Source organism: Mesorhizobium sp. BHscii, from assembly GCF_053848065.1.
This window is the reverse complement of sequence record NZ_JBSPKW010000003.1, coordinates 282,173-336,456: the sequence shown is the minus strand read 5'-3', so window position 1 is coordinate 336,456 and position 54,284 is coordinate 282,173. Positions and strand designations below refer to the sequence as shown.

Below are 54,284 nucleotides of genomic sequence, written 5' to 3'. Positions count from 1 at the left end.
TCGACGGTGAAGGAGACCGTCGGGACGCGCTCCCCGACACGCGCCGGATCGGTAATGCCATGGATGGTCAGGCTTGAGATAGCCGACAGGCCGTCGATCAGCCTTTGCGCCAGCGGGTTCTCATAAGCTATTGATGTTTCGAAGGCCTTGGCGATCCTGGCGCGGCGCGAGCCGCCATCGCCTGCCGCCGCGCCGAGTTCCGCAAAGTAATCGACCGCGGCCGTCAGTCCGGCCATCAGCTCGATCTGCGGCGTGCCGAGTTCGAACCGCTCCGGCAGAGCATTGGACGAACAGCGGCATTTATACGGTTTCAGCGCATCGATGACATCCAGCCTGCCCCATAAGATACCCAAATGCGGGCCGAAGAATTTATAGGCCGAGCAGATCAGGAAATCGCAGCCGATATCGCTGACGTCGATCAGGCCGTGCGGTGCGAACTGAACAGCGTCGACATAGACCAGGGCGCCGGCCTGCTTGGCAATGCCGGTCAGCGCCTTCACCCGGTTAATTGAGCCGGTCAGATTGCTGGCGTAGTTCAAAGCGACGAGCCGGGTCCTGTCGGTGAGCAGCGTAGCAAGCGCCGCCTCCTCGATCTGCCAGCTCTGCTCGTCGAAAGGCAGCCAGCGCACGACAAGGCCAAGGTCTTCGGCCAGCTGCAGCCACGGCGATGCGTTGCCCTCGTGATCCATGCGGGTGAGGATGATTTCGTCGCCCGGTTTCATCGTGCGGCCGAGCGTGCGCGACATGTGATAGGTCAGAGTCGTCATGTTGGCGCCGATGATGATTTCCTGAGGGCTCGCAGCAGCCAAGAAATCGGCCATCGCCGCATGGGCGTCATCGACGATTTGTTGCGCCGCGATCGTGGTTTCGAAGAATCCGCCGAGATTGGCGTTTGTGGTCAGCAGGCAGCGTGACACCGCGTCGGCAACCGCTTGCGGCACCTGCGTGCCGGCAGGGTTGTCGAGGTAGATGCGGCGACGGCCCCTGTCGGTCAGCGACAGGGCCGGAAATTTCTCGCGCACGGCATCGATCGGAAAATCCATTTCTGCCCCTTCCCGTTGTAATCATTTGATAACTTCGCTACCGGCCGTATTGCTCACGGACAGGGGTTGCCGACACGCTGGTGGATTGCATCGACCGCCTTCTGCATGTCCTCGGTCCAGACGACATCGGCGCAAGACAGCGCCATTTCGAGTTGCGAAATGGTCGTCGCGCCGATGATGCTCGAGGTGACGAAAGGCCGGCTCGTGACATAGGCGTTGGCAAACAATGCCGGCTCCATGCCGAAAGAGCGCGCCAGCTCGTTGTACTCAAGCTGCGCTTCCGCGGCGTTGGGCGTCTCGTAGCGCTGGCCCCGATTGAAGAGCTGCGAGCGTGAGCCTTGCGGCCGCGCGCCATGATCGTATTTGCCGGTGAGATAGCCCTGCGCCAACGGCGAATAGGGCAGAAACGAAACCTGTTCGCGCTCGCAGACTTCGGCGAGATTCACCTCGAAGCTGCGGTTGACGAGATTATAGGCGTTTTGCAGCGACACCAGGCGTGGACCGAGGCCCTTGTCAGCTTCGGCGATGAACCGCATGACGCCCCAAGAGCTCTCGTTCGACAGACCGAAATGGCGGATTTTTCCAACCTTCACCAGTTCGTCGAAGACGGCGAGTGTCTCGGTGATCGGCGTCTCGCCAGCCGGTGCGCCGACGGAATCGGCTCGCAGCGGCACGGCACCGACACGGTTCGGGTTGGCGCCCCAAGGCACGTCCCGCTCCGGCCAATGGATCTGATAGAGATCGAAATAATCGGTGTTGAGCCTGGTCAGCGACTTTTCGACGGCATCGAAGATGTCGGCGCGCACCAGCTTCGACGGGCGCCCGCCGCGGAACCATGCATTGGCGGTGCGGCCAACCACTTTCGAGGCGAGGATCACTTGATCGCGATTGCGCTTCGCTTTCAACCAGCTGCCGATGATCTTCTCGGTCCAGCCCTGCGTCTCCGCCTTGGGCGGGATCGGGTAGAGCTCGGCGGTGTCGATGAAGTTGACGCCGCGCGAAAAGGCCAGGTCCATCTGGGCGTGGCCGTCCGCTTCGGTGTTCTGCTGGCCCCAGGTCATCGAACCCAAGCAGATCTGGGAAACAAGAAGATCGGTCCGACCGAGGCGGCGTTTGTGCATGGAACTTTCTCCGGCGGGAATTCTTTGCGCGGCTGCGCGGGGAGGAAGCCGCAGCATACAGGAAGGCGCGGGCTGTCTCCAAGCCCGCCGCAAATCGGCTAGCACTTTTCCGCGAGATCCAGTGAACGCAAGGCGCAAGTAGGTAAAAGGCGGACTGGATTTTCATGCAGTCCGGAATTCCGCCAGGAATGGCGAGGAAAAACCGGCCCTGTGCCGGCATTCAGCTATACGGTCAGCCCGCGCCGGGAGTTTCACCGGCGAAGTCGATTGTGGTCAAGAAATTCGGTGCGGCATAGCTGCCATGCAAATGCTGCACTGCACAATTGTCATGATTTGACTATATTTGGGACTCAGGGAGGACCAACCAGGGGCTTGAATCATGGGTTTCCTCACTGAAATGTTCGCCCGTCCGCGTCCGCAGGAACATCTGCGCTACCGCGCGGCGCTGGCGCTGCTTCATTCAATGAGCAATGCCGACCGTGGGGATATTGGCATCAAACCAGCCGACTTCCCGCGCACCGCCCGCGAAATGTCCTCCCGCTAGTCGGATATCCCGGCTCGACCGGGATATCTCATCGCCAATTTTTCAACGCGATCCCATGAAAATCGCCTTGCTCAGCGGCACGCCATTGTGGCGAAGGATGTCGTAGGCGGTGGTCACGTGGAAATAGAAATTGGGCATGGCGAGATGCAGCAGATACTGCATGCCGGCCATCGAGAATTCGCGCTGGCCAAGCTTCAGCTCGAGCACTCTGTCATCCGAGCCGTCCATATCGGCAGCCGAGAATGTCGCCAGATGGTCGACGGTTTTGGCGATGCGCGCCTGGAGATCGGCAAAGCTCGCCTCGTTGTCTTCGTATTTGGGCACCTCGCGGCCGGCAAGCCGCGATGGCGCGCCCTTGGCGTGGTCGGTGGCGATCTGTACCTGCCTGGTCAACGCGTACATGTCCGGCGCCAGCCTCGACGTCAAAAACACCTGCGGGTCGATCTTGCGGTCGAGCGCATTCTGCTCAGCGATATCCAGCACATTGGATAGCGCCTTCAACCTGGCCGAAAACACCGGCACGGACGCTTCGTACATCGATATGGTCACGTGAATCTCCTATCCGGCGGAACGCCGACGTCGGGACCTAACGCCTCCGCGGGCGATTCTTCAAGCGTCACCACGTCGCCGCAATCGGTATGATAGGATTTCCCATCAGGTGGAGATTCCCGATGAGAAGCGCCCTTTTCGCAGCGACCGCCTTTTTCTCCTTTACCGTGTCAGGCCAGCCAGTACTCGCCGCCGATGCGCCCTATGTCGATGACAGGTCGGACGCCGAAGCGGTCATCCGCTCGCTCTATAGCGCCATCAACCGGCAAGAATTCGCGCGCGCCTGGGATTATTTCGGCGACACCAAGCCGGCCAAGGATTTCGACGCCTTCGTAAAGGGCTATGACGGCACCAACGCCGTCGAAGTCAAAACCGGTGCCGTGTCCGAAGACGGTGCTGCCGGCAGCATCTATTACAGCGTTCCGGTCGCCATCCGGGCGACAGCTAAGGACGGCAGCGAAAATGTCTTTGCCGGCTGCTACACGCTGCGCCAGGTCAACGCCTCGATCCAGGAACCGCCATTTCGCCCGATCTTCATCGACAAGGGCGCGCTGAAACCGGCGAAGGCCGATTTCGACAATGCTGTGCCGGAAAGCTGCGGCGACGGACCGCCGCCGCCGAAGAAGGATGCGGCGCTGGAGCAGGCCAAGGAGGCGTTTGCGGCCACCTATGGCGAACAATGCGACAAGGAGATGCCTGGCGGCGAGCCTTTGGGAGAGCCGGACGCCTACTCGCTCCGCTACAAGGATGCTGGCGCCGCGGCCGATGAGCCCGAACGCGAGACGCGGCTGTTCCGCTTCTTCTGTTCGATGGCTGCCTACAATGAGAGTGCCGTCTACTATGTCTACGACGACATATCAGGCGTCCGGCAGCTGCAGTTCGCCTCGCCGGAACTCGATATCCATTATGAGAACAACGATAGCGAAGGTAAGGTCGAGGCGATCAACGTCGTTGGCTTCCAGACCGACGACCAGCTGGTCAATTCCGAATTTGACGACGCCACCAAGACGATCTCGTCCCTCAACAAGTGGCGCGGCGTCGGCGATGCCTCCTCGGCCGGGACATATCTTTTTCGCAACGGCAATTTCTCGCTGGTGCAGTACGATGTCGACGCCTCCTACGACGGCGAGATCAACCCGCAGACGGTGGTGGACTACAACACTGCGCCTTGAGGCGCGGCGCGCTTCAAGTTTTTTCTTGATGCATGTCGTTGTCCCAAAACCGCTACACACTTTTGGGCGACATGCATTAGGGCGCCTTCGACAGCATCCAATTGAGCGTGCCGCGCCAGTCGGTCATGCGGATCGGCGTGCCGTGCGTGCCTGTCTCGAAACGAACAAAGCGGGCCGGATAGGTTTTCGATTTGGCCAGGATCGAACGGAAGAAGTCTTCCTGTTTTGCCACCGGAAATACCGGATCCTTGCTGCCGTGGCCAAAGAAGACCGGGACACGGCGCTTAAAGCCCGGGCTCGAGAAGAATCTTTCATCCCACAGCGAACCGAGCAGCAGCAACCCGTCGATGCGGCCGCCCGTATCCTTGCGGGCAGCAAGCTTCCAGCACAGTGCGCCGCCCATCGAGCCGCAGGCAACGAAGATCTTCGCGCCCGGCGACTGCTGGGCATAATGGCCGATCAGCGCGGCGATCTGGGCCGCCCCGGTGTCGCCGAAATCGGAAAAGTCCGGTGAGAGATAGAGGCCACCATTGCCGGCCATCAGGTTCTTGATGCGGTTAAAATTGCCGCCAAAGGTGAAGTCGTCAACGCCCTGCTTGCGGCTGCCGCCCTGCCCGTGCAGATAGAGCACGATGATGCCGGCGCCTTGCGTGCGGCCGACGCCGACGTGGCGGATATTTCCGGCATCGGTCTTCAGCGACAGATCCCGCTGCACGTTACGCACACCGGTGTCGACATACTGCGCCTGCGCGCGGCGCTCCGGCACTTTGTCGCGGGCGTTGATGTCGCGCAGCTCGCGATAGTCGACGACTGTATACGCGCCGTTGTTCTCGGATGAGAGCGTGCCCGGATAGGCAAACAGATCATCCTTGAAGGGCTTTAGCGGCAGCGTTTGGCCATGCGCCAAACCCGAAAACAAAAAAAACGCCGAGATCAGAAGGGGTAAACGGAAAGCCATGCCAAAGGCATCGTTTTTCGGCTTTGGTTTGTCAATCCTGCAGCACGCCGCCGGCGCCTTCCAGCGCCTCGCGGGTGTCGACGTCTATCGAAGCCGCCTTGCCGATCTCGACATCGACGACATCGAGCCCCTCGGCCTCGACCAGATGGCGCGCGCCGGTATCGCCTTCGAGATGAGCGATCGCCGCAAACAGCGAGCGCGGCAGCAGCACCGGGTTGCCTCGCTTACCCTCATGCGAGGCGCGTACGACCGATTGGCCCTCGGACTTGCGGAATGCGTCAATCAGCCTGTCGAGGTCGGCCGACGAGACGCCAGGCATGTCGCCGAGCATGATCATGGCGCCGGCGGCATCGCCGGCAACCCGGGCGATGCCGGCCTTCAGCGACGAAGACAGGCCCTCGGTGAAATCCGGATTATCGGCGAAGGTCACATCCAGGCCCGACAATGCGGCGTGTACGCGTTCGCGCTGATGGCCGGTGACAACGATGATGCCCGAAGCTTTCGAACCGAGCGCGCGCTCGGCGGTGCGGCGCACCAGCGGCTTGCCGTCGAACAGCGCCAGCAGCTTGTTCGGGCCGCCCATGCGGCTGGAGCGACCGGCGGCCAGCAGCACGACATCGACTTTCAACTCGGCCCTGGCCGGCAGCGGCTCGCGGGGCTGCGGCCGCGTCGGGATTTCCATCAACAGACCGCCGACACCCATGCCGGCAATATCCTTGGCCGTCACGTCGAGACCGGCAATCAACCTGTCGAGAACCCAGTCGAAGCCGTTCTCCTTGGGGCTGCGCGCGCAGCCGGGCGCACCGATGACGTGCTTGCCGCCAAGTGTGCCGAGCACCAGCAGATTACCGGGATCGACCGGCATGCCGGCGCGGATGACGATGCCGCCGGCCTTCTCGATCGCCGCCGGGACGACGTCGCCAAAATCGCTCATCGCCGAAGCGCCGAAGATCACCACCATGTCGTTGTCGCGCGCCAGCGAGGCCGCAGCTTCCGCAACGGGACCAACTTCATGCGGCGTGCGGCGCTCCGCCGTCAGCCGGCCGCCCGAGCGCGCCAGGCGGGCTTCGGTGACACGCAACGTCTTGTCGAGCACGTTCGGCTTGATACCGGGCAGAACCGTCTGGATGACGCCGACACGGACCGGCTGATAGGCATTGACGGCGAAGATCTCGCTGCCGGCGCAGATCCTTGCCACCGCATCGACCAGCACTGAGCCGACCGCGAAGGGAATGATCTTCACGGTCGCCACCATCTGGCCCTTTTCGACCGGTGCGTGCTGCGCCAGCGTGGCGATGGTGATGGTCGGGTCGACGGCGTTGATGGCGTCGATCTTCGCCGCGTCGACAGTGAAGATGCCGCCCGCCTCGGCGTGCAGGTTGACCCGGCCGGTCGCGGCGGGCTTGGCCTCGATGTTGCGATGGATCATGCTTTCGGCGATCTTTTCGGCGGCAGCGTCCTCGCTCAAATCGTCGGGAGCAAGAACAGCCGCGACAACCTCCGAAATCCCTGCCGCCTTGAGCAAAGATACATCATTGGCGCTCAGCCGATGCGCCTTGCGGAAGCGCCGCTCTCCGACCGTGGTGGCATGCGCCAGCACCGCGCCCTCGGCCGTGTCGATCGGGATCGGGCCGAATTTCACGCCGCCGCGTCCGTAGAGCGCCGCGCGTCCTCTTGGACGCGCAAAGGACGCTCACCTACTTTGAATCTACGCATCGTGCTTCTCCAAAATCGATTCCGATCTTTGGGCCGATGCGGAGGCTTCGAGGCCACGCGAGCGAAAGGCCTGGATCGCCTGCGCCAGCACCGCGACGGCGATCTCGGCCGGGCTCGCTGCGCCGATGTCGAGGCCGATCGGCGCGTGGATGCGGGCGATCTGGTCGGCGGTCGCGCCCAATGCCAGCAGGCGCTCGACGCGCTTCGCATGGGTCTTGCGGCTGCCGAGCGCCCCGACATAGAAGCAGTTGGCGTCGAGCGCCGCCTTCAGCGCGAAGTCATCGATCTTCGGGTCATGGGTGACGGCTGCCAACGCCGTATAGCTGTCGAGCGGCTGGCGCTTCAGAACATCCTCGGGCCATTCGGCATGCAGCGCGACATCGGGAAAGCGGCCTGCGGTGGCAAAGGCCGTGCGCGGATCGACGATCTCGACGGGAAAGCCGGCGATCTTGGCCATCGGCGCCAGTGCCTGGCTGATATGAACGGCGCCGATCACCAACAGGCGCGGCTGCGGCAGATAGGCGTTGAGGAAGAAAGTTCGCCCCTCCGCCTCGACCGACCCGGAACTGCCTGATCGAAACGCCTTGGCGATCGCAGCGCCCAGATCGCCGGCGACCTGGTCGCCCTCGCGCACGATGCGGTCGCGGCCGTCGCCGAGATCGGTTACCAGGATCGCCGCGCGGCGGGCGCGGCGTTCGGCGTTCAGCGTCTTCAGCGCATAAGGATCCATCGTGCCCGGCCTAACCCAACCGCTCGACATAGACTTTGATGCGGCCTCCGCAGGACAAGCCAACCTGCCAGGCGGTCTCATCGGCGACACCGAACTCCAGCATCTTTGCCTTGCCGGTGTCGATGACATCGATTGCCTCGGCGACCACCGCGCCTTCGACGCAGCCGCCAGAGACGGAGCCGTGGAAGTTGCCTTCCGCGTCGATGACAAGATGGCTGCCGACCGGACGCGGCGCCGAGCCCCACGTCTCGACCACGGTGGCAATGGCGACATCCTTGCCGTCCTTCATCCAGCCTTCGGCGATGATCAGCGGATCGCGCGCCTCATCGAGATAGATATTGTTTTCCATCACCGTTTCTCCCGGAGAAAACATATGGCTATGCGGCGCTTCACGCGCCACCTTCAATCCATCTGCGTGGGTCGACCAAGCGCGCCGAATTCTTGTCCAGCGACTCGCAGAGATCAGCGAGCGCATCGAGATTGTGTACCGAGCGGAACTCGTCGACATGCGGCAGCATCGCCTTGACACCGCGGGCACGGGCCTCGAAACCGTCGAAGCGCAGCAGCGGGTTCAGCCAGATCAACCGGCGGCAGGATTTGTGCAGGCGCTCCATTTCCTCCGACAGGCCGGCGATGTCGTCGCGCTCCAGCCCGTCGGTGATCAGCAGCACCACCGCGCCCTGGCCCAGCACGCGCCGCGACCACAGCCGGTTGAATTCGGCCAGCGTATCGCCGATGCGGGTGCCGCCCGACCAGTCCATCACCGCAGCCGAGCAATCGGCGAGTGCTGCGTCAGGATCGCGATGGCGCATCTGCCGCGTCAGATTTGTCAGCCTGGTGCCGAAGACAAAGGCATGCACGCGTCGGCGCTTTTCGGTCAGCGCATGCAGGAAATGCAGAAAGATGCGTGTGTACTGGCTCATCGAACCGGAAATATCGGCAAGCACGACCAGCGGCGGGTGAACCTCGCGCGGTGACCGGAATCTTGGCAGGATCAGTTCGCCGCCTGTCCGCGCGGCCGAGCGCATCATGGCGCGCGGATCGATACGTCGGCCATGCGCGTCGGATTTGAAACGCCGTGTCCTGACCATGTCGAAGGGCAGCCGCAACGCGGTAATCGCCTTCTTGGCGTCGGCCATCTCGGCGGCGTTCATCTGAGCAAAGTCCTTGCCCCTCAGCACCTCGTTGCCGGAAAATGTGAAGCGGGCGTCGACCTCGAACTCGGGGATTTCTTTCGCCGGCTGGTTCTTCTGGTGGCCCTCGAACATTGCCTGGCTGACGCGGTTTTCCGCAGCGCGCGGCTTCTGCTTCTCTCTGATATCAGGCGCCACCGGAGAAAAAATCGCCAGCATCTTTTCGATCAGCTCGTGCGATTTCCAGAACAGCCGGAACGTCTCGTCAAAGGTTGGGTGGTCCTCGTGCCGCGAGACGAGGACAGCGTGCAGCGTCCAGTAGAAATCGTCGCGGGAACCGATGCCGGCGGCCAGCACCGCCTCGATCGCGTCCTTGACCGAGGCCGGGCCGACCCGCATGCCGGCCTTGCGCAAGGTGCGGGCGAAATACACGATGTTGTCGGCGATCCGCCCGTCCGGCGTGGCCTCTTTCGGTTCGCGACGCGGCGTTGCCATCGCCCTACTCCGCCGCCGAAAGCTCGGCCTTCACCTCGTTGAGGATGCGCCGGCCTTCGCCCTGTTCTATACGGGCAATGTCGTCCTGGTATTTCAACAACACGCCAATCGTGTCGGAAACGGTTTCCGGATCGAGCGCCACCTTGTCGAGTTCGGTCAGCGCGCCGGCCCAGTCGATGGTCTCGGCAACCCCCGGCACCTTGAACAGCTCGATCTCGCGCAGCTTCTGGATGAACGAAACCACCTCTGCCGACAGCCGGCTGTTGGCCTGCGGTACTTTCCTACGCACGATCTCCAGTTCGCGCTCGGCATTCGGATAATCGACCCAGTGATAGAGGCAGCGCCGCTTCAGCGCGTCGTGGATCTCGCGGGTGCGGTTGGTGGTGATGATGACGATCGGCGGCTCCTCCGCCTTGATCGTGCCGAGTTCGGGAACAGTCACCTGGAAGTCGGAGAGGATTTCGAGCAGGAACGCCTCGAAGGCCTCGTCAGTGCGGTCTAGCTCGTCGATCAGGAAGACCGGGGCGCCCCCCGCCTTGCCGGTCAGCGCGTCGAGCACCGGGCGGCGGATCAGGTACTTTTCGGAAAAAACGTTACGCTCCATGTCGGAGCGGTCGACCTTGCCGGCCGCCTCCTCCATGCGGATCTCGATCATCTGCGCGGCGTAATTCCACTCGTAGACGGCGGAGGAGACGTCCAGGCCTTCATAGCATTGCAGGCGGATCAGCCGGCGGCCAAGCGCTTGCGCCAGCACCTTGGCGATCTCGGTCTTGCCGACGCCGGCCTCGCCCTCGAGAAACAGCGGCCGCCTCATGCGCAGCGATAAGAACAGGACGGTCGCCAAAGACCGGTCCGCCACATAGTCCGCGCCGGTCAGCAGATCGAGCGTCTCGTCGATCGTCGCCGGCGCGGGGCGCGATTTCAACTCGGTCATTCTCTCTCCGTGGGTGCAGCCATCCAGAGCCTCTACAGAGCGTGATAGCCGCGGTCGTGATAGATCAGCGGCCGCAAATTATCGCCGGTGCGCAGGCCTGTCACCTTGCCAAAAAGCACACGGTGGGTGGCCAGATCCTTGGTGTCGATCAGTTCACAGTCGAACACGGCGAGCGCGCCGTTCAGCGTCGGCGCACCGGTCGAGATCACGTCCCAATCGCCCAACGCGAAACGTTCCTCGACAGGCAGGCCGGTGAGACCGGAAAAGCCGACCGACAGCGCCTCCTGGTCCGAAGCCAGCGTGTTCAAGGCGAACTTGCCGTTCTTCACGAACGGCTCGTTCTTGGGATTTTCGCGATTGAGACAAACCAGGATGGTCGGCGGCGTGTCCGAGACCGAACAGGCTGCAATGACGGTCGCACCGCGCCGGCCGGCGGGGCCATCGGTGGTAACCACATGGACGTGGCCGGCAAAATGGCTCATCGCGTCGCGATAGGCCTGCGGCCCTATGTCGTTCTTCTTCAGCACCGGCGATTTCCATTGGTTTGAAGCGAGGTGAACCCAGCGTTATATATGGCGGCATATTGCATGCCACAAGCGAAGTGGTTGACATGCATCCTGAATTTCGCGTGTTGCGTGAAAGCTGACCAGCCTTTAGGTCTTGGCAGGAAGTGGCGCCGGCAACACGCGACCGGCGCGGAGGAATTCTTCGCACGCATGCGACCGCGGACAATAGGCACGACAACGACAATAGCGGTGCTGGCCTGGCTGTCTCTCGCCGGCGATGCGAACGCTGAGAAGCTGCTGGTCGGTGTCGCAGCACCACTGTCGGGGCCCTCGGCGATCCTCGGCAGGCAGATCGAGGCGGGTGCTGGCCTGGCAGCGGAGGCGAACGATGCCCAGCTCAAGGTTGTCGATGACGCATGTACGGCCGATGGTGGGGCTGCCGCAGCGAGAGAATTCGTTGCGGCGAAAGTCGGCGCGGTCGTCGGCTTCCTCTGCACCGAGGCGATCGAGGCGGCACTGCCGATCCTGAAGGACGCCAACATACCGGTCATCACCGTCGGCGTGCGCACCGAAAGTCTGACCGACCGGCGCGCCAAGACCGGTTGGCCGATCTTTCGGCTTGGGCCGCGCGGCGATGACGAGCGCAACGCCGTCGCCTCCAATCTGACCCGCCGATGGCAGAACGAACTGTTCGCCATCGTCGACGACGGCACGATTTACGGCCGCGAAATCGCCGAGACGCTTCGGGCGGCAGCCGATCAGGCGGCGCTGAAACCGGTGTTCGTCGATACATTCCGGCCTCAGCTCGACAACCAGATCGGGCTGGTCGGGCGGCTGAGGAAAGCCGGCGCAACGCATGTGTTCGCCGGGGGCGACGGCGAAGACATCGCCATCATGGGCCGCGACGCCGGCCAGCTCGATGCCGGCATCACCTTTGCCGGCGGCGAGGCGCTCCGCACCCCGCCCGGCGACGTGCCTTATGCCACGGGCACGCTGATGATCGCACCGCCCGAATGGGATGATGTCGCCGCCCCCAAGGTGCTCGACAGCTTTGCCGCGCAAAAGATCGTGCCGGAGGGTTACATGCTGCCGGCCTATGCGGCGGTCGAGATCGCCGAGGCGGCGACGGCCCTGGCGGAAACCTCCAACAAGCCTTTGGCCGATGCGCTCACCGCGCGCGACTTCAGCACCGCGATCGGACCGATCCGCTTTGACGGCAAGGGCGACTTGACCGAAAACCTCTATCGGGTCTTCCGTTTCAACGGCGCAAATTTCGCGCCAGCGGAGGCCAAATGATGTTTCGTACAGGGCCGCGCAATCTCATCACCGATGTCGCCGGTCTGCGCGTCGGCAACGCTTCCGATGTGAGGCTGAGGTCCGGGGTGACCACCATCGTCTGCGACGTACCTGCGGTGGCCGGTGTCCAGATCCTGGGCGGTGCGCCGGGCACCCGCGAGACCGACCTGCTCGAGCCGCACAATTCGATCGAGGCGATCCATGCTGTGGTGCTTTCGGGTGGTTCGGCCTTCGGTCTCGACGCCGCCTCCGGCGTACAGGCGGCACTGCGTGAAAGGGGCATCGGTGTCGAGGTCGGCGGCTTTCGCGTGCCGATCGTGCCGGCGGCGATCCTGTTCGACCTGCGCAATGGCGGCGACAAGGATTGGGGCCGCTATCCGCCCTACCGCGATCTCGGCTATGAGGCGGCACAGGCTGTCGGCCTCGACTTTGCGCTGGGCACGGTCGGCGCGGGCACCGGTGCGTTGAGTTCCGGCCTCAAGGGCGGCCTCGGCTCGGCCTCGACGGTGCTCGACAGCGGCGTCACCATCGGTGCGCTCGCCGCCGTCAATCCGACCGGCTCGGTGACGATCGCCCAAACCCGCCACTTCTGGGCGGCGCCCTTCGAGATCGGCTGCGAGTTCGGCGGGCTTGGTTATCCCTCGCCTATGCCGGAGGACGCGAAAACGATCCTGCTGAAGTTTCGCGACAAGCATATCGGGAAACGGACGGAGGTCGGCGGCAACACGACCATCGCCGTCATCGCCACGGACGCCGTCCTCACCAAGGCCGCCGCCAAACGCCTGGCAATATCAGCGCATGACGGCTTCGTGCGCGCCATTTGGCCAACACACACGCCGGCCGACGGGGATCTGGTTTTCGCGCTGGCGATCGGCAAGAGCGGTATCGAGCTCGCGCCCAATGACGCCATCGACCTCTACGCAGCGGCCGGCGCCACCATGGCGCGCGCCATCAGCCGCGGTGTCTTTGCCGCGACGCCAGCCGACGGCGACCTGTTTCCGGTCTGGTCGTCGCGCTGAATGCGCGCTGCCGTAATCAAAAATGGGGCCGTGATTAATGGCCGTGATCAGGTGGGGTCGGATTTTTCTTCCTCGAATGTGACCGCAACATCCGAATTTGCCGACAGCCGCACTTTCTGGCCCTCGACTTCGGCTACGAGGCTGAGCGGAATGAAGTGGTGATGCCCCCTGTGGGCGCCCTCGCCGCTGTCGCGCTTGGTCAGCTTGATTCGTTGTCCCTCAACTTTGTCGACGGTGCCGACATGGACGCCGTCGGCGCCGATCACTTCCATATGTTCGCGAATCCTGGCTGCATCGGTCATTGTGGGTTCTCCATTTCAAGCTGCCAACATAAACAAATGACAGCGCGATTGGATGCATCGGCTTTGCGTCTCAGAGGGCACGATGTTTTGACGATGTCGTGATAGTGATCGAAACAACGCTGGCTGCTCAAACGGAAATCCGATGCGAATTCTTGCCCTGTTTGCCGTTTACCTCCTTGCCCAGTTTGCAATCTCGCTCGCTGCGCATGCCGGCGACGTCGCCGAGCTTGAAATCCTCGGCTTCACTGGGAATGGCGGCATCTTCGCCTTCGAGGAATATGGCGTCCAGGACGGGTCGGGATTTCCCTATGCCAATCGCTATTACATCGACACGGCCGACGACAGTTTTCTCGAGGGCACACCGATCAGGGTGCGGCTTGACGACGAGAACGCAACGCTCGACGCGGCGCGCCTTGCAGCTCGGCAGAAAGGCGAAGCTATCATCAAGCAGGCGGAATTGACCTCGAATCGCGGCATCACCGCCGGCTTCAACCCGGTGACCGAACTTTCGGCCGATCCGTTCCGCATGGTGGTCAACCCGCGGCCGATCTTTTCGCCGGTCGATGATCCGCTCGAGTTCCGGCTCGACGAGATCGGCATGAATGATACCGAAAACTGCCAGAGCCTCGGCGAGATCAATGGCTTTCGCTTGCTGCGCATCGAAGCGAAAGACGGCGGCAAGACTGAGCTTCTGCACGAGGACAAGTCGATCCCCAAAAGCAGAGGCTGCCCGAACGGCTACCGGATCGGCGCGGTGCAGACATTTTCCATGCAAGGCCTCAGCGCCTATGCCGTGCTGATCGCGGTGCGCCAGTACGGCTTCGAAGGGCCGGACTATCGCTGGATCGCGGTGACCGGCCGGCTGTGACGCCGCTCCCCGCCTTACACAACCGCCTGGATCGTATCCGCAACGCTTTGCCATCGCCGGGCGTCGCGGTTTGCGGCGCCCTGCTGTGGGCCGCAGCGATGGGCGCCAGCGCGCTTGTCAATCTGCTGTTGGACGACTGGGAGACCCCGGCAAAGATCCGCTTCGTCTCGCTGCTCTATGCGGCCGGCGGTGCGCTCGCCTTTCCGGTGGGCCTGTTCCTGGCGCGGCTCGTCTCGCTCGGACGGCATTGGCAAGTTGCCTTGGCGGCCGCGTTTGTCTGCCTTCTTGCCGCCACGATCGGCTTCACTGGTGGGCTCTTTGCGCTGCAATACCGTTCCTACTATGCCCAGTGGCATGAACCTGCACTGACCATCGCCTGGTCCATCCAGTTCGTGCACACAATGGCGACGGCGTTCTATCAATTCATCGTTTTGGGCGTCCGGCTTTATTTTCCGCTCGGTTTCATCGCGCTGGCTCTCGCCAGCATCTGGTTTGCGCGGCAGCAGCGTTGAGGATTTTGTCTGCCTCTGTTAGGACGCGGGCGAACGCCCTCGCAAGTCAGGACTGACGGATGATCCCTCGCTACTCCCGGCCGGAAATGGTGGCCATCTGGTCGCCCGAAACCCGATTCCGCATCTGGTTCGAGATTGAGGCCTACGCTTGCGATGCACTGGCCGAGCTCGGCGTCATCCCGAAGGAGGCCGCCAAAACCATCTGGGAAAAGGGTGGTGCCGCGAAGTTCGACGTCGATGCCATCGACGAGATCGAGCGTGTCACCAAGCACGACGTCATCGCCTTCCTCACTCATCTTAGTGAATTCGTCGGGCCGGACGCCCGCTTCATCCATCAGGGCATGACCTCCTCGGACGTTCTCGACACCTGCTTTGCCGTGCAGCTCACCCGCGCCAGCGACATCCTTCTGGCCGACATCGACGGCCTGCTTGCGGCGCTCAAGCGTCGCGCTTTCGAACACAAGGACACAATCACCATCGGCCGCAGCCACGGCATCCATGCCGAGCCGACCACCTTCGGCGTCAAGCTGGCGCAGGCCTATGCCGAATTCTCGCGCTGCCGCGAACGGCTGGTGCACGCGCGTGAGGATATTGCGACGTGCGCCATATCAGGTGCTGTCGGCACTTTCGCCAACATCGATCCCTATGTCGAAGAGCATGTGGCGAAGAAACTCGGATTGAAGCCGGAGCCGGTGTCGACGCAGGTGATCCCGCGCGACCGCCACGCGATGTTCTTCGCGACACTCGGTGTCATCGCATCGTCGATCGAACGGCTGGCGGTCGAGATCCGCCATCTGCAGCGCACCGAGGTGCTGGAGGCGGAAGAGTATTTTTCGCCCGGACAGAAAGGCTCGTCGGCGATGCCGCACAAGCGTAACCCGGTGCTTACCGAAAACCTCACCGGGCTAGCGCGCATGGTGCGTTCCTTCGCGCTACCGGCGATGGAGAACGTGGCGCTCTGGCACGAGCGCGATATCTCGCATTCGTCGGTCGAGCGTATGATCGGCCCGGATGCGACCGTGACGCTCGATTTTGCGCTGGCGCGGCTGACCAGTATCATCGACAGATTGCTCGTCTATCCCGACAACATGCTGAAGAACATGAACAAGTTCCGCGGCCTCGTGCATTCGCAGCGTGTGCTACTGGCGCTGACCCAGGCCGGTGTCAGCCGTGAGCACGCCTACCGGCTGGTTCAGAGAAACGCCATGAAAGTGTGGGAGCAAGCCGCTGATTTTCTTGAGGAACTTTTGGCTGACAAAGAGGTCACCGCAGCCTTGCCCGAAGCCGAGATCCGCGAGAAATTCGACTTGGACTATCATACCAAACATGTCGACACGATCTTCAAGCGCGTGTTCGGAGAAGCGTGATGATTTCCGCGGCCGGAGATTTCGATTTTCTCGCCCTGCCGGGCCGCGGCAATTCCGGGCCGGATCACTGGATGTCGCATTGGTGCCGGGCGTTCCCTAATTCGAGCCGCGTGCTGCAGGCCGAATGGGACAGGCCGACCCCTGAGGACTGGATCGGCCGGGTGGACGCAGCGATTGCCGCGGCACCTCGGCGCGTGGTGCTGCTTGCGCACTCACTGGCGGTGGCGACGGCGGTGAAGTGGGCGGCCGGCGCCAGCGAAAGCCAACTCAACAAGGTTGCGGGCGCATTGCTGGTTGCCGCAACCAATGTCGAGAATCCTGATCCTTCCTTCGACCTTGTTCGTCCCTTTGCGCCGATGCCGCTGAAACGCTTGCCATTTCCGACCTTGGTGGTGGCAAGCCGCACCGATCCGCGCGTCACCTTCGACCAGGCAACGGCCTTCGCCGCTGCCTGGGGCGCGGACCTCGCCGATGCCGGCGATCTCGGCCATATGGGAAACGAGACCCACCTCGGCCTTTGGCCGGCGGGCCTGCTCATGCTCGGCCGCCTGCTGGAAAAGGCCCGGCTCTAACAGGCTTCCGAAACGCTCAGGCCTTGCCGGGAACGGTCCTGATCACCGTGCCCCATGGATCCTCGCGGGTCGTTGCATCGGTCACGTTGTCCGAACGCATTTCGACCCAGGCCAGGCCGGACCGGGACGGATCGCGACGACCGACGCCGGCGCTCTGCCACGCATTGGCGCCGATGTGGTGGTGGTAGCCGCCTGACGACAGGAACACCGCCGCACCGCCATATTTCGCCACCGTATCGAAGCCGAACTCCTGGTGCCACCACGTCTCAGCATCTTCCGGCCGACCGACGCGCAGGTGGACGTGGCCGATGATGCTGTTGTCCGGCATCCCCTGCCAGCCGGCATCGCCGGCCGGCACTTCTGCGACGACAGAGGGGATATTCATCCGTTCGGTCGCCATCGCCACCTTGTCGCCAATCCATTTCCAGTCCTCATGGCGGCGGTCGGCATAGATTTCGATACCGTTGCCTTCAGGGTCGGTCAGGTAAAGCGCCTCGCTGACCAGATGGTCCGACGCGCCTTCAATGTCGATCTTGTTGGCGATGGCATGATTGATCCAGCGCCCGAGATCGGCCCGGCTGGGCAGCAGGAAGGCAGTGTGGAAAAGGCCGGCGCTGCGCGGATCGTCGGTTTTCGCCGCTGCATCCGCCTCAATGTCGAGCAAGGGACGATTGGCGGCGCCGAGCGTGATCGCGCCGCCGGCGCGGCTCAGTTCCCGCAGACCGACGGCGTTGCGATAGTAAGCGGCCAGGCTTTCGGCATTTCGCGCGCGCAACCCGACGCGGGCAACGCTGACCGGGGTCGTGGCGGCAAAAGGCAGTTCGCTCATCAAAATCTCCGTTAGGGCGGCCCTCGACGAGACCCCAAAGCCAGGACCCCTGTGCCACCGATCATTGTACGTCGTGTCAGTCCCAAAATCCTGGTTTCCTTACACGGCTGTTTCTTTTCCTGACGACAGATCGTCGATCGCGATCGTTCACACAAGGCGGCAAGAAGCGAACATGGTGTTCACAATTGTGGGCAATCGCACCGATAATCGCGGTTGCACGAAACCGTGTCGCTCGCTACATGCGCGCCATGAAAGTCAGGGATGCAGACATTCTCATCGTGCCGGGCTACACCAATTCCGGCCCCGACCATTGGCAGAGCCGCTGGCAGTCGAAATTGTCGACGGCGCGCCGTGTCGAGCAGGCGGAATGGTCGAAGCCGGTGCGCGAAGACTGGACGGCGAGCGTGGCGAAGGCGGTCAACGAGGCCGAACGGCCGGTCGTTATCGTCGCGCATTCGCTGGGCGTCGCCGCCGTAGTTCAGGCAATGCCGCAGTTCCAGCGCCGGGTCGCCGGAGCCTTCTTCGTGGCGCCGCCCGACGTCGCCAATCCTAGGATAAAACCCAGGCACCTGATGACCTTCGGTCCCTATCCGCGCGAGCCGCTGGCATTTCCTTCGGTGGTGATCGCCAGCCGCAACGACCCGTTCTGCACGTTCGAGGTGGCCGAGGACATTGCCGGCGCCTGGGGCTCACTGTTCATCGATGCTGGCGATGCCGGCCACCTCAATGCCGATTCCGGCTTCGGGCCGTGGCCCGAAGGATCGATGACCTTTGCCAAGTTCCTGACGGATCTTTAGGACCCGATCGAGTCCCTCACGCTCTTCAGCAGGGTCTTTGCCCCCAGACCGATCAACGCATGCTCGGAGCCCATGGCCAGCAGCCGGTAGCCCATCGACACAACACGGCCGGCGATGGCCGGCTCGACGACGTAAATCGCGGCATGCTTGCCGGCCTTGCGTGTCCGCTCGGCGATCAAGGCAACGGTTTCCAGCATGCTTTCGAGCGTCGAGTTGACGGTGGCGCCGTTCGACCAGGCAATCGAGAAGTCCGATGGGCCGAGGAAGATGCCATCGATACCCGGCGTGTCGAGTATGCCGTCGAGCGCATCGAGGGCGGCGCGCGTTTCGACCATGGCGAAGGCCATGGTGCGCTCGTTGCTGTCGCGCAGCCAGTCGGCATAGTCGCCCTTACCATGACGCGGAAAGGCATAAGTCGGGCCCCAGGAGCGCTCGCCGAGTGGCGGGTACTTCATGGCGGCGGCAAACAGCCGCGCGTCTGCCACCGAATTCACCATCGGCGCAATCACCGCCTCGGCGCCGAAATCGAGCGCGCGGCTGGCCATGTCGAAGCGGCCGACCGGAATGCGCACCAGCGCCGGTTTGTTGGCGGCCAGCACCGGCCCAAGGCCGCGCAGCACGCTGTCCTCGTGATGTCCGCCATGCTGCATATCGAGGGTGACGGCATCGAAACCTTGTCTGGCAAGAATCTCGACCGTCAGGGCATCAGGCACGCCGGACCATGCGGTGCACAACGTTTCATCGGCCGCAAGGCGTGACTTGAGGGACATGGGCGCCTTCCTTAATCGCTCTCGCATCGGCCCAAAATCGCCAAGCCCGACGCGAGGAGTCAAAGTTTGAGAGCGTACTTTGTGCGTCCGAATGGATGCATGTCGCTCTAATGCAGTTCAGCCGGAAACAGCTGCAAAGGCAAAGAAAAACCGCCCGGAGAGACAGGGCGGTCGATTGGTCCAGCGTATCGATTGGCTCAGAGCAAGGATCAGGTGTTCTTGATCTGCTCGATCGACTGCGCCATCAGATCGTCCATGGTGCGGCGAATCTGATGGTCCGACTGGACGACCCCGGCCTCGTCGAAATCCTTGCGTATCTTGCGGAACACGTCGTGATCGCCGGCTTCCTCGATGTCGGCGAGGACCACCTGCTTGGCATAGGCTTCGGCGTCGTCCCCGGCCTTGCCGAGCTTTTCGGCGGCCCACAGGCCGAGCGCCTTGTTGCGGCGGGCCGCGGCCTTGAACCGGAGCTCCTCGTCGATTGCGAACTTGCGCTCGAAGCCCTCCTCGCGATCTTTCATGCTGCTCATGGCATCCCTCCGGTCAAATCCGATTCGTTGGCAGTTGGAATATGTGTATTGCCGCAGCACAAACCAAAAGCCCGCGGGCCGGTCAATATGGTATGTCACTTGCTGCGCTGCGGCATTTCATTCCCGAAAGCGGTTGATTGAAAGGATTTGCCGATTGAGCAAACAGTGCGATTGGGATAGACACCGGCATTGAACCCCTACCGTTGCCGCACTAATTTAGGCAGACGGACAGGAACTGGCCGCTTGCCGCCTGCCCGGAAATCCAGAGAAAAGATCAGATGAAAAATCGCCGCCGCATTTATGAAGGCAAGGCCAAGATCCTCTATGAGGGCCCGGAGCCGGGAACACTGATCCAGTTCTTCAAGGACGACGCGACCGCTTTCAACAAGAAGAAGCACGAAATCGTCGATGGCAAGGGCGTGCTCAACAACCGCATTTCCGAGCACATCTTCAACCATCTCAACCGGATGGGCATTCCGACTCACTTCATCCGCCGGCTCAACATGCGCGAGCAGCTGATCAAGGAAGTCGAGATCATCCCGCTCGAAGTGGTGGTGCGCAATGTCGCCGCCGGTTCGCTGGCCAAGCGTCTTGGCATCGAGGAAGGCACCGTGCTGCCGCGCTCGATCATCGAATTCTATTACAAGGCCGACGCGCTCGACGACCCGATGGTGTCTGAAGAGCACATTACCGCTTTCGGCTGGGCGAGCCCGCAGGAGATCGACGACGTGATGGCGCTGGCCATCCGTGTCAACGATTTCCTCTCCGGCTTGTTCATGGGCGTCGGCATCCAGCTCGTCGACTTCAAGATCGAGTGCGGCCGCCTGTTCGAGGGCGATATGATGCGCATCGTCGTTGCCGACGAGATCTCGCCGGACTCCTGCCGTCTGTGGGACGTGGCGACCCAGGATAAGCTCGACAAGGACCGTTTCCGGCGTGACATGGGCGGGCTGGTCGAAGCCTATCAAGAAGTCGCCCGCCGCCTCGGCATCATGAACGAAAACGAGCCGCCGCGTCCCGCCGGACCAGTGCTCGTCGCCTCTACCGATGGCGTCAAAGGCAAGCCGCACTGAGATTCTTTGCCGCTCAACACTTCGAACAGGAGCATGTCCAGCGTGATCAAGGCCCGCATTACCGTAACCCTCAAGAATGGCGTGCTCGACCCGCAAGGCAAGGCGATCGAGCATGCGCTGTCCGGGATGGGCTTTGACGGGATCGGCCAGGTGCGGCAGGGCAAGGTTTTCGACGTCGAGCTCTCCGAGAGCGACAAGGCCAAGGCCGAGGCTGATCTCAAGGCGATGTGCGACAAGCTTCTGGCGAATACGGTGATCGAGAATTACGCAGTGGAGATCGCCTGAGGTGAAATCAGCCGTCGTCCTCCTGCCTGGCCTGAACCGCGACCGCGACATGATCGCGGCGCTGACCAAGATTTCGGGAACGCCGCCGGTCACAGTGTGGCAGACCGACACCGAAATCCCCGATGTCGACCTGATCACCATTCCGGGTGGCTTCTCCTTCGGCGACTATCTGCGCTGCGGCGCCATTGCCGCGCGCATGCCGGTGATGCGGGCAGTGGCCGAAAAGGCAGCCAAAGGCGTGATGGTCATCGGGGTCTGCAACGGCTTCCAGATCCTGGTCGAGGCCGGACTGCTGCCAGGCGCCTTGATGCGCAATACCTCGCTGAAATTCGTCTGCCGGCAAGTCAAGCTGCAGATCGCCAACGCCAACACGATGTTCACCCGTCGCTATCAGCCGGGCCAGATCATCCGCTCGCCGGTGGCGCATCACGACGGCAATTATTTTGCCGACGCCGAGACGCTTCGCAGGCTCGAAGGCGAAGGCCAGGTCGTGTTCCGCTATGCCGAAGGCACCAATCCCAACGGCTCGATCAACGACATTGCCGGCATCATCAACGTCCAGGGCAATGTGCTCGGCCTGATGCCGCACCCCGAGAACCTGATCGAAGCAGCGCATGGCGGCAGCGACGGCCGGGCGCTGTTCGAAAGTGCCCTCGGCGTCGCCGCTTGATATCTTCATCCTTTTTCCGAATTCGAAATAGGCGCCGCATGAGCCCGAGACAGACGATCGCCCGCCTCGCTCTCGTCGCCACCGCCGGCCTTGTGCTCGCCTCCTGCCAATCGAAGCCGAAGAGCGCACCGGCGCCTTCGGGCAAGAGTGCGGCGCTGCTTGCCATGGAACAGGTGGCGATCGCCGCTCACAAATGCTGGATCGCCAGCAAGGATCCCGCCTTCAGGCCCTATCAGATGGCCAATGAGCTGAATTCGTTCACCGGCACGCCGCGCTTCCTGTTGGTCCCAGCCAAGCATTATGGCGCAAAGCCGTTGCTGGTCGTGCAGGCGCAAGGCAATTCACGCCGGGTGGACGTGTACGGTCCGCTAATGGCCGAAACGCTCGGTGCGCGCATCGGCTCGGACATCGCCCGTTGGCAGACAGGCAACCCGGCCTGCGGTGTGGCTGCGTAGCGTCATGGCTCGCTTCCTGCAGATCGCGGGTCTGGTCATAGGCTGCCCGCGCTCGTCCTGCAAATCTGCATCACCATTCCGGCGTCGATGGCAGCCGGCCGAAGTTTTGTTGGCTCGCTGGTCTTCTACCTCAGCTTCTTCACCATCCTGACCAATATCGGCGAGGTGCTCGTGCATGCTTCGCTGCTGTCACCTGGTGGCCACGCCTGGTTCCCGGCCTTTGCCGGGCCGCGGATGCGAGCCGGCGTGGCGGTTGCCATAACACCTGGTCTTCATCATCTATGCCACGGTCCTGGCGCAGCTTTGGCAGCCGCAAGGCCGTTCCTGCTCTGCGACGTTCTGCTGCACTATGTGACGCCGGTGCTTTTCGTGCTGTGGTGGTTTGCGGCAGGCGCCGACGGCTCGACGCGGTGGCGCGACATCTCCTGGTGGATGATCTATCCAGTCGCCTATTTGGCCTATGCACTGGCGCGGGCGCCGATATCAGGCGAAGTGCCCTACCCGTTCCTCGATGTCGCCAAGAACGGCGTCGCCAGCGTCGCCGTCGGCGCTCGGCATCACCGGGCTTTTTCTGGTGCTGTGCATAGTCGCCGTACTTGCAGACCGCGGCGTCTCACGGATGAGGAGCCACGGAAACGATCAAGGCACGAAAAGGCGTCCTAAGACCGCGTCTTCTTAAGGATGCACACAAGCTTGATGCATCTTTCAGTCCCAGAACCGCCTCAGACCCTCTCGGTGGGCCTCGCAGCGCGAGATGCCGATATCCTTGAGCTGATCGTCGGTCATCTCCAGCAATGCCAGCCGGCTTCGCCGGCGATCCAGCAGGCTGCCGATCCGGCTCGCGAGTGACCTGACCGTGCGCACCAGGCGACGGACATAACCTTGCCGGCCCGACGGACCGACTCCGAGCAATTCAGCTCTCGTGTAACGGATTGTATCGATTGCAGCCATTTTCTTGCTACCAGAATTCGAGATTGTACCCTTTTGTTGCGCAATCCATATGTATTGACTCTCAATTCGGTGCAATATAGAAAATTGTCACCATGACAAATTGGCTACCCGACCTTACGTCCGGCTCCGGACCCCTCTACCAGCGGCTTGCAGATTCCATTGAAACCGACATCGACCGCGGCGTTATCGATGCGGGGGCAAAACTGCCGCCGCAACGCGACCTGGCTTATGACATCGGAACAACTGTCGGCACGGTCGGTCGGGCCTACCAATTGTTGCGCGAACGGGGGCTGGTGAGCGGCGAAGTCGGGCGCGGAACCTATGTTCTGGGCCGGCATGAGACCAAGACCGATCTGCTGGCATCCGACCCACATGTGGAAGGCACGCGCTATATCGATGCGCCTCGCGGTAAGTTGCGCTTCGACAGCACGGCTGCGCCGGATATTGGCCAGGGCGCCATTGTCGCCGATGTGCTCTCGCGCACGGCGCAGGACCATCCGTATGAGATTTCAAGCTATACGCGGGATTTTCCGGACCGCTGGTTCGAGGCCGGTTGCAGCTGGCTCTCGCGAAATTCGTTTCGCCCGAGCCCTGACGGCATCGTACCGACGCTCGGCACCCATGCGGCGGTTATGGCGGCGATTGCCGCGCTCACCACGCCTGGCGACTATATCGTCTTCGAGCACCTCACCTATTCGCAGATTTCACGCAGCGCCGGCCTGATCGGCCGCCGGACCGCGCTGGTGACGTCTGACGACGAAGGACTAGACCCAGAGGATTTCGAGCGCGTCTGCGCGCAAAAACATCCGAAAATGATGTTCCTGATGCCGACGGCCAAGAACCCCACACTGGTGACGCTGTCGGCAACACGCCGCGAGGCGATCGCGCGCGTCGCGCGCGAATACAATGTCATCCTGATCGAGGACGATCTCTATGGCGATCTGACCGACGACCCGACCCCGCTATTGGCCGAATATGCCCCCGAACGGACCATCGTTGCCGGGGGCCTGTCGAAATCCGTCGCGGCTGGTGTTCGCGGCGGCTGGCTCGCCTGTCCACCGGCCTATCGCCACCGGATCCGGGTCGCTCACAAGATGCTGACGGGTGGCCTCCCCTTCCTGCTGGCGGAAGTGTGTAGCCGGCTGGTTCTGTCCGGCCAGGCCAGCGAGATGCGCAATCGCAGCATCGTCGAGATCAACGCGCGCATCGCGATCGTGCGCGAGACGCTGGCCGGGTTCGACTTCAAGGCAGTGGACAATGTGCCCTTTGTCTGGCTCACCCTGCCTGATCCATGGCTTTCCGGCACCTTCAAGAATGCCTGTCTCGAACATGGCGTGCTCATCGATGATGAGGACGAGTTCAAGGCGGGACGTTCCGAGCAGGTTTTCCACGGCGTGCGTTTTGGCGTTTCGCAGCCGAGTCGGCGAGAGGACATCGCGGGCGGCGTCGGCGTGATAAGGCGGCTTCTCGACGAGGGCCGCGCCGGATACGACAGTTTCTCCTGAACCGGCTTGAAACCGGCGGGTCGAGTGGCGATCTTTCGCTGGTTGCTGCCCCTGTGGCTTTCCATCGTTTTTCGGCGCTTGATGGGTGTATCGGCCTTCGCGCTTGCGATAAGAGGGGATTCGACCCCAAGGATATAAATTGCCGCCCATGACCATTTCCAATTCCGTGCCGATCACTCCGGAACTTATTGCCGCGCACGGGCTGAAGCCCGACGAGTATCAACGCATCCTCGACCTGGTCGGGCGCGAGCCGAGCTTTACCGAGCTTGGCATCTTCTCGGCGATGTGGAACGAGCATTGCTCCTATAAATCCTCGAAGAAGTGGCTGCGCACGCTACCGACCACCGGACCGCAGGTCATCCAGGGACCGGGTGAGAATGCCGGCGTGGTCGACATCGGCGACGGCGACTGCGTCGTCTTCAAGATGGAGAGCCACAACCACCCCTCCTACATCGAGCCCTATCAGGGGGCGGCGACTGGCGTCGGCGGCATCCTGCGCGATGTCTTCACCATGGGCGCGCGGCCGATCGCGGCGATGAACGCGCTGCGCTTCGGTGCGCCGGACCATCCCAAGACCAAACACCTCGTTGCCGGCGTCGTTTCCGGCGTCGGCGGCTACGGCAATTCCTTCGGCGTGCCGACGGTCGGCGGTGAGGTCAATTTCGACGCGCGCTACAATGGCAACATCCTGGTCAACGCCTTCGCGGCGGGGCTCGCCAAGACCGATGCGATCTTTCTGTCGGAGGCGAAGGGCGTCGGTCTGCCGGTCGTCTATCTCGGCGCCAAGACCGGCCGCGACGGTGTCGGCGGCGCAACCATGGCCTCGGCCGAATTCGACGACAAGATCGACGAGAAGCGGCCCACCGTTCAGGTCGGCGACCCGTTCACCGAAAAATGCCTGCTCGAAGCCTGCCTCGAGCTGATGGCGTCCGGTGCCGTCATCGCCATCCAGGACATGGGGGCTGCCGGTCTCACCTGCTCGGCGGTCGAGATGGGCGCCAAGGGCGACCTCGGCATCGAGCTCGACCTCGACAAGGTGCCGGTGCGCGAGGAGCGCATGAGCGCCTATGAGATGATGCTGTCGGAGAGCCAGGAGCGCATGCTGATGGTGCTGCGCCCCGAAAAGGAAAAGGAAGCCGAGGCGATCTTCCACAAATGGGGCCTCGACTTCGCCATCGTCGGCAAGACCACCGACGATCTGCGCTTTCGCGTGCTGCATCAGGGCGACGAAGTCGCCAATCTGCCGATCAAAGACCTTGGCGACCAGGCGCCGGAATATGACCGTCCCTGGGCCGAGCCGAAGAAGCCCGCGCCCCTGGCTGCCAGCGATGCCCCACAAGCGGACATCGCCGAGGCTTTGTTGAAACTGCTCGGCGGACCCGACCTTTCATCGCGCCGTTGGGTATGGGAGCAGTACGACACGCTGATTCAGGGCAATTCGCTGCAGCTTCCGGGCGGCGATGCCGGCGTGGTGCGCGTCGAAGGTCATCCGACCAAAGCGCTCGCCTTCTCGTCCGACGTGACGCCGCGCTATTGCGAGGCCGACCCTTACGAGGGTGGCAAGCAGGCGGTGGCCGAATGCTGGCGCAACCTTACCGCCACCGGCGCCCTGCCGCTCGCGGCCACCGACAATCTCAATTTCGGCAATCCGGAACGGCCCGAGATCATGGGCCAGTTGGTCGGCGCCGTGAAAGGCATTGGCGACGCCTGCCGTGCTCTCGGCTTTCCGATCGTCTCCGGCAATGTCTCGCTGTACAACGAAACCAACGGGCAAGGCATCTTGCCGACGCCGACCATCGGCGGCGTCGGACTGATCGCCGACTGGTCCAAGATGGCACGGATCGGCTTTGCCGCCGAGGGCCAGATGATCCTGCTGGTAGGCGCGCCGTCCATGTGGGGAACGCATCTCGCGCAGTCGGCCTACATGCGCGACATTCATGGCCGCGCCGACGGCCCGCCGCCGCCGGTCGACCTCGACCATGAAAAGCGCGTCGGCGACCACGTACGCGCCCTAATCGCCTCCGGCGTCGTTACCGCTGCACATGACGTTTCCGATGGTGGCATTGCGGTCGCGCTGGCCGAGATGGCGATGGCGTCCGGCATCGGCGCGACCGTCCCCGGCCTGGTCGGGACCGATCCGATCCCGGTCTGGTTCGGCGAGGATCAGGGCCGCTATCTCTTGACGCTGTCGATCGATCCGCAGAACGATGAATGGGATGCAATTCGCGAGCAGCAAAGTAAGCTCGGCATCTTTGCGCCGTGGATCGGCTCGACCGGCGGTAGTGACCTGAAACTCGGCGAGGCACGGGCGATCCCTGTCGGCGAATTGACCGCTGCCCACGAATCCTGGTTTCCTCGCTTCATGGGAAATGAGCTCGTGGACCCGTGATATGATCGAGTGGGCACGTTTCGGCGTGGTCCATCCGCCATGTCGATCATATCTATGAGATCACGACCTGAACAAGGAATCCTCGCATGGCAATGGATGCGCACGACATCGAACGGCTAATCAAGGAAGGCATTCCGGACGCCAAGGTGACAATTCGCGACCTGGCCGGCGACGGTGACCATTATGCGGCCGAGGTGGTGGCCGAGAGCTTTCGCGGAAAAAGCCGCGTCCAGCAGCATCAGATGGTCTATGACGCATTGAAGGGCAATATGGGCGGCGTGCTGCACGCGCTCGCTTTGCAGACCAGCGTGCCGGACTGAGGGTTTCGCCTCCAACCCCTCGTCACTTTTTCGCCGAGACGGCAATGATCGGCCCTGCAGGATAGTTTCCGCCGACGATCATCCTCTCGCCATTCGACAGCGCCGAAACCACGCCGTCGAAGAAAAGTGCGTTGGGGCAATGCAGCGCATCACGGAACAGGCGTGCAAAGCTGCCGAGACTGACTTGCGAGCGTGAGATCGCCAGCACGACCGTGTCTTCGTCACGCACGCCGACGCCATTGCGGATGTGACGCGACGTGCCGTTCGCCTCGAAGCGAGGATGAAGCCGGCACCGACCTGCCCTCGCCCGACATCGCCCTGTCGAATTTGTCCAGCGAGCCGAAGACCTTGCCGTCTGCGCCGGCGTGGAAGACAGCAACGTCGTAGCTGCGAAGATCGATCTCGCAGACGATATAGGGGATCGCCTCGAAATTCAGGTCCCGACATGGCCCGGGCAGTTTGCCGCCGACGGTGACAGGCGGATGCTCCGATGGCCTGAACCACCAGATCAAGGCCAGCGCAACGAGCAGAACACCAATCAGGATTGCGGCGCTAACTCGCCTTTTCATCGCTTCCTTGGGAAAATAGCTGGCCGATGCTCTTGGCCCAATATCAGGCCATCCTTTGCGCCATTTGCGTGACGATGCGGCAAACGTCTTGTTTCAGGCAACCTATGGGTTTATTTGAAGGGTATGTTTCGAGCCCGACTCCCGCGGGCATGAAAGGATTCTCTATGAGCGGTATCAACGACTACATCGACAGCGAAGTGAAGGGCAACGACGTCGTACTCTTCATGAAGGGCACGCCCGGTTTCCCGCAATGCGGATTTTCCGGTCAGGTCGTGCAGATCCTCGACTACATCGGGGCCGACTACAAGGGCGTGGACGTGCTGACCTCGGCCGAGCTGCGGCAAGGTATCAAGGAATACTCCAACTGGCCGACGATTCCTCAGCTCTACGTCAAGGGTGAATTCGTTGGCGGCTGCGACATCATCCGCGAGATGTTCCAGGCAGGCGAACTTCAGACGTTCCTCGTCGAAAAGGGCGTGAGCGTCAAAGGCGCCGCCTGACGAGCACGTCGGGCACTTCGCCAAGCTGATTACCTCCCGGTGTCGGGGTACAAGACGAACGAATGCGCCGGTGCGCCGGCGCTTTTTCGTTTGAAGATCGGACTTTGCCGTGGATCAGCATGCACAAGCGCCGCAAGAGGCAGGTACCTTGCCTATTCCGCGCTGGGAATTCATCGCTCTGTGCGCGGCATTGATGGCGCTCAACTCGCTAGCCATCGACATCATGCTGCCGGCGCTGCAGCAGATCGGCGCCTCGCTGGGTGTGGAGAATGAAAACCACCGCCAATATGTGATTGCCGCTTATATTCTGGGCTTTGGCGGTGGACAGCTCTTCTTCGGACCGATCTCGGACCGCTTCGGGCGCCGTGCTCCGCTCGTTGTCGGGCTGGTGATCTATGTCGCGGCAGCGGCTGCGGCGGCAATTGCCCCGACATTCGCCATCCTTATCCTGTGCAGGGTGGTGCAAGGCATCGGCGCCGCGGCCACACGCGTCATCGCCGTCTCGATCGTGCGCGACACGTTCGACGGCCGGCGCATGGCCGAAGTCATGTCGCTGATCTTCATGGTTTTCATGGCGATTCCGGTGGTGGCCCCCGGCATTGGCCAGTTCATCATGCTGTTCGCGACCTGGCACGTGATCTTCATCACCATGGCGGCCGGGGCTCTGATCGTGTCGGCGTGGGCGCTGCTGCGCTTGCCCGAAACGCTGCGTCCTGAATATCGCAGGCCGCTGACGGCCGAATCCATCATCGGCGGCTTCCGCATCGTGCTGACCGATCGCATGGCACTTTGCTATGCCTTTGCCAGCACTTTTGCCTTCGGCGCGATGTTTGGCTTCATCAACTCGGCGCAGCAGATCTATGTCGGCGTCTTTGGCGTCGGCGAGATGTTCCCGGTGATTTTTGCAGGGATCGCCGGCGTGCTCGCCTTTTCGAACTATCTGAATTCGCGCCTTGTCGGCCGCATCGGCATGCGCAGATTGTCGCAGAGCGCGCTGCTCTTGTTTCTGGCCATCAGCCTCGCCTGGCTGATCGTTTCCATCCAAATGAAGATGCCGCTCTGGCTTTTCATCACCTTCTTTGCCTGCGCGATGGTCCCGTTCGGCGCACTCGGCGCGAATTTCAACGCGCTCGCCATGGAGCCGCTCGGCCAACTGGCCGGCACGGCATCGTCCATTCTGGGTTTCATGCAGACCTTCCTCGGCGGCCTGCTCGGCACGCTGATCGGCCAAGCCTTCAACGGCACGGTGACGCCCTTGGCCGCCGGATTCTGCAGCGTGTCGCTTGGCGCATTGGTGATGGTGCTGATCGCCGAGCGCGGCAAATTCTTCCAGCCGCAAAACCAGCCGGTTTAATGCCGGACGCGCTTTAGGATGCACTCCCACTCGCTGCTGTGAAGCGAGGGAACAGCATACGCCCTGCGATCGCTTCACCCATGCTGTCCGAAACGGGCAGTGGCAGAGCCTTGTCGAGAGCCTCGAGGACGGAAGCCACGAAGGCCCGGTTGAGCGTGGCATCATTCCCTAGACGCGAGTAGGTGGCGCGAGGCTTGCCGATAAGTGTGCCGTTTCGGCGAATTGAGAACTGCAGCGTCAGGGTCATGCCCGCGGTTCCGGGCGGCGGCTCCCAACAGGCGACGATCGCGGAGAACATCTCGTTTATGGTGTCGACGGGATCGGGACTGCGACATGCGCGTTCCTGCGATCTTGCCTCGTTCGGCCCGGCAACCATAGCAAGGGCAAGGGCCAGTGCGACAATTGCGGACCAAGGTTTCATTTCGGGTCTCCGGTTTTGCGCCGACAAATGTAATGTAAGCGAATTTTTTGACGAAAACCTCCATCGATATCAGCCCGTCGTATCCTTTCAGACGCGATGCGCTTTTAGTGACGCACCATGCCGGCGTCGACATTCAACGTCTGGCCGGTGATCCAGCGCGCGTCGTCCGAGGCCAGGAACGACACCACGTCGGCGATATGTTCCGGCTGGCCCTTCCCCTTCATCGCCTGCAGCATCTCGACGAAGCCGAACGCCTCGTTGTGCGGGCTCACCTTGACGCCATCGCTCTCGATTAGGCCCGGCGTCACCGCGTTGGCGGTGATATTGTATTTGCCGAGCTCTGTGGCGAGCGCTCTGGTGAAACCGATGACGCCGCCCTTGGCCGCGACATAGGCTGCCATGTTCGGCGTGCCGGCAAAGAAGGTGTTGGAGGCGATGCTGATCACCCGGCCGGCCTTGCCCGCTGCACGCATCTGGTCCGTTCCTGCGCGGCTGACGATAAAGGTGCCGGTCAGATTGACGTCGATGATCTTGCGCCAATGGTCGAGATCGACATCGTCCCAGGCGACGAACGGCACGATGCTGGCATTGTTGACCAGAATATCGATGCCCCCGGTCAGCGCCTTGATCTCGGCGAAGAGTGCCTTGACCGATGCAGGATCGGAAATGTCGGCGGCGATCGCCTTCGCCTTTCCGCCGATCGACCCGGCCGCGGTTTCGGCCCCTTCCGCGTTGATGTCGCTGACGATGACGGTCGCGCCATCGGCGGCCAACCGCGCGGCGATCGCCTTGCCGATGCCTTGTGCGGCCCCGGTAACCAGGGCGGTCCTTCCCGCAAGCCGTTCAGTCATGAAAACGCTCCCTCAATTGTGATCTGGTGATTTTCTGGTTCACGCGTCGGCGTCGATAGTGGCCAGCGCCGCGTCTATGCCTTTGCCGACCGCGAGTTCCTGGCCTAAAGCATTCATCGCGCCGCCAAGTGCCGTCAGCGCCGCGATCGCATAGATCGGCTGGGCGGTCGGGCCCATATGGCCGATACGTGTCAGCTTGCCCAATGTTTCCCCACGGCCCGACGAAAACACCACGCCGTAGCGGGCGCGCGCCGCCTGGCGAAGCGCCTTCTCATCAATGTCTTCTGGCGTCCGGACGGCAGTCGTGGTTGGCGATGCGATATTGTCGCTGGCGGCCCAGATCGACAGACCCATGGCGGCGACGCCCGCGCGCATGGCCTTGGCGGTCAGCGCGTGGCGCGCCCACACCGCTGCCGGTCCCTCGTTGAGGTAGAGGTCGAGCGCGACGTCGAGCCCGTTCATCTCTGCGACGGACGGCGTGAAGGGAAACGGCTTGTCCTTCGACCAAGTATGCTCCCAGTCGACGATGCTGAGCATCGACGCGCGTGGCGCCAGTGGATTTGCCTTCATCCTGGCCCAGGCGCGCTCGCTGACGCCCATCATCGTGAGGCCGGGAGGCGCGCCGAGGCATTTGTTCGGGCCGGTGACGTAGATGTCGGCCTTGCAATCCTCAGGATGCGTTTTCATGCCGCCGAAGGACGAAACGGCATCGACGATCAGATAGGCGCCATGCGCCGAAACCAGCGCGCCGATGGCGTCGATCGGGTTGATGGTGCCCGACGGCGTATCGTGGTGGCAGACGGAAACGATGGTGATTTCCGAATGCGCTTCCAGCATTGCCGCAACCGCCTGCGGGTCGATCGCCTCGTTGTAGGGCACCTCGATTTCGAGGAGTTGCGGCGAATAGCGCTTGGCCCAATAGCCAAACCCCTTGCCGTAGACACCGGAGGCAAGGTTGAGCACGACGTCGTCAGGCGTGATCAGAGAGGCTGCGGCCGCCTCCAGGCCAAGAACCGGCTCGCCATGGAGAATGACCGGCCTGTTCGACAGCCGCATTGCCTTCTGCGCCTTGTCGACCACACCCTCGTAAAAGAGCTGGAACGCTGGGTCGTAGTCGTAGAGCACGGTGCGGCCGAGGCCGCGCAGCACATCGGGATAAGCGTTCACCGGCCCCGCGGTGAGCGTGATGACCGGTTCGGCGTGTTCGAGATAGCGCATGGTCTTTGTCTCCGCATTGGCGGCGGTCAGCCGTAGAATTGCATGCCGGTCCGATAGGTCTTGAAGTTTTCCATGTCGTGCGAATACATCAGCTCGGCCCCATAGTCCTCGGCGAGCTTCTTCACCTTGCGCATCGAGTTGACACCCGCCACCGGGTCGATGTGGAAGGCCGCCTGGCACAGCGTTTCAAGGCTCTTCTGCGTGTAGGCCGCATCGATGGTGAACATGATCGGCTTGCGCTTGGGAAACTCCACCAGCAGGCTGTAATGACCGATCGAATGACCGGGCGTCGAGATCAATTTGACGCCCCTGGCAAGCTCGACATCGCCGTCAATGCCCTCAAAGGTCGAGTTAGCCCGCGTCGTGCCTTCCAGCAATTGCGCGGTCGCGCCACGCGCTTCTGCAGCCTCAGCCGAAAAGCTCAGATCGGAATAGCCGAGATGCTCGAAAGGCTGGGGATTGCAGGCCTGCGGCACCTCGGTGCGATGGCAGATTTTCTTGGCATGCGGGAAATACTTGTTGCCGCCGCAATGGTCGAAGTGGAAATGCGAGTTGACAACGACGTCGATATCCTTCGGCTCGAGACCAAGCAGCGCCAGGGCGCCCGGAATTGTCTGGTGCTTTTCCTGGATCGGCTTTTCGAAGGGCAGCACTTTCATGACGTGATCGTAGTCGTAGCCGGTGTCGATGAGGAACCGGCCCTCCGCATGCTCGATCAGGATCGAATAGACGGGAAAGCGCACTTCGCCGCCGGGGCCGCGATTCCAGAACACGTGATAGCCGTCGAGCACGAGCGAACCTCCGTCGAGCAGGTAGACCTTGGTATCCGACATTTTTGTCTCCTCTTTTGGCGCGGGTCCCGTCCGCGCATGAATTGCCGTCAGCGCGCGCCGCGCTCGTAAGGAATACCGAGCGCTGCCGGCAGACTGGCCCGCCGGCCGAACAGCACCAGCATGATCATCACCGCCAGGAACGGTAGCATCTGGATGACGTCGGTTGGTATGTTGATGCCGGCCACCTGCATGGCCGTCGTCAGCGACAGGCAGACGCCGAACAGCAAGGCGCCGAACAGCACCCAGACCGGTCGGCCGCGCGCCAGCATGGCCAGCACGATGCCGAGAAAGCCCGCGCCATTGGTGATGAACGGAATGAACAGGCCTGCGCCGACATTGGCGAGAAAGGCGCCGCCGAGCCCCGCCAGCGCTCCCGTCGTCAGCACGGCGATGGTGCGGGTTCGCACGACGTCAATGCCGGCGACGTCAAGGGCGGCCGGCTTATCGCCCGCCGCCTGCAGGTTGAGGCCGAGCTGCGTGCGCCGATAGACGTAGCCCATGGCGAAAACCAGCGTGACCGCGAGATAGACGCTGAGATGCTGCCTGAACAGCGCCGGCCCGATGACCGGAATGTCCGACAGCAACGGAATGACGGTCACGTCCACTGCCGGCAGGCGGGGATAGCTGCGCGAAAACTGGAAATGGTGGAGCAGCGCCGTCAGACCTTCCAGTCCGAGCGTCAGCGCGATGCCGATGACGATCTGGTTCAACCCGATGCGCACGCAAAGCAGCGCCATGACCAGCGCCACCGCGATACCACCGCCGGCGCCGGTGAGAAAGCCGAGCCACAGCGATCCGGAATAGAAGGCGCCGACAAAGCCGAGATAGGCGCCGGCCAGCATCATGCCCTCGATGCCGATGTTGAGTACGCCGGCCTGTTCGGACATCTGTTCGCCGAGACCGGCCAGCAGCAGCGGGATCGCCGCGGTGACCGCGCCAAACAAAAGCGCGCTGAGAAAGACTTCGCCGAACAGCCCGGTCATCGCTTCAGTTCCCTTCGCGACTGGTTGTAGCGGTGATCGAGGTATTCGGCGAGCGCGAGCACGATCAGCACGATGGAGACCAGCACGAGCGTGAAATGATTGGGCACGCCGAGCCGGCGCGCCGCACTCTCGCCGCCGATCGACAGCACCGAGAGCAGGAACACGAAACCGATGGCGGCAAAGCCGTTCATGCGGGCGAGGAACACCACGGGGATGACTGCAAGCCCATACGCAGGGTTCCAGTCGGCGCGGACGTTACCCTGAACGCCGAGGATATCGACGGCGCCGGCAAGGCCGGCCAGCCCGGCCGAAATGGCGAAGACGGCAACGGTGAGCTTCGGCACGCCGAGCCCCGCATGGATGGCTGCGCGCGGGTTTGCGCCGACGATCCTCAGCTTCAGGCCGAAGGCCGTGCGCGTCATCACCAGATGTACAGTGATGATTGCCACCAGTCCCAGAAGCAATCCGCTGGTGATGGTCGTGTCGAACAGGCGCGGCAGCCGGTCCTCGACCGGCAAGGTGCGGGTTTGCGGCACGGTAGTCCCTGGATCGCGAAACACCAACTTGACCAGCACATTTGCAAGCGAGGTACCCAGGAAGGTCATCATCAGCGTGGTGATGATCTCGTTGACGCCCTGATAGGCCCGCAGCAGCGCCGGCACCAGCGACCAGATCATCGCAACCAACATGGCGATGACGAACGAGCAGATCAGCGCCAGCCAGGCCGGCATGACCTGCACGAGAGCCGGAGCGCTGGCCGCAGCCGTTACCGCGCCGAGCAGGAACTGGCCATCGCCGCCGAGATTCCACATACCGGCGCGAAAGGCCACGATCAGACCGGCGGCAATAAACAGCAGCGGCGCCATGCGCGTCAGCGTCTGCTGGATGCCGAGCGGCGATAAAAGCCCTCTCTTGAGCACAAAGCCATAGTAGGCAAGCGGATCGACGCCGACGGCAAGCAGGATGCTGCCGGCGATGATCAGCGCGGCCAGTATAGGGCCGAGCGTCATCAGCAGCCGATGCTGGATATCGCGGCGCGTGACCACAGCAGCCGTGGCATCGAGTGCGGTTGCACCGGCGGATGGTGCGGTGTCGATGCTCATGCGGCAAGCCCGATCATCAAGCGACCGATCTTGGTGCGGGCATCGTCGGCATTCTCGACGGTGCCGACGAGCGATCCGTTCGCGATGACGGCGATGCGGTCGCACATGCTGAGCAACTCCTCCAGATCGGTGGAGATGAGCAGCACGGCAAGGCCGCGAGCCGCCGTGTCGCGGATTCGCTGGCGTGAAGCCAATGTGTTGGCGAGATCGAGCCCGTATGTCGGCTTGTTGAAGATTACCACTTTTGCGCCTTCGGCGAGTTCGCGCGCGAGCAGCACCTTCTGGATATTGCCGCCGGAGAGCCGGGCGACCGGCGTTTTCAGGCTGGGCGTACGCACGTCGTATTCACGGACCAGTTGGGCCGCACGCTTGTCGATTTCGGCGCGCTGCTCGACGCCTCTGCGCCAGAAGGGGGCCGCGCCGACCTGCTTGAGAAAGAAGTTGATCGAGACCGGGAAGGTCCCGACGGTGCCCTCGCCGAGCCGGTCGTCGGTCAGATAGCGAAGGCCTCGCTCACGGCGTTCGCCGACGCTCAGCGCGTCGATAGTCGCTCCTTGCAGCCGCACCGAACCGCCCACAATCGCACGCTGGCCGGCCAACGCCTCCGCCAGTTGCTTCTGGCCATTGCCGTCGATGCCGGCGATGCCCAGCAGCTCGCCTGGACGGATGTCGAACGAAATCGACGACAGGCCCGGCGCATCGTCTGTCGGCGCAACGCCGAGATCATGGACCTGAAGCAGCGGAGCCGCTTCGGCGTGGATGGTGCGAACCGGTCGCTCGGCCGCTTCCGGGTCGTCCTTCTGCTTGCCGAACATCAATTCGACGATCTCCGAGATGATCGCTTGCTCGCCCAGTGCACGAAACCGCTCGGGAGGAACTTCGCCGACCTTGCGGCCGAGTTTCAGCACCGAGATTCGATCGCCAAAAGCCGCCGCCTCCTTGAGCTTGTGGGTGATGAAGACGATCGCCAACCCCTGCTCGACCAGGCGGCGCATAAGCGCGCCAAGCTCGTCGATGCCCTTCGGCGTTAGCATCGAGGTCGACTCGTCGAGGATCAGAAGCCGGCTGTTGCGCACAATCGCGCGCAGGATCTCGACCTGCTGCTGCTCGCCGAGCGAGAGTTCCGACACCCTGGCATGCAGCTTGACCGTGATGCCGAGTGTCCTTGTGATTTCGGCGACGCGCGCTTCCAATTCTTCGGTCTTGGGGCGCTGCCACCACGGTCCGCCGAGCAGCAGGTTTTCCGCCACCGTCAGCGTCGGCACCAGCATCATGTGCTGGAATACGGTTCCGATGCCGAGCGCCAGTGCATGGCGCGGCGATGTGATCGCGGTAGGCTCGCCGTCGACCAGTATGCGCCCCTCGTCCGGCTGCTGCAGGCCAGACAGCATGCCGATCAAGGTGGATTTCCCGGCGCCGTTTTCACCGAGCAACACATGCACCTCGCCCGGACGGATCGCCAGATCGACGCTGTCATTGGCAACCACACCGGGGAACCGTTTGGTGACGCCTTCAAGCGCGACGATGTCGCGCTTGTCGACCGACAATGAGGACGCACTGCTCATGAAAGCCAAGGCCTTGAAAACATAAAATCGGTTCGGAGGGGTGAACGGATCACCCCTCCGGAAGCCTGCTTTTGATCGCCCTACTGGGCGACGCTGGTCATCAGCGCCCTGACGGCTGCTGCATCATAGACCGGCTCGATCTTGGTCTTGCCGGAAATGATGTCTTCGCGCAGCGTCTGGATCTCTGCCCAGACATCGTCGGGGATCGCAGCGGTCTTCAGAAGCTTGACCGAATCGTCCTTGAGGCCGATCGAGTAGCTCTTGGTGCCGAACGTGTCGGCCTTCAGGTCGGCGATCATCGCCGCGTAGACCGGCTCGATATTCCAGACCACCGACGACAGCAGGAAACCTTTGTCGATCGGCGTCTTGTCGCCGATGACGTCGATGAAATAGACCTTGCCGCCATCGCCGGCCTTGGTCGTCTCGACCGCCTGCAGCATGCCGAAGCTCGAGCCGTTGCCCTGGCCGAAGATGATGTCGGCGCCGGACGCGATCACACTTTCGGTGACGCGCTTGCCGCCGGCCGCATCGCTGTAGGCGGCGGGCCCGATCACCGCGTAGGTAACCTTGACGTCAGGGTTCTCGGCCTTGACGCCCTGCGCGAACGCAGCCGACTGCGAGTTCCACGACGGAGGCTCGCCGGACACGACGATACCGACCGACTTGGAACGCGACATCTTGGCGGCGAGACGACCGGCAAGATACGCGCCCTGGTGACCGCTCAGCGTGTAGTCGGCGACCAGGCCCTTCTCCAGACCGGTCGGTGTATCGACGATCGCCACCGGCACCTTGGTTTCCTTGGCGATTTCGGGTGCCGCGGTGTTGTAGCCGCTGGCATGGGCGATCAGCAGGCTGGCGCCGTCAGCCGCCAGTTCCCGCAATGTCGGCCGCACGTCACCATAGCCGAGCCCCTGCGCCATCACTATCTCGACACCGGCAGCTTTCGCCGCTGCCTTGGCAGCGTCGATGCCTTGCTGGTTCCAGCCATAGTCAGTGCCTTCTTCCGGCGTCAGGATGGCAATGGACGTGACTTCGGCGGCAAGTGCGTTGCCCAGCAAGAGGCCGCTTAATATAACAGCGCTAACGCTGCTCTTCAGAAACTTAGACATGTTACCCTCTCTGTTCGGTTGAACCAAGATATTCTTATTGTTATTGCGCAAAAGCGAGGTAGACTGCCTGAACAATTCCATACGGAGTTCAGGCAAGGTGGTTGTGCGATACATCCTTCCGATAGCGCTGGCGTTCACGTCGTTCGCCAGCGCGGTTGAATTGCGGAACATCGCCGTGCGAACCGGCACCGACGGGCTCGATCGTGTGCCGCTGACGATTTCGAATGCGGGGCGCGAGGCGCTTTCCTGCAACGCAGACTTCGCCCACTGGTATTCGGCCACGATCGCCACCGCGGCGCCTGGCCGGAGCGCCAGTGTCGAGCTGTGGTTCGATCCAAAAACCGGGACGTTTGCGATCCTCAACGACAAGCGCGAAAACCTGCCCGTCGAGCGACTGTGGTGCGGCCTGGCCAGCCAGGCATACGCCACGCGCGTTCAAATCGCGCTTGATCGAACCAGCGCCGCAAAGGGGCAAGTGGCCGTGACGTGCAGCAGCGCGGACGACAGGCTGGCCTGTCGATAGACCCTCGCTTTTCACCAGGTCAGACACCGCCCCCGACCTTCACTCTGCCGCCAGGAATTTGTCAGTGAAGACGTCGTCGGCCGACAGGGCCGTTTTGAGGACGCCCTGATCCGTCAGCGTCTTCAAGGTCTCTTCCCACTGGGTCTTGGTCATCCAGCCGAGGCCGTGCTCCTTCGTCGCCGGACTGTTGAACGTCGAAGCGATGTCGGCGTTGAGCTGGGCCAGCAGCACATCCTTCTTTTCCGCGTAGCCCGGAACGGCCTTGGCGGTGATCTCGGCGGCTTCTTCCGGATGAGCTGCGACATAGTCGAAAGCTTCCCTGTAGGCCTTCACGAAGCGGCGCACGACATCGGGCTTGTCCTTGATCATCGCCTCAGAGGTGAACAGCCCCGAGCCATAGGCTTTCCAGCCGTGATCCGCGCCGAGCATGATGCTCAGCGACCCCGGGCCGCCGGCCTTGGCTTCAAGTTCGGGCACTTCGGCGTCGAGATAACCGACCACTGTCTGCACGCGTCCGAGCAGCAGGTAGCTCTCGTAAGGCGGCGAGACGCTGTTGAGCGTCATGTCCTTCTCGCTCATGCCATTGGCAGCCAGAAAACCCCTGAAGAAGATGTAGGTGGAGCCTGCCGGATGGATGCCGATGGTCAGGCCCTTGAGGTCGGACGGCTTGGTCAGCTTGAGCGTCTTGGCGAGCGAGATGATGCCCAGCGGCGACTGCTGGTTGACTGCCGCCAGCGCCACGACGGGAACATTCTGGGATCGTGCCACGGCAAGCGTCGGAAGATCGCCGAAGCCGAATTCAGCGTTGCCGTTGCCCACGAGGCGCATTGCGTCCGGCGAGCCAGAGCCTTTGCGGACCTCGATGACATCTATGTCGTTCTTGGCGAAGAAGCCTTTTTCCTTGCCGACAAAGAACATGGCGTGATTGCCGCGCACCACCCAGTCGAGCTGGACGTTGACCGTGTCCGCCGCCAGCGCCGCGTTCGAGAAGCCAAGCGCGCTGACAAACGCCGCAAAGGTGGCTGCCTTGATAAGAGAGCGTCTCAGCATTGTTTGTTCCCCTTGTTTGTTGGTTGTTCAAAAGATCCTAAGCCCGGCTGAATTTCGGCGCCCAGGGCACCACGAAGCGTTCTAGAATTTCGGCTGCGTAGTAGAAGGCGATGCCGAGCACGGAAACGAGCAGCAGCGCAGCAAAGACAAGAGCCGTGTCGAGTTGGGTCGACGCGAACTGGATGACGTAGCCGAGCCCGTCCGAGGCTCCGGCAAATTCGCCAACGATGGCGCCGATCACACTCAGGGTCGCTGCAATTTTGGTTCCGGCCATTAGGCTCGGCAGCGAGTGGGGAACACGGATCCTGAACAGGATCTGGGTCCGGCTGGCGCCAACCGAATTCATCAGCGACAGAAGCGAACGGTCGACCGATTGCATGCCGGCCAGCATCGACAGCGTCACCGGGAAGAAGGCGATGACCAGGATCAGACCGATTTTGGGTGCGAGCCCGTAGCCGAACCAGAGGATGAAGATCGGCGCCAGCGCGACCTTCGGCACATTCTGGAACAACACGACGAGCGGGTATAGCGCACGGCCCAGCCAGTCGAAGCGCACGATGACAAGAGCAAGCGCAATGCCGACTACGACCGAGACAAGGAAGCCAAACAGGATTTCGCCCGCCGTGACCACCGTCGCCTGCATGAGGGTGCCCCATTGGGCGACCAGCGATTTCGCAATCTCGGATGGGGCAGGAACGATAAACGAGGAAATGGAGAATATCCGCACCGCGGCTTCCCACAACACGATCGTCATCAGCAGAAGGATGACCGCCGGAAGCCAGCTGCCTGTTGCCGCGCTCCAGCCGGAAACCGGCTGTGACGATGAGAGATTCAGAGAGGGTTGCTCGCTCACGTCGCGCCTCCCGGCTTATGACTGGAGCGCAGCATCGTTCGAAGCTGAAGCACCAGCCTGACGAATTCGGGGACTTCGGTCACGGAAGCGTCGCGCGGATAGGGCAGCGGAATGTCTAGACTCTGAGTAATGCGTCCCGGGTTGATCCCCAGCACATGAACCTGGCGAGACAACTGAATGGCTTCGTCGATCGAATGCGTCACGAAGACAATAGTCTTGCCGGTCCTCTGCCAGATCTCAAGCAGCGACTGGCCCATCGAATCGCGGGTGATCGCGTCAAGGGCACCAAACGGCTCGTCCATCAGCAAGACAGCCGGATCAAGCGCCAAAGCCCGGGCGATGGCGACCCGCTGACGCATGCCGCCAGACAGTTCGTTTGGGCGCTTGTGGGCGGCATCGCCAAGGCCCACCAGTTCCAGCATCTCCTGTCCACGCGCCCGCAGCGCCGAGCGCGACATCGACTTGTCGGCGATGCCTAGCAGCATCGAGGCATTGTCGACGGCGTTTTTCCACGGCAGCAGATTGGCGTCCTGAAAGACCAGACCGATCATCCGTTTGCGCGCCGCCTCGCCTGGCGAAACGCCGGCGATCGAGACGCTGCCGTTGCTCGGATTTACCAGCCCAGCCAGCACTTTGAGCAACGTACTCTTGCCACAACCGGACGGACCGATGAGGGAAACGAACGAACCCTTCGGAACCGAAAGGTCTATATCCCTAAGGATCAGTTGCCGGTTCTGATCCGTGCCCATGATTACCGACACGCCCTTGATGGAAATGAGGTCGTCGTGGCGAATATGGGCGGGTCGGCCGCCGGCTGGTCGAATGGTTTCAACCTGCATGGTCGGTCACCCCACACATGGTCATTGGCCGCAGCCGCGCGGTTTTGATGGTGCAGTCCGCATGAGCGGCCAACCAGGTGAAATTCCCAACACGGCCAGCCTCGTGCGCAACTCGTGCCATCGCCTACTCCTGGCCCTCGAGGATGCGGCGCACGGCGACCAGCTTGCGCGCCCGTTCGCCTTGCAGCGCCTTTATCTGTTCGGGCGTGTAGGAGAACATGCCCTCGCCCGACTTGATTCCGAACTTCGATGCACCGGTCTTCTCCAGAACCATCGGCGCGACATCATCCCGATTGGAAAGATCGGCGTTCAGGAACGACGAGACGGATTTGTAGATGTCGAGGCCCGCCATATCGAGCAGCGCCATCGGCCCGATGACGGCGACCTTGTAGCCGATGCCCCAGGATACGCAGGTGTCGAGATCCTCCGGTTCGATGACGCCGCGCTCGACCAGGTCGACCGCTTCACGCAGCAGCGCGTAAAGCACGCGATTTTCGACGAAGCCGGGAACGTCCTTCTTCACAACCACCGGCAACAGCCCGATCGAGCGGATCAGGTCGCGTATCGTCGCGACGGTTTCAGGCGCGGTCTTCTCGCCGCCAATCACCTCGATCATCGGAATGATGTGCGGGGGGTTCGACCAGTGCATGCCGACCAACCTCTCGGGATGCGAAATATGGGCCTGCAGCTTGGTGATCGGAATTCCTGACGTGTCCGAGGCGACGATCACCGAAGAACCTATCAGCGGGTCGATGGCGCGATAGGTTTCGGCCTTGATGTCGATATTCTCAGGCACATTCTCGATGACCAGTTCCGCACCATCGACAGTCTCGGCGAGGGTGCGGACGAAGCGCACCGTGCCAGCGCCCGATGCGGGCGCCTTGATATCGAGACGGTCCAGAATCGCGCCAGCAATGTCGAGCATGCCGCTGGCGCGTTCGACCGCGACATCGGAAACATCATACGCCGCCACGTCGAGCCCGCCGCGCGAAAGCCGCGCGGCGATGCCCGGACCCATCGTTCCCAGTCCGATGAGGGCGGCGCGCTTGATCATCATGCGGCCTTTGCCGGGGCGGCGGCGGTCGCCGCCTTGAAGGCCGGACGAGCGGCGATTGTGGCCACCCAGCGCTCGAGGTTGGGCAGCGACGGCCGGTCGATCTTGAAGTCGATACAGCGCTTCAGGATCGGCGCGCAGGCGACGTCGGCAATGGTCAGCTTGCCCAGTGCCAGGAAATCCTTGCCGGCCAGATGCCCGTCGACGATCTTGAGTTGCGCCACAAGGTCCTTCACCTGCTCCTTGTATTCGGCGGTCTGCTCTTCGGGCGTCAGCTTGGCGCCCTTGAAGGCGGCCATATAGCCCGGATTGACAGCTGCCAGCAGAAAATCCATCCAACGCTCGACCTCGGTCTTTTCGGCAGGGGTGGCGCCGGTCAGCTGTTCGCCGCCGGATGCCGCGAGATAGCGCAGGATGGTGTTCGACTCCCAGATCACGGTGTTGCCGTCGATCAGCGTCGGAACCTTCGACGTCGGATTAAGCGCCTTGTACTCGGGCGTCTGGGTGTTTTCGAACTGGCGGCCGTAGTCCTCGCGCTTATACGCCGCGCCAAGCTCTTCGAGCATGAAGAGCACCTTTTGAACGTTGCCCGATGTCTGGCGTCCCAAAAGTTTGTACATGTCGTCTCCTCGATTGTGTCGTGACCTACCTGCCGGCCGGCAGCGGCTTGTAGACGATGGCGTCCATTTCGATCTTGGTGTTGATGACGGCTTTTGCCTCGACGGTCGTGCGCGCCAGCACCGCGTCGCCAATCCCTTCGAGGAACGCCTTGTTGTAGCGGCCGAAATCGCGCGTATCCTCGAGATAGGTGGTGATCCGCACGACATCGGACAGCGTTGCGCCCTCATCGGCAATGACGCGCGCGATGGTCTTCAGCGTCGCCAGCGTCTCTTCCTCGATCGTGCCGCTGATCATGTTGTTGTTCTCGTCCTTCGGCACCTGGCCGGAGACGAAAATGAAATCGCCGGCCCGCACCGCCGGATGAAACGGCAGGTTCGGATTCTTCTTGCCGATGGCGTAGTGGCTGGCGGATTTTCGCGTGCTGTCGTTCAACCTATCCCCCTAGAGAACGCTGGTTTCGATGATGTCGACGCCACGGATGCGGTCGATAAGGTAGACGATGCCGCGATCGTCGATGGTGACGTCGTTGGAAGACGAACGCTCAGCGCCTTCAGGCGCGTCGGGCACGAAATGGCCGACCTCCTTGGGTGCGAACGGGTCAGCGATGTCGACCAGCCGCAGCCCCTGCGCGAACCATGCAAACGGAATGATGGTGCCCTTGAAGCGCTCGGAAGGCTGATGGCAGCCGGTCATCGGCGGTTGTGGTTCGCCATCCGGGTCGAGGCCAGGCACCTGGAAGGTCGAGATCGGCAGCGGGTTCGTCTCGTCGGTGATGTCGTAGATCCAGGTGAAGGCCGGCGGCGAAGGTCGGAGTTTGGCGACATCCTCGTCCGCCACCACCATGATGTTGCGGCCCTTGAGCGGCTGCGGGATCGGCAGGCATGTGTGCGTGGGATGCGGGAAGCTCGGGCTCGAATTGATATGCGAGACAAGCTTCGGCTTCGAAATGTCGGAAATGTCGAGGATGAACAGACCGTGATGCCAGTAGCTGACATAGAGCCGGTCGCCCATGCGCAACGGATGGTGGCAGCGCGGCGTGACGTAGTCATGCCACGGATACTCCTCACCGCCGCCGGTCCACTGCCCCGGTATCCACCAGCGCCCGACCTCGACCGGATTTACCGGATCGATCAGGTCGAGGATCATAACGATGTTGCCGACATAGCCGTCGGCGGTCGGCGAGATATAGGCGTAGCGGCCGTCATAGTCATAGCGGTGCACGCCATGGCCGCCGGTTGTCCATTTCGAGATCAGCTTCGGCTCCGTCGGTCGGGTCGTGTCGTAAATCGCCAGGCCACCGCCGAAATCGGCTGGGCCCGCATTGCCGAAGCGCTCGTGGTTGATGATCATCAGACCGTCCTGCGCACGCACCTTGTGCGAGTGCCAGCCCGGCGGAACGTCGATCGTCGCGATCTTCTTCGGATTGCGCGGATCGGAAATGTCGACCAGCGTCGTGCCGCTCGGCGGGCGCATGTGGCCGACATAGAGGATGTTGCCGTCGACCCAGACCTGGCCACCGCCCGGACAGTCGACATGGCCGATCTGCTTTGTGTTGAACGCCGAAACCAAATTCATCCGCCTTTGCTGCTGAACCGTCTCTTTCGGTGTCCGCGCCATTATGCCGGCGCGGACAGTTTCCGCTGCAAAGACTAGACGATGCGGAGCAGGTCGCCGGCCTGGTTGCGGCCCCAGCGCTTGTAGAGGAGCAGCGCCTTCTGGGTCGGCGCATCGGTCGCGCCGAAGAAGATGACCGGCTCGGTCGAGGAGCCGTTGACATGCTCGACCCACGAACCGCCCGGTATGGCGATCGTGTCGAACTGGTTCCAGTCGTAGCGCTTGCCGTCGATGATTGAATGGCCATTGCCGCGGAACGGCGCCAACAGCAGGCTGGCGGTCTCGCGCTGCGGCAGCGTCTTCTCGCCCGGCCGCAACATCTGGACGTAGAAGTTGATCGTTCGGAAGACCGGGCCGCCGGTGGTGGGGTCGACATAGTCGATGACGATGCCTTCGTGCGGATCGCCGTCCCAATCCTTGTGCGCGTCGAGGATCGCTTCCATCTTTTCCCAGCGATAGACATACATCGGCGACGACAGGCCACCGCCACGCTTGTGGTCGACGAAGCGCGGCATCAAGCCACCCTCGCCGTAGATTCGCTGCGAATAATCGCTCGGGAACCGGGCGGTCTGCACCTTCTTCTCGACTTCCTTGCCGTCGACCATCTCGGTATATTTGTGGTCGAAATGCACGGCGTGCAGCGTCTCGACCAGCGGCAGATCGAGAACCGATAGATTGACCGCCTGTTCGCCGCCGACCGTGCCGTGATTGTGCCAGGCGTCGTTCGGCGTCAGCACCATGTCGCCAGGGCCGAAAACCACATCCTCGCCTTCGACGCCGGTAAAGTTGCCCTTGCCGGTCAGGCCAAAACGTATGGCGCTCGGCGAATGCTTGTGCGGCGGCATGATCTCGTCGGGATCGTTCAGGCGGTAGGCGGTGTACATCGTGCTGACCGAGGCGCGCTTGGGCGCAAGACCCGGATTGACCAGGATCAGCGACCGGCGCTCGCTATCGTCCATGGTCACCAGTTCCGCGGCGCGCTGCAGCAGCGGCTCGATGTCGGTGTAGGACCAGACGAAGGGGATCGCCTTCGACGTCGCCATGAGCTGCTTGATCTCGTCGTGATCGACGCCTTCCGATGTCGCCCAGAACGGAAACATGTTCTTTTCGTAGAGGGCGTCATAGAGGCCCTTCAGCGCTGCCTTTTTATTGGTGACGGCAAGGTCTGCTGGTTGCGCCAAGGACATGTCTGACACCTCTCTTCACGAAGAATATGCGTTTAACCAACTCAACCGTATTCGGATTGGTTTTGCTCGACAATCCCAAAAATGGAGAATTTTTGAGGTTTTTGGTTGAGACGCTTTTTTGAAGGGAAAATGCCGCGAAAGGGCACAACATTTCAAAAATACGCGAAAAATACGACCCGTCCAGCAGGTGCGGATCGAGCCATGACGGCCGCGACCTTCCCACGGCAGCCCAACCAACTCAAATTTTGCTTTCAACCAAAGGATTTGGTTGAACGCCGCGCGACAGCGATCAGTCGGCAATGCTTTGCTCAGCACGGCTGCGGATCAGGTCCGAGGCCTTTTCGGCGATCATGATGACCGCCGCATTGATGTTGCCGCAAATAAGGTCCGGCATCACGGAAGCATCCACTGCGCGGAGCCCGGCGACTCCGCGCACCCGCAGTTCGGGATCGACCACCGAGCCGGCGTCGACACCCATGCGGCAGGTGCCGGCTGGATGATGCACAGTGATCGAGGTCTTGCGAATATGCTCATCGATCTCGTCGTCGCTCTGGCATTGTGACCCCGGAAAGAATTCCGATGCGATGAACGGCGTCATCGACGGTTGTGCAGCTAGGTTGCGCGCAACGCGGAAGCCGGCGCGAAGCGACTGCCAGTCACGCGGCGAAGACAGGAAATTCTGGTGGATCAGCGGCGCGGCCAACGGGTCGTTCGACGCCAGTTTGACGCTCCCCCTGCTTTCCGGCTGGACGGCGACGATGCGGGTCGCAAAGCCATCGGCGAAGGGTGCCTTGAATGGCGACAGGTAAGGCCATGCGGCAAGCGGTGCAGCCGTAAAAAGCAGCTGAACATCCGGCAACGGCCGGCTTGCATCGCTTTTCAGAAACGCCACGACCCCGCCGGGCACGTCTCCCGAAAAACCCTTGCCAGTGAGATAGGTCTTGACGAAATCCAGCCCGATACGGTCGGCCCGCATCATCTTCAGGAATGGTCCCGGCTGCTTGCGCCGGTACATCAAAATGACCGAAACATGGTCCTGCAGGTTCTTGCCGACCTGCGGCCGGTCGACTTTCGTCTCGATACCATGCGCGGCGAGCTCGCCGCCATCGCCGATCCCCGACAGCATCAGCAGCTGCGGCGTATTGATGACGCCGCCGGCAAGCAGGACCTCACGCCGCGCCAGCACCTGGTGGGTCGCGCCGCCTCTGGTGTAGGCGATGCCGGTCGCCCGCCCATCCTTCAGCAGGATCCTCGTCGCCATCGCGCCGGTCAGCACCTTGACATTGCTGCGGCGCATGGCGGGACGCAGATAGGCCGACGCCGTCGAGCAGCGGCGACCGTTTGCGATCGTCATCTGCAGGCGGCCAAAGCCTTCCTGCACGGCGCCGTTATAGTCGTCGGTCTGGGGGTATCCGGCATCCCGGCCGGCTGTGGCGAAGGCATCGATCAGTTCGTCCTTGTAGCGGCAGAACTGCGTGTTCAGTGGCCCGCTGCCGCCGCGATAGTCGCTCTCGCCCTTTTCCCAGCGCTCCTGCTTCTTGAAATAGGGCAGCACCTTGTCGAACGACCAATCGGTGAGCCCGCTGGCCGCCCAGCGATCATAGTCGCCACGATTGCCGCGCACATAGGCCATGGCGTTGGTGGAGGAGGAGCCGCCGATGACCTTGCCGCGCGCGCATTCGACCTTGCGTCCGCCGACATTGGCCTCGGGCTCGCAGAAATACATCCAGTCGTGACGGCGCTCGGTCAGGATCTTACCCCAGCCGAGCGGGATGTGGATCATTGGATCGCGATCCCAGTCCCCGGCTTCCAGGAGCAGCACGGAAACATCAGGATCTTCGCTCAGGCGGTTTGCAAGCACGCAGCCGGCTGACCCGGCTCCGACAATGACATAATCGAATGTTTCTCCAAACGGCATGCACGGTCCTCGGGAGAAGGACGGCCCCGCCGAGATGTGAGCCGTCAAAAGAAACAACTGCGGCACTCAACCATCGCGCAACTGGTGTTGTCAACCACTGGGCGCAGATGTAGATTGGTTGAGTTGGTTGAGTGCCGTGTTCATCGATTCTGTGTCACAATATGATATCAGGACGCTGAGTCGACCGCCGCCGATCAGACAGGAGATTTGGTTTTGAGCGCATTCGAGCCGCAGATCGTATCATCGGATCTCGACGACATCATCGCAGCGGTCCGCCAGTTGCAGCAGGATGGCGGCAAGCTTCCTTCCGAGCGTGACCTAGCCGAACATCTGAACGTAAAGCGCCATCAGCTTCGCAAGGCGCTCGAGTTACTGCGCCAATCAGGTGATTTGAAACCGGCGCGCGCCAGGCGTGCGCCAACCGCCCTGCCCCGATACGGCGAAGAGCTCGTCAGGGTAACCAACCCTATCGAGGTTCTGGAGTTGCGCCTGCTCATGGAGCCGGGCCTCGCCCGGCTGGCATCGCTGCGCGCCTCCTCGTTCGAGACGGCCCGGATCATTGACGCGGCAACCACGCCGGAGAATGCGTCGTCGGGCGCGGTCGATTTCGCTTTTCATTCCGCCATCGTCGCTGCCGCCCGCAACCATCTTGCCGCCGAATTCTATAAGATGCTGCGCCAGGTCGGGGTCGATGCGCGGGTGAAGATCGCACGCACCGCAGCACCCACCTGCCCTAAGCGGATCGCCGAGCGCGACGGCGAACATCGTCTGATCGCCGAAGCGATCTCGAAACGCGACCCCGAAGCTGCCGAAGCGGCCATGCGCGCGCATTTGCTGTCCGTGCAAAGACGAATCACGGAACGGTCGAATGCCGGCGCTTTCGCGGCATGAGCGTTGCGCGTTCTAGCCAGCAAGCCTGCTCGCGGGGCCTTTCAGATTGATGCGTCATTTCGACGTGCTGGTCGTCGGCGCGGGATCCGCTGGCTCGGTGGTGGCTAGCCGGTTAAGCGAGGACAGCTCGTGCCGGGTCGGCTTGATCGAAGCCGGGACCATGCCGTCCGATCCCGATATCGCCGACCCGCTGAAATGGACGATGCTGCAGGGCCGCGCCTATGACTGGGCCTATCGGACGGTGCCGCAACCCTTTACCGCAAACCGCGTCCATGAATGGCCGCGCGGAAAGATCGTCGGCGGTTCGAGCTGCCTGCATGCCATGGCCTATGTGCGTGGCCATCCCGATGATTTCCAACCCTGGGCAGTGGCAGGCGGCGAGCGCTGGTCCTTTTCGGGCTTGTTGCCAGGCTTCGTCCGCAGCGAAGCTTTCACCGCCTTCGACGCGCCGTCGCGCGGCCGCAGCGGACCGCTGGACGTCTATCTGCCGGATGCGGAGGTCAGCCCCGTCGTCCGCGCTTATATGGCCGCTGGACAGGCCATGGGGGTCCCCGTCCTGACCGACCACAACAGCGGCGAGCTCGCCGGCACGAGCCCCAATTCGCTGAACATCCGCGCCGGCAAGCGCCTGAGCGTCGCCGACGCCTATCTGCCGCCGGAGGTCATGACGCGACCGAACCTCGCTCTCCTAACCGACCACGAGGTCGAGCACCTCGTGCTGGAAGGCCAGCGGGCCACGGGTGTGGCTGTCGTGTGCGACGGAGCGAGCATGACGATCTCCGCCGACAGGGTCGTTCTTTGCGCCGGCGCGGTGTCGTCGCCGCTCATCCTCATGCGGTCTGGCATCGGCGACCCGGATACGCTGAAGCGGGCGGGGATACGCTGCCTCGCCGACAGACGCGATGTCGGCCGCAATCTGCAGGATCATCTGCTGGCCCTTGGAAATGTCTACAGCACGAAAAGACCGCTGCCGCCGTCGCGCCTGCAGCACTCGGAATCGCTGATGTACCTGCACGGCAGCGATCCGACCCGTTCGACGGGAGGCCCCGATATTGTGCTCGCCTGCGTCGTTGCTCCATCAGCCGCTGGTGGCTTGAATGCACCATCCTATGGCTCGGCTTTCACCATTCTATGCGGCGTCACCCATCCGACCAGTCGTGGACACATCGCACCGGGCGGGCCGGGCCGAAACGATGCACCGATCATCGACCCGCATTATCTCGAAACCGAACATGACCGGGCGGTTTTCCGGACGGCGCTGAAGGCGGCGCGAATGATTGGTCATCATGCAGCGCTGGACGAGTGGCGCGACGTGGAAGTTCTGCCGGGATCACCGGTGCAGTCGGACGACGACCTTGACGCTTTCATCGCCAGCGCCGCCTCCACACATCATCATCCTGCCGGTACCTGCCGGATGGGCGGGGATGCCGACGCCGTCGTCGACCCGGATTTGCGGCTCAACGGCTTCGACAACATCTTCATCCTCGACGCGTCGGTGATGCCGACGATCCCGAGCGGACCGATCAATGCCGCCATAGTGGCCATCGCGGAGACCTGGGCGTCAGCTCCACCTCGCGCATGACCCCGAAAATCGGAATCGTATCGAGCGCAATTCGGGCCAATCGAGATCGGCCGGGCGTGGCCCGAACCGGATCGATGCCGGACGGCCTATTCCGCCCAGAGTTCGCGGCGCAGTTCGCGCCAGCTTTCTTCGTCCGGCGCGACCAGAAGGCCACCTCCGACATGCGAAGGCAGATAGTCGCTGCCATCGAAACGCGCCGCGTAACCACCTGCTTCGGCATGGATCAGCACACCGGCCAGATGATCCCACGGCATCAGCTTGTTGTAGACGACGAAGTGGGCGTGGCCGCTCGCCAGCAGGCGGTATTCGTGAGCCGCGCAGCGGTAGCCGAATTGCGACAAGGATTTCGTCTGGTTGCGCGCCAGCCGTGACCGTTCCGGCTCGGGCATGTATTGCCAGGACACCGCGCCGGTCATTTGCGAGATCGGTGCAGGCTCGGCGACATGCACCTTCTCCAGAGTGCCATGCGCATGCCGTATGTGGCTGCCAGCACCCTTGGCGCCGATCAGCCAGTCCTTGCCGACGGGATCGTGAATGATGCCGGCGACGGTCTCGCCCTTCACGACGACGCCCAGCATGACGCCGAACAGCGGCACGCCCGAGGCGAAATTGAAGGTGCCGTCCACTGGATCGATGACGAAGGCAAGATCGGCTTCGCCGAGGCCCTGGAGCAGCGCCGTGTCGTCGGAGCAGGCTTCCTCGCCGACGATCATCGCCTGGGGGTAGCGCTCACGCAGCCTGACGGTGATGAGCCGCTCAGCATTCACGTCGGCCTCCGTCACCAGGTCGGCTGCCGAGGTCTTCTGGCGGACCTCGCCCTCATCCAGCCGTCGAAAGCGCGGCATGATCTCGGCAATGGCGGCGTCGGACAGAAGCTTGGCAAGCCAGTCGATCGCGGTATCGTCAAATGTCATCGGGAACGTCTTGCCGTGTAAGGGTTTCGTTGAGGGCGGCGAAATCGAAGAGTTTGCGATCGAGCAGATGCGAAGGCCGCACATTGGTCATGGCGTGAATCATCGTGTCCTTGCGGCCGGGCATGCGCTTTTCCAAGTCGTCGAGCATCGCCTTCATCGCATTGCGCTGCAAGCCGTCCTGGCTGCCGCACAGATCGCACGGGATGATCGGGAATTTCATGGCGCCGGCGAATTTTTCGAGATCGGCCTCGGCGCAATAGGCGAGCGGCCGCAGCACCATGACGTCGCCGTCGTCGTTGAGCAGTTTTGGCGGCATGGCGGCGAGGCGCCCGCCATGGAACAAATTCATGAAAAAGGTTTCGAGAATGTCCTCGCGGTGGTGGCCGAGCACCAAAGCCGAGCAGCCCTCCTCCCGCGCGATGCGGTAGAGATGGCCGCGCCTGAGCCGCGAGCACAGCGAACAATAGGTGCTGCCCTGGGGAAGCTTGTCGGTCACCACCGAATAGGTGTCCTGATATTCGATGCGGTGCGGAATGGCGTATGTGTTGAGATAATCGGGCAGAATGTGTTTCGGAAAATTCGGCTGGCCCTGGTCGAGATTGCAAGCCAACAGGTCGACCGGCAGCAGCCCGCGCCATTTGAGGTCGAGCAGCAAAGCGAGCAGGCCGTAGGAATCCTTGCCGCCGGACAACGCGACGAGCCAGCGATCGCCTGATTTCACCATCGAAAAATCGTCGATCGCCTGACGGGCGAGGCGCAGCAGCCGCTTGCGCAGCTTGTTGAACTCGACGGAGGACGGCACATCGGCAAACAGCGGATGAAAGCCGCCTGCGGCATCGGCGATCGGTCCGAGTGTTTTGGCGTCTGGCAGCATGTTCATGGCGCGTCGGCCCCAAAGTCCTTGTTGCTGCCCGGATTAACGCATCGGCCCGAAAACCGAAATCGATTTTCGAAAAGCATGATGCGCAAATAGAACGAACCAGAGCGTACTTTGTGCGTCCAAGCGGATGCACATCGCTCTAGCATGGCTGACAAAGAAAAGCTGGGCGGACCAAAACCGGACAAAGAAAAGGCCGCCTCGATGGGCGGCCTTCGATGCTGTCGCAGACGGCGCGTTCGATCAGCGCGAATAGAATTCGACGACCAGGTTCGGTTCCATCTGCACGGCGAAAGGAACATCCGATAGGCCGGGGATGCGACCGAAGGTCGCTGTCATCTTGTTGTGGTCGACCTCGATGTAGTCAGGCACGTCGCGCTCGGCCAAGCCCACTGATTCCAGGACGATCACCAGCTGCTTCGACTTTTCGCGCACTTCGATGACGTCGCCCGGCTTGCAGCGGTATGAGCCGATGTTGACGCGCTTGCCGTTGACATTAATGTGGCCGTGATTGACGAACTGGCGAGCGGCAAAAATGGTCGGCACGAACTTGGCGCGGTAGACGACCGCGTCGAGACGCGACTCGAGCAGGCCGATCAGGTTCTCCGAGGTGTCGCCCTTGCGGCGATCCGCCTCTTCATAGACCTTGCGGAACTGCTTTTCCGAAACGTCGCCGTAATGACCCTTCAGCTTCTGCTTGGCACGAAGCTGCAGGCCGAAATCGGAAAGCTTGCCCTTGCGGCGCTGGCCGTGCTGGCCGGGACCGTATTCGCGCTTGTTGACCGGGGATTTCGGGCGGCCCCAGATGTTTTCGCCGAGACGGCGGTCGATCTTGTATTTCGCGGATTCGCGCTTGCTCATCGCATTCCCTTTCAAAACAACACACCCGGAACCTCATGGTCCGGATGAAGGAAACGCGCCCTCCTCTGGCCCCCGTTTTCGAGACCTGACAGGGTTTTCCCACGCAACGCGGCGGAAAACCCACGGGACACGTCATTTACACAAGACCTGGGAAAATAGAGCGCTTCCCAAACGTCTTGCGCACATAAAGAAACCACCGGGCGTTGCGGCCCGGTGTTGGTGGGCTGATTAAACGGAGATTTAACCGGTGTCAAGCTTGCGGCTGGCGGATAACCGACCCGCTGCGGGCTGTGTGCTGGACCGCGGCCGTCCAACTGCGGAATCGGACCCGCCCTCCGTGCGGGTGCGGATGAGCGGCTAGTGCTTTGATTTCTTCTCGGGCAGGTCTTTACGCTTGGTCTCCGCGAATTCCTCGAGCTGCTTTTCGCTCATCGATTTGTACATTCCCTTCGAAGCGCCTTTGAGCTCACTCTTTTTGGTCTCGCCACGCTTGGCGGACAATGCCGCTCCTGCGGCTTTCTGCTGGACTTTTGAAGTGGCTGGCATGATCGTTTCTCCCGTCTTGCAATGAGGGAAAACGCACCGGTCCAGGTGACGTTCCCAGGTATCAGGAAATCGCCAGCCCAAACCCCTGCATCAGGCGGCGAGTCGGGAAATCAACCCGCTTCGACGTGAAGACAGCAAGGTCGGCGCCTTCCGGCAGCGCCTCGCCGCGATTCCTGGCCTCGGTGCCCGCGAGCAGCGAGAGCGCCCGCCGTGCGATCGCCTCGGCGGGATCGAGCCAATCGACCGGCCAAGGTGCCGTCTTGCGCATACGGTTGGCCAGAAACGGATAATGGGTGCAGGCAAGCACGACGATGTCGGTCCGCAGTTCATCATGTTCGACGAAGCACGGCGCGATCTCGGTTCGCACCGCTTCTTCATCGACAAAGCCCTCGCGCATATAAACCTCGGCCAGCCCCGCCAGATTATCGCTGCCAACCAGGCGGACATCGCATTTTTGCGCCCATCTGCTGATCAGGTCGCGCGTATACTGGCGTTTGACGGTGCCGGGCGTCGCCAGCACCGAAACCAACCCGGAGCGAGTGCGTTCCGCCGCCGGCTTGATCGCCGGCACCGTGCCGACGAAAGGGTGGCCGGGAAATCTCTCACGCAACGCATCGATGACCAGCGTCGAAGCGGTATTGCAGGCGATGACCGAGATCGCCGGCGAAAAACGGTCGAGCAGCTTGCCGAACAGCTCCAGTATATGCGCCCTCAGTGCCGGTTCCTCCCAAGCGCCATAAGGGAAAGCCGCATCGTCGGCGACATAGACGAAGCGGCGGTCGGGCATCAGCACGCGCGCTTCGCGCAAAACCGTCAGGCCGCCGATGCCGGAATCGAACATCAGGATCGGGCGGGCGCTTGAGGGATCGGTCATTGTCATTTGAGTCGCGAGGGAAGGCTCGGATTACGAGAGAAGGCTGGGATTGCGAGAGAGGCTGGGGACCACGTCAGGAAGATGGTCACATTCGAAGGTCCATCGTCCTAAAATGATGGACCACACCAAATAACATTCGGTTACTCGTGTTTAAGCCTGGTCT

61 protein-coding genes (2 of these 61 running past the window's edge) are annotated in these 54,284 nt (G+C 62.3%); 22 read left to right on the top strand and 39 right to left on the bottom strand.

The window, feature by feature from the left end; translation table 11 throughout:
- Together ACWTU7_RS06840 and ACWTU7_RS06835 are read right to left on the bottom strand one after the other, a co-directional pair.
- Positions 1-1,043, bottom strand: the 5' portion of a protein-coding gene (locus ACWTU7_RS06840; protein WP_455838231.1) for a cysteine desulfurase-like protein. 223 nt of this gene lie to the left of the window's left edge; 1,043 of the gene's 1,266 nt are visible here — the first part of the coding sequence; the start codon lies at positions 1,041-1,043; the stop codon falls past the left edge of the window.
- A 53-nt stretch (positions 1,044-1,096) separates the two neighbouring features.
- Positions 1,097-2,164, bottom strand: coding sequence for an aldo/keto reductase (locus ACWTU7_RS06835; protein WP_287091988.1), 1,068 nt, complete (start codon positions 2,162-2,164; stop codon positions 1,097-1,099).
- Positions 2,165-2,543: 379 nt separating this feature from the next.
- Here ACWTU7_RS06835 and ACWTU7_RS06830 point away from each other — a divergent pair, with 379 nt between their 5' ends.
- Positions 2,544-2,708 carry a hypothetical protein gene (locus ACWTU7_RS06830; protein ID WP_455838230.1) on the top strand — a complete coding sequence of 55 codons (165 nt, stop codon included), beginning with the start codon at positions 2,544-2,546 and terminating at the stop codon, positions 2,706-2,708.
- 42 nt (positions 2,709-2,750) lie between these two features.
- Here ACWTU7_RS06830 and ACWTU7_RS06825 read toward each other — a convergent pair whose 3' ends face one another.
- Positions 2,751-3,257 (bottom strand): DUF1993 domain-containing protein, encoded by a 507-nt coding sequence (locus ACWTU7_RS06825; protein ID WP_455838229.1) that lies wholly within the window; start codon positions 3,255-3,257, stop codon positions 2,751-2,753.
- A 122-nt stretch (positions 3,258-3,379) separates the two neighbouring features.
- Between ACWTU7_RS06825 and ACWTU7_RS06820 the strand changes: the two genes are divergently transcribed.
- On the top strand, positions 3,380-4,429 hold the full coding sequence (locus ACWTU7_RS06820; protein WP_455838228.1) for a DUF1176 domain-containing protein: 1,050 nt from the start codon (positions 3,380-3,382) through the stop codon (positions 4,427-4,429).
- Between the two features lie 76 nt (positions 4,430-4,505).
- Here the strand turns inward: ACWTU7_RS06820 and ACWTU7_RS06815 are convergent, their stop codons facing one another.
- The 7 genes from ACWTU7_RS06815 to ACWTU7_RS06785 form a co-directional block, all read right to left on the bottom strand.
- Positions 4,506-5,387 carry an alpha/beta hydrolase gene (locus tag ACWTU7_RS06815; RefSeq protein ID WP_455838227.1) on the bottom strand — a complete coding sequence of 294 codons (882 nt, stop codon included), beginning with the start codon at positions 5,385-5,387 and terminating at the stop codon, positions 4,506-4,508.
- A 31-nt stretch (positions 5,388-5,418) separates the two neighbouring features.
- Positions 5,419-7,029 (bottom strand): molybdopterin-binding/glycosyltransferase family 2 protein, encoded by a 1,611-nt coding sequence (locus tag ACWTU7_RS06810; RefSeq protein ID WP_455838226.1) that lies wholly within the window; start codon positions 7,027-7,029, stop codon positions 5,419-5,421.
- Between the two features lie 66 nt (positions 7,030-7,095).
- Positions 7,096-7,833 carry an XdhC family protein gene (locus ACWTU7_RS06805; RefSeq protein WP_127208943.1) on the bottom strand — a complete coding sequence of 246 codons (738 nt, stop codon included), beginning with the start codon at positions 7,831-7,833 and terminating at the stop codon, positions 7,096-7,098.
- 10 nt (positions 7,834-7,843) lie between these two features.
- Entirely contained in the window at positions 7,844-8,182 is a 339-nt protein-coding gene (locus tag ACWTU7_RS06800; protein ID WP_455838225.1) for an XdhC family protein, read from the bottom strand.
- A 40-nt stretch (positions 8,183-8,222) separates the two neighbouring features.
- Complete coding sequence (locus tag ACWTU7_RS06795; RefSeq protein WP_455838224.1) at positions 8,223-9,461, bottom strand: vWA domain-containing protein; 1,239 nt, start codon at positions 9,459-9,461, stop codon at positions 8,223-8,225.
- Between the two features lie 4 nt (positions 9,462-9,465).
- The gene (locus tag ACWTU7_RS06790) at positions 9,466-10,395 is read right to left on the bottom strand and encodes an AAA family ATPase (protein WP_455838223.1); all 930 of its coding nucleotides are present in this window, start codon (positions 10,393-10,395) and stop codon (positions 9,466-9,468) included.
- 32 nt (positions 10,396-10,427) lie between these two features.
- The gene (locus ACWTU7_RS06785; RefSeq protein WP_455838222.1) at positions 10,428-10,922 is read right to left on the bottom strand and encodes a flavin reductase; all 495 of its coding nucleotides are present in this window, start codon (positions 10,920-10,922) and stop codon (positions 10,428-10,430) included.
- A gap of 189 nt (positions 10,923-11,111) precedes the next feature.
- Here ACWTU7_RS06785 and ACWTU7_RS06780 point away from each other — a divergent pair, with 189 nt between their 5' ends.
- Positions 11,112-12,197: a branched-chain amino acid ABC transporter substrate-binding protein gene (locus ACWTU7_RS06780; protein ID WP_455838221.1), complete on the top strand. Its 1,086-nt coding sequence runs from the start codon at positions 11,112-11,114 to the stop codon at positions 12,195-12,197.
- Positions 12,197-13,216 (top strand): P1 family peptidase, encoded by a 1,020-nt coding sequence (locus ACWTU7_RS06775; RefSeq protein WP_455838306.1) that lies wholly within the window; start codon positions 12,197-12,199, stop codon positions 13,214-13,216. Before ACWTU7_RS06780 ends, ACWTU7_RS06775 begins: the two co-directional genes overlap by 1 nt.
- A 47-nt stretch (positions 13,217-13,263) precedes the next feature.
- Here the strand turns inward: ACWTU7_RS06775 and ACWTU7_RS06770 are convergent, their stop codons facing one another.
- Complete coding sequence (locus ACWTU7_RS06770) at positions 13,264-13,518, bottom strand: DUF2171 domain-containing protein (protein ID WP_029353687.1); 255 nt, start codon at positions 13,516-13,518, stop codon at positions 13,264-13,266.
- Between the two features lie 142 nt (positions 13,519-13,660).
- On the opposite strand from ACWTU7_RS06770, the gene ACWTU7_RS06765 reads away from it, so the two are divergent.
- The 4 genes from ACWTU7_RS06765 to ACWTU7_RS06750 are packed head-to-tail and all read left to right on the top strand — an operon-like array spanning position 13,661 to position 16,837.
- Positions 13,661-14,386: a DUF2259 domain-containing protein gene (locus tag ACWTU7_RS06765; RefSeq protein ID WP_455838220.1), complete on the top strand. Its 726-nt coding sequence runs from the start codon at positions 13,661-13,663 to the stop codon at positions 14,384-14,386.
- Complete coding sequence (locus ACWTU7_RS06760; protein ID WP_455838219.1) at positions 14,383-14,898, top strand: hypothetical protein; 516 nt, start codon at positions 14,383-14,385, stop codon at positions 14,896-14,898. The genes ACWTU7_RS06765 and ACWTU7_RS06760 overlap by 4 nt, the downstream gene beginning before the upstream one ends.
- A 59-nt stretch (positions 14,899-14,957) precedes the next feature.
- Positions 14,958-16,265 (top strand): adenylosuccinate lyase, encoded by a 1,308-nt coding sequence (purB, locus tag ACWTU7_RS06755; RefSeq protein WP_455838218.1) that lies wholly within the window; start codon positions 14,958-14,960, stop codon positions 16,263-16,265.
- Positions 16,265-16,837, top strand: coding sequence for an RBBP9/YdeN family alpha/beta hydrolase (locus ACWTU7_RS06750; protein ID WP_455838217.1), 573 nt, complete (start codon positions 16,265-16,267; stop codon positions 16,835-16,837). The genes purB and ACWTU7_RS06750 overlap by 1 nt, the downstream gene beginning before the upstream one ends.
- A 16-nt stretch (positions 16,838-16,853) precedes the next feature.
- Here the strand turns inward: ACWTU7_RS06750 and ACWTU7_RS06745 are convergent, their stop codons facing one another.
- The gene (locus ACWTU7_RS06745; protein ID WP_455838216.1) at positions 16,854-17,666 is read right to left on the bottom strand and encodes a VOC family protein; all 813 of its coding nucleotides are present in this window, start codon (positions 17,664-17,666) and stop codon (positions 16,854-16,856) included.
- A 248-nt stretch (positions 17,667-17,914) separates the two neighbouring features.
- On the opposite strand from ACWTU7_RS06745, the gene ACWTU7_RS06740 reads away from it, so the two are divergent.
- Positions 17,915-18,463 (top strand): RBBP9/YdeN family alpha/beta hydrolase, encoded by a 549-nt coding sequence (locus tag ACWTU7_RS06740; RefSeq protein WP_029353674.1) that lies wholly within the window; start codon positions 17,915-17,917, stop codon positions 18,461-18,463.
- Here the strand turns inward: ACWTU7_RS06740 and ACWTU7_RS06735 are convergent.
- Together ACWTU7_RS06735 and ACWTU7_RS06730 are read right to left on the bottom strand one after the other, a co-directional pair.
- Positions 18,460-19,233 (bottom strand): HpcH/HpaI aldolase family protein, encoded by a 774-nt coding sequence (locus tag ACWTU7_RS06735; RefSeq protein ID WP_095521640.1) that lies wholly within the window; start codon positions 19,231-19,233, stop codon positions 18,460-18,462. The genes ACWTU7_RS06740 and ACWTU7_RS06735 overlap by 4 nt on opposite strands.
- Positions 19,234-19,442: 209 nt before the next feature.
- On the bottom strand, positions 19,443-19,763 hold the full coding sequence (locus ACWTU7_RS06730) for a DUF1476 domain-containing protein (protein WP_455838215.1): 321 nt from the start codon (positions 19,761-19,763) through the stop codon (positions 19,443-19,445).
- Positions 19,764-20,041: 278 nt separating this feature from the next.
- Here ACWTU7_RS06730 and purC point away from each other — a divergent pair, with 278 nt between their 5' ends.
- The 5 genes from purC (at position 20,042) to ACWTU7_RS06705 (ending at position 22,909) form a co-directional block, all read left to right on the top strand.
- The gene (gene purC / locus ACWTU7_RS06725) at positions 20,042-20,836 is read left to right on the top strand and encodes a phosphoribosylaminoimidazolesuccinocarboxamide synthase (RefSeq protein ID WP_023674725.1); all 795 of its coding nucleotides are present in this window, start codon (positions 20,042-20,044) and stop codon (positions 20,834-20,836) included.
- 42 nt (positions 20,837-20,878) lie between these two features.
- Entirely contained in the window at positions 20,879-21,121 is a 243-nt protein-coding gene (gene purS / locus ACWTU7_RS06720) for a phosphoribosylformylglycinamidine synthase subunit PurS (RefSeq protein WP_065008292.1), read from the top strand.
- A gap of 1 nt (position 21,122) precedes the next feature.
- Complete coding sequence (purQ, locus tag ACWTU7_RS06715; RefSeq protein ID WP_287113710.1) at positions 21,123-21,791, top strand: phosphoribosylformylglycinamidine synthase subunit PurQ; 669 nt, start codon at positions 21,123-21,125, stop codon at positions 21,789-21,791.
- 38 nt (positions 21,792-21,829) lie between these two features.
- Positions 21,830-22,246, top strand: coding sequence for a hypothetical protein (locus tag ACWTU7_RS06710; RefSeq protein WP_065008140.1), 417 nt, complete (start codon positions 21,830-21,832; stop codon positions 22,244-22,246).
- An 87-nt stretch (positions 22,247-22,333) separates the two neighbouring features.
- Entirely contained in the window at positions 22,334-22,909 is a 576-nt protein-coding gene (locus ACWTU7_RS06705) for a Pr6Pr family membrane protein (RefSeq protein WP_455838214.1), read from the top strand.
- A gap of 42 nt (positions 22,910-22,951) precedes the next feature.
- On the opposite strand, the gene ACWTU7_RS06700 is transcribed toward ACWTU7_RS06705, so the two are convergent.
- Entirely contained in the window at positions 22,952-23,197 is a 246-nt protein-coding gene (locus ACWTU7_RS06700) for a DUF1127 domain-containing protein (protein ID WP_095521644.1), read from the bottom strand.
- A 92-nt stretch (positions 23,198-23,289) separates the two neighbouring features.
- Between ACWTU7_RS06700 and ACWTU7_RS06695 the strand changes: the two genes are divergently transcribed.
- From ACWTU7_RS06695 to ACWTU7_RS06685, 3 genes are all read left to right on the top strand, one after another.
- Positions 23,290-24,702 (top strand): aminotransferase-like domain-containing protein, encoded by a 1,413-nt coding sequence (locus ACWTU7_RS06695; protein WP_455838213.1) that lies wholly within the window; start codon positions 23,290-23,292, stop codon positions 24,700-24,702.
- 148 nt (positions 24,703-24,850) lie between these two features.
- On the top strand, positions 24,851-27,091 hold the full coding sequence (purL, locus tag ACWTU7_RS06690; protein ID WP_455838212.1) for a phosphoribosylformylglycinamidine synthase subunit PurL: 2,241 nt from the start codon (positions 24,851-24,853) through the stop codon (positions 27,089-27,091).
- An 86-nt stretch (positions 27,092-27,177) separates the two neighbouring features.
- The gene (locus ACWTU7_RS06685; protein WP_023674714.1) at positions 27,178-27,411 is read left to right on the top strand and encodes a BolA/IbaG family iron-sulfur metabolism protein; all 234 of its coding nucleotides are present in this window, start codon (positions 27,178-27,180) and stop codon (positions 27,409-27,411) included.
- A gap of 22 nt (positions 27,412-27,433) precedes the next feature.
- On the opposite strand, the gene ACWTU7_RS06680 is transcribed toward ACWTU7_RS06685, so the two are convergent.
- Positions 27,434-27,790: a phosphodiester glycosidase family protein gene (locus tag ACWTU7_RS06680; RefSeq protein WP_455838211.1), complete on the bottom strand. Its 357-nt coding sequence runs from the start codon at positions 27,788-27,790 to the stop codon at positions 27,434-27,436.
- Between the two features lie 354 nt (positions 27,791-28,144).
- Between ACWTU7_RS06680 and grxD the strand changes: the two genes are divergently transcribed.
- Both grxD and ACWTU7_RS06670 read left to right on the top strand, forming a co-directional pair.
- Positions 28,145-28,480 (top strand): Grx4 family monothiol glutaredoxin, encoded by a 336-nt coding sequence (gene grxD, locus ACWTU7_RS06675; RefSeq protein ID WP_029353656.1) that lies wholly within the window; start codon positions 28,145-28,147, stop codon positions 28,478-28,480.
- A 109-nt stretch (positions 28,481-28,589) separates the two neighbouring features.
- Positions 28,590-29,834 (top strand): multidrug effflux MFS transporter, encoded by a 1,245-nt coding sequence (locus tag ACWTU7_RS06670; protein ID WP_455838210.1) that lies wholly within the window; start codon positions 28,590-28,592, stop codon positions 29,832-29,834.
- 13 nt (positions 29,835-29,847) lie between these two features.
- Here the strand turns inward: ACWTU7_RS06670 and ACWTU7_RS06665 are convergent, their stop codons facing one another.
- The 8 genes from ACWTU7_RS06665 to ACWTU7_RS06630 form a co-directional block, all read right to left on the bottom strand.
- A complete protein-coding gene (locus ACWTU7_RS06665) occupies positions 29,848-30,255 on the bottom strand; it encodes a hypothetical protein (RefSeq protein WP_455838209.1) in 408 nt (135 codons plus the stop codon).
- 104 nt (positions 30,256-30,359) lie between these two features.
- Entirely contained in the window at positions 30,360-31,106 is a 747-nt protein-coding gene (gene pldH / locus ACWTU7_RS06660; RefSeq protein ID WP_455838208.1) for a pyridoxal 4-dehydrogenase, SDR-type, read from the bottom strand.
- Positions 31,107-31,145: 39 nt separating this feature from the next.
- On the bottom strand, positions 31,146-32,324 hold the full coding sequence (gene ppaT / locus ACWTU7_RS06655; protein WP_455838207.1) for a pyridoxamine--pyruvate transaminase: 1,179 nt from the start codon (positions 32,322-32,324) through the stop codon (positions 31,146-31,148).
- Between the two features lie 26 nt (positions 32,325-32,350).
- Entirely contained in the window at positions 32,351-33,157 is an 807-nt protein-coding gene (gene pldA, locus ACWTU7_RS06650) for a 4-pyridoxolactonase (protein WP_029353646.1), read from the bottom strand.
- Between the two features lie 47 nt (positions 33,158-33,204).
- Positions 33,205-34,140, bottom strand: a complete 936-nt coding sequence (locus ACWTU7_RS06645) for a putative B6 ABC transporter permease subunit 1 (protein ID WP_455838206.1) — start codon at positions 34,138-34,140, stop codon at positions 33,205-33,207.
- Complete coding sequence (locus ACWTU7_RS06640; protein ID WP_455838205.1) at positions 34,137-35,243, bottom strand: putative B6 ABC transporter permease subunit 2; 1,107 nt, start codon at positions 35,241-35,243, stop codon at positions 34,137-34,139. Before ACWTU7_RS06640 ends, ACWTU7_RS06645 begins: the two co-directional genes overlap by 4 nt.
- A complete protein-coding gene (locus ACWTU7_RS06635; protein ID WP_455838204.1) occupies positions 35,240-36,808 on the bottom strand; it encodes a putative B6 ABC transporter ATP-binding protein in 1,569 nt (522 codons plus the stop codon). The genes ACWTU7_RS06640 and ACWTU7_RS06635 overlap by 4 nt, the downstream gene beginning before the upstream one ends.
- A gap of 80 nt (positions 36,809-36,888) precedes the next feature.
- Positions 36,889-37,917 (bottom strand): putative B6 ABC transporter substrate-binding protein, encoded by a 1,029-nt coding sequence (locus tag ACWTU7_RS06630; protein WP_455838203.1) that lies wholly within the window; start codon positions 37,915-37,917, stop codon positions 36,889-36,891.
- 43 nt (positions 37,918-37,960) lie between these two features.
- Between ACWTU7_RS06630 and ACWTU7_RS06625 the strand changes: the two genes are divergently transcribed.
- Positions 37,961-38,440, top strand: a complete 480-nt coding sequence (locus ACWTU7_RS06625; RefSeq protein ID WP_455846501.1) for a hypothetical protein — start codon at positions 37,961-37,963, stop codon at positions 38,438-38,440.
- A 39-nt stretch (positions 38,441-38,479) separates the two neighbouring features.
- On the opposite strand, the gene ACWTU7_RS06620 is transcribed toward ACWTU7_RS06625, so the two are convergent.
- From ACWTU7_RS06620 to ACWTU7_RS06580, 9 genes are all read right to left on the bottom strand, one after another.
- The gene (locus tag ACWTU7_RS06620; RefSeq protein ID WP_455838201.1) at positions 38,480-39,490 is read right to left on the bottom strand and encodes an ABC transporter substrate-binding protein; all 1,011 of its coding nucleotides are present in this window, start codon (positions 39,488-39,490) and stop codon (positions 38,480-38,482) included.
- 37 nt (positions 39,491-39,527) lie between these two features.
- Positions 39,528-40,343, bottom strand: coding sequence for an ABC transporter permease (locus tag ACWTU7_RS06615; RefSeq protein WP_455838200.1), 816 nt, complete (start codon positions 40,341-40,343; stop codon positions 39,528-39,530).
- Positions 40,340-41,182, bottom strand: coding sequence for an ABC transporter ATP-binding protein (locus ACWTU7_RS06610; RefSeq protein WP_455838199.1), 843 nt, complete (start codon positions 41,180-41,182; stop codon positions 40,340-40,342). Before ACWTU7_RS06610 ends, ACWTU7_RS06615 begins: the two co-directional genes overlap by 4 nt.
- A gap of 124 nt (positions 41,183-41,306) precedes the next feature.
- The gene (fhmpcd1, locus tag ACWTU7_RS06605; protein WP_455838305.1) at positions 41,307-42,236 is read right to left on the bottom strand and encodes a 5-formyl-3-hydroxy-2-methylpyridine 4-carboxylate 5-dehydrogenase; all 930 of its coding nucleotides are present in this window, start codon (positions 42,234-42,236) and stop codon (positions 41,307-41,309) included.
- Positions 42,236-42,856, bottom strand: a complete 621-nt coding sequence (locus ACWTU7_RS06600; protein ID WP_455838198.1) for a glutathione S-transferase family protein — start codon at positions 42,854-42,856, stop codon at positions 42,236-42,238. The genes fhmpcd1 and ACWTU7_RS06600 overlap by 1 nt, the downstream gene beginning before the upstream one ends.
- A 25-nt stretch (positions 42,857-42,881) precedes the next feature.
- Positions 42,882-43,289 (bottom strand): RidA family protein, encoded by a 408-nt coding sequence (locus ACWTU7_RS06595; protein ID WP_128341450.1) that lies wholly within the window; start codon positions 43,287-43,289, stop codon positions 42,882-42,884.
- Between the two features lie 9 nt (positions 43,290-43,298).
- Entirely contained in the window at positions 43,299-44,432 is a 1,134-nt protein-coding gene (locus ACWTU7_RS06590; protein WP_029353625.1) for an LVIVD repeat-containing protein, read from the bottom strand.
- Between the two features lie 74 nt (positions 44,433-44,506).
- Complete coding sequence (locus ACWTU7_RS06585) at positions 44,507-45,658, bottom strand: cupin domain-containing protein (protein ID WP_287113694.1); 1,152 nt, start codon at positions 45,656-45,658, stop codon at positions 44,507-44,509.
- 289 nt (positions 45,659-45,947) lie between these two features.
- The gene (locus tag ACWTU7_RS06580; protein ID WP_455838197.1) at positions 45,948-47,576 is read right to left on the bottom strand and encodes a GMC family oxidoreductase; all 1,629 of its coding nucleotides are present in this window, start codon (positions 47,574-47,576) and stop codon (positions 45,948-45,950) included.
- 213 nt (positions 47,577-47,789) lie between these two features.
- Between ACWTU7_RS06580 and ACWTU7_RS06575 the strand changes: the two genes are divergently transcribed.
- Positions 47,790-48,467 carry a FadR/GntR family transcriptional regulator gene (locus tag ACWTU7_RS06575; RefSeq protein WP_029353619.1) on the top strand — a complete coding sequence of 226 codons (678 nt, stop codon included), beginning with the start codon at positions 47,790-47,792 and terminating at the stop codon, positions 48,465-48,467.
- A 46-nt stretch (positions 48,468-48,513) separates the two neighbouring features.
- Positions 48,514-50,049 (top strand): GMC family oxidoreductase, encoded by a 1,536-nt coding sequence (locus tag ACWTU7_RS06570; RefSeq protein ID WP_455838196.1) that lies wholly within the window; start codon positions 48,514-48,516, stop codon positions 50,047-50,049.
- Between the two features lie 86 nt (positions 50,050-50,135).
- On the opposite strand, the gene ACWTU7_RS06565 is transcribed toward ACWTU7_RS06570, so the two are convergent.
- From ACWTU7_RS06565 to ACWTU7_RS06540, 6 genes are all read right to left on the bottom strand, one after another.
- On the bottom strand, positions 50,136-50,963 hold the full coding sequence (locus tag ACWTU7_RS06565) for an inositol monophosphatase family protein (RefSeq protein ID WP_455838195.1): 828 nt from the start codon (positions 50,961-50,963) through the stop codon (positions 50,136-50,138).
- Positions 50,953-51,843 (bottom strand): tRNA 2-thiocytidine(32) synthetase TtcA, encoded by an 891-nt coding sequence (gene ttcA / locus ACWTU7_RS06560; RefSeq protein WP_455838194.1) that lies wholly within the window; start codon positions 51,841-51,843, stop codon positions 50,953-50,955. Before ttcA ends, ACWTU7_RS06565 begins: the two co-directional genes overlap by 11 nt.
- 240 nt (positions 51,844-52,083) lie before the next feature.
- The gene (gene rpsD / locus ACWTU7_RS06555) at positions 52,084-52,701 is read right to left on the bottom strand and encodes a 30S ribosomal protein S4 (protein ID WP_029353615.1); all 618 of its coding nucleotides are present in this window, start codon (positions 52,699-52,701) and stop codon (positions 52,084-52,086) included.
- A 357-nt stretch (positions 52,702-53,058) separates the two neighbouring features.
- The gene (locus ACWTU7_RS06550) at positions 53,059-53,247 is read right to left on the bottom strand and encodes a DUF3008 family protein (protein WP_455838193.1); all 189 of its coding nucleotides are present in this window, start codon (positions 53,245-53,247) and stop codon (positions 53,059-53,061) included.
- A gap of 61 nt (positions 53,248-53,308) precedes the next feature.
- The gene (gene murI, locus ACWTU7_RS06545) at positions 53,309-54,121 is read right to left on the bottom strand and encodes a glutamate racemase (protein ID WP_455838304.1); all 813 of its coding nucleotides are present in this window, start codon (positions 54,119-54,121) and stop codon (positions 53,309-53,311) included.
- 150 nt (positions 54,122-54,271) lie between these two features.
- Positions 54,272-54,284: the end of an RNA methyltransferase gene (locus ACWTU7_RS06540; protein ID WP_455838192.1), read on the bottom strand. Its footprint extends 839 nt past the window's final position; 13 of the gene's 852 nt are visible here — the last part of the coding sequence; the start codon falls outside the window, past its right edge; the stop codon is at positions 54,272-54,274.

What these genes read in the sequence shown, in the direction of transcription:
- pldA (WP_029353646.1), bottom strand. Translation starts at nt 33,157, where the DNA reads ATGTCGGATACCAAGGTCTACCTGCTCGACGGAGGTTCGCTCGTGCTC.
- ACWTU7_RS06665 (WP_455838209.1), bottom strand. Translation starts at nt 30,255, where the DNA reads ATGAAACCTTGGTCCGCAATTGTCGCACTGGCCCTTGCCCTTGCTATG.
- purL (WP_455838212.1), top strand. Translation starts at nt 24,851, where the DNA reads ATGACCATTTCCAATTCCGTGCCGATCACTCCGGAACTTATTGCCGCG.
- ACWTU7_RS06730 (WP_455838215.1), bottom strand. Translation starts at nt 19,763, where the DNA reads ATGAGCAGCATGAAAGATCGCGAGGAGGGCTTCGAGCGCAAGTTCGCA.
- ACWTU7_RS06745 (WP_455838216.1), bottom strand. Translation starts at nt 17,666, where the DNA reads ATGAGCGAACTGCCTTTTGCCGCCACGACCCCGGTCAGCGTTGCCCGC.
- rpsD (WP_029353615.1), bottom strand. Translation starts at nt 52,701, where the DNA reads ATGAGCAAGCGCGAATCCGCGAAATACAAGATCGACCGCCGTCTCGGC.
- ACWTU7_RS06685 (WP_023674714.1), top strand. Translation starts at nt 27,178, where the DNA reads ATGGCAATGGATGCGCACGACATCGAACGGCTAATCAAGGAAGGCATT.
- ACWTU7_RS06630 (WP_455838203.1), bottom strand. Translation starts at nt 37,917, where the DNA reads ATGTCTAAGTTTCTGAAGAGCAGCGTTAGCGCTGTTATATTAAGCGGC.
- ACWTU7_RS06640 (WP_455838205.1), bottom strand. Translation starts at nt 35,243, where the DNA reads ATGAGCATCGACACCGCACCATCCGCCGGTGCAACCGCACTCGATGCC.
- ACWTU7_RS06645 (WP_455838206.1), bottom strand. Translation starts at nt 34,140, where the DNA reads ATGACCGGGCTGTTCGGCGAAGTCTTTCTCAGCGCGCTTTTGTTTGGC.
- murI (WP_455838304.1), bottom strand. Translation starts at nt 54,121, where the DNA reads ATGACCGATCCCTCAAGCGCCCGCCCGATCCTGATGTTCGATTCCGGC.
- ACWTU7_RS06835 (WP_287091988.1), bottom strand. Translation starts at nt 2,164, where the DNA reads ATGCACAAACGCCGCCTCGGTCGGACCGATCTTCTTGTTTCCCAGATC.
- ACWTU7_RS06705 (WP_455838214.1), top strand. Translation starts at nt 22,334, where the DNA reads ATGGCAGCCGGCCGAAGTTTTGTTGGCTCGCTGGTCTTCTACCTCAGC.
- ACWTU7_RS06790 (WP_455838223.1), bottom strand. Translation starts at nt 10,395, where the DNA reads ATGACCGAGTTGAAATCGCGCCCCGCGCCGGCGACGATCGACGAGACG.
- ACWTU7_RS06780 (WP_455838221.1), top strand. Translation starts at nt 11,112, where the DNA reads ATGCGACCGCGGACAATAGGCACGACAACGACAATAGCGGTGCTGGCC.
- ACWTU7_RS06550 (WP_455838193.1), bottom strand. Translation starts at nt 53,247, where the DNA reads ATGCCAGCCACTTCAAAAGTCCAGCAGAAAGCCGCAGGAGCGGCATTG.
- ACWTU7_RS06770 (WP_029353687.1), bottom strand. Translation starts at nt 13,518, where the DNA reads ATGACCGATGCAGCCAGGATTCGCGAACATATGGAAGTGATCGGCGCC.
- purC (WP_023674725.1), top strand. Translation starts at nt 20,042, where the DNA reads ATGAAAAATCGCCGCCGCATTTATGAAGGCAAGGCCAAGATCCTCTAT.
- ppaT (WP_455838207.1), bottom strand. Translation starts at nt 32,324, where the DNA reads ATGCGCTATCTCGAACACGCCGAACCGGTCATCACGCTCACCGCGGGG.
- ACWTU7_RS06795 (WP_455838224.1), bottom strand. Translation starts at nt 9,461, where the DNA reads ATGGCAACGCCGCGTCGCGAACCGAAAGAGGCCACGCCGGACGGGCGG.
- pldH (WP_455838208.1), bottom strand. Translation starts at nt 31,106, where the DNA reads ATGACTGAACGGCTTGCGGGAAGGACCGCCCTGGTTACCGGGGCCGCA.
- fhmpcd1 (WP_455838305.1), bottom strand. Translation starts at nt 42,236, where the DNA reads ATGATCAAGCGCGCCGCCCTCATCGGACTGGGAACGATGGGTCCGGGC.
- ACWTU7_RS06565 (WP_455838195.1), bottom strand. Translation starts at nt 50,963, where the DNA reads ATGACATTTGACGATACCGCGATCGACTGGCTTGCCAAGCTTCTGTCC.
- ACWTU7_RS06710 (WP_065008140.1), top strand. Translation starts at nt 21,830, where the DNA reads ATGAGCCCGAGACAGACGATCGCCCGCCTCGCTCTCGTCGCCACCGCC.
- ACWTU7_RS06580 (WP_455838197.1), bottom strand. Translation starts at nt 47,576, where the DNA reads ATGCCGTTTGGAGAAACATTCGATTATGTCATTGTCGGAGCCGGGTCA.
- ACWTU7_RS06765 (WP_455838220.1), top strand. Translation starts at nt 13,661, where the DNA reads ATGCGAATTCTTGCCCTGTTTGCCGTTTACCTCCTTGCCCAGTTTGCA.
- ACWTU7_RS06775 (WP_455838306.1), top strand. Translation starts at nt 12,197, where the DNA reads ATGTTTCGTACAGGGCCGCGCAATCTCATCACCGATGTCGCCGGTCTG.
- ttcA (WP_455838194.1), bottom strand. Translation starts at nt 51,843, where the DNA reads ATGAACATGCTGCCAGACGCCAAAACACTCGGACCGATCGCCGATGCC.
- grxD (WP_029353656.1), top strand. Translation starts at nt 28,145, where the DNA reads ATGAGCGGTATCAACGACTACATCGACAGCGAAGTGAAGGGCAACGAC.
- ACWTU7_RS06735 (WP_095521640.1), bottom strand. Translation starts at nt 19,233, where the DNA reads ATGTCCCTCAAGTCACGCCTTGCGGCCGATGAAACGTTGTGCACCGCA.
- ACWTU7_RS06815 (WP_455838227.1), bottom strand. Translation starts at nt 5,387, where the DNA reads ATGGCTTTCCGTTTACCCCTTCTGATCTCGGCGTTTTTTTTGTTTTCG.
- ACWTU7_RS06740 (WP_029353674.1), top strand. Translation starts at nt 17,915, where the DNA reads ATGAAAGTCAGGGATGCAGACATTCTCATCGTGCCGGGCTACACCAAT.
- ACWTU7_RS06700 (WP_095521644.1), bottom strand. Translation starts at nt 23,197, where the DNA reads ATGGCTGCAATCGATACAATCCGTTACACGAGAGCTGAATTGCTCGGA.
- ACWTU7_RS06820 (WP_455838228.1), top strand. Translation starts at nt 3,380, where the DNA reads ATGAGAAGCGCCCTTTTCGCAGCGACCGCCTTTTTCTCCTTTACCGTG.
- ACWTU7_RS06750 (WP_455838217.1), top strand. Translation starts at nt 16,265, where the DNA reads ATGATTTCCGCGGCCGGAGATTTCGATTTTCTCGCCCTGCCGGGCCGC.
- ACWTU7_RS06610 (WP_455838199.1), bottom strand. Translation starts at nt 41,182, where the DNA reads ATGCAGGTTGAAACCATTCGACCAGCCGGCGGCCGACCCGCCCATATT.
- purB (WP_455838218.1), top strand. Translation starts at nt 14,958, where the DNA reads ATGATCCCTCGCTACTCCCGGCCGGAAATGGTGGCCATCTGGTCGCCC.
- ACWTU7_RS06800 (WP_455838225.1), bottom strand. Translation starts at nt 8,182, where the DNA reads ATGGAAAACAATATCTATCTCGATGAGGCGCGCGATCCGCTGATCATC.
- ACWTU7_RS06620 (WP_455838201.1), bottom strand. Translation starts at nt 39,490, where the DNA reads ATGCTGAGACGCTCTCTTATCAAGGCAGCCACCTTTGCGGCGTTTGTC.
- ACWTU7_RS06600 (WP_455838198.1), bottom strand. Translation starts at nt 42,856, where the DNA reads ATGTACAAACTTTTGGGACGCCAGACATCGGGCAACGTTCAAAAGGTG.
- ACWTU7_RS06635 (WP_455838204.1), bottom strand. Translation starts at nt 36,808, where the DNA reads ATGAGCAGTGCGTCCTCATTGTCGGTCGACAAGCGCGACATCGTCGCG.
- ACWTU7_RS06805 (WP_127208943.1), bottom strand. Translation starts at nt 7,833, where the DNA reads ATGGATCCTTATGCGCTGAAGACGCTGAACGCCGAACGCCGCGCCCGC.
- ACWTU7_RS06590 (WP_029353625.1), bottom strand. Translation starts at nt 44,432, where the DNA reads ATGAATTTGGTTTCGGCGTTCAACACAAAGCAGATCGGCCATGTCGAC.
- ACWTU7_RS06585 (WP_287113694.1), bottom strand. Translation starts at nt 45,658, where the DNA reads ATGTCCTTGGCGCAACCAGCAGACCTTGCCGTCACCAATAAAAAGGCA.
- ACWTU7_RS06695 (WP_455838213.1), top strand. Translation starts at nt 23,290, where the DNA reads ATGACAAATTGGCTACCCGACCTTACGTCCGGCTCCGGACCCCTCTAC.
- ACWTU7_RS06830 (WP_455838230.1), top strand. Translation starts at nt 2,544, where the DNA reads ATGGGTTTCCTCACTGAAATGTTCGCCCGTCCGCGTCCGCAGGAACAT.